The following is a 57,671-nucleotide window of genomic DNA, read 5'->3' as shown; positions in this document are numbered from 1 at the left end:
TCCATGTCGGGGTTCATTCCGGCGTAGTGCTTGAACTGATAGCCAGCCTCTTCCAGCGCCTTGAGTTCTTCGGGCGTCTTGCGCGGGTTGTAGAGTTCCGGGTCAGCTTCGACGGTGATCTCTTCGATGTTGCGGGAGTCGGCGTCGACCTTCAGATCAGGAATGACTTCACGGCCTTCGTAGTCGTCACGGTGAGCGAACTCGTAACCGGCGGACAGGGTTTTCATGCCCATCTCGGCAAAGAGATCCTGATAGTGGTGCGCACGGGAGCCACCCACGAAGAGCATGGCGGTCTTGCCGTCGGTCCGGGTGCGGACGTCGGTGGCGACCTTGTCCACTTCCATCATTTCCTCGGCGATCACTGCCTCGACCTTGTCGATGAGCTTCTTGTCGCCGAAGTATTCAGCGATCTTGCGCAGGGACTTGGCCGTGGACTTGGCACCGATGAAGTTCACCTTGATCCACGGGATGCCGTATTTGGTCTCCAGCATATCGGCCACGTAGTTGATGGACCGGTGACACATGACGGCGCTCAGGTCGGCATACTGGGCCGAAGCGAACTGGTCGTAGGTCGAGTTGCCCGAGAAGGTGGCGATATTGGTGATGCCGCACTTCTTGAGAATACGATCAATCTCGAACCCGTCACCGCCGATGTTGTATTCGCCGAGCAGGTTGATCTTGTATTCGCCCTCTTTGGGTTCCTCGTTTTCGCCCACGAGGTGTGTGAAGACCTGGTTGTTGGCGATGTGGTGACCGGCAGACTGGGACACGCCCTTGTATCCTTCACATGAGAAGGCGAAGACGTTGCAATCGCCGAACTTGGCTTTCATCTTTTTGGCAACGGCGTGGATGTCATCACCGATGAGTCCGACAGGACAGGTGGCGAAAATGCATATTCCCTTGGGGTGGAACAGGTCATAGGCTTCCTGAATCGATGCTTCGAGCTTCTTCTCACCACCGAAGATGATGTCCTGATCCTGCATGTCTGTTGAGAAACAGTAGGTCATGTAGTTCTCGCCATCTTCACCGGCATCGGTCTGGTTACGGCGGGTCAGCCACGAGTAGAAGGCGCAGCCGATGGGACCGTGGGTGATATTCACGATATCGCGGGTGGGCCCCATGATGACGCCCTTGCAGCCTGCGTAGGTGCAACCGCGCATGGTGATGATGCCGGGGATGGTGCGGACGTTCGCCAGGATCTCTGACGGAGCCTCGCTTTCCGTGGCTTCATTGATCATTATCTGTTTTGCGCGCTTCCGGGCCACCTTGGGAGGATACTTCGCAAGGAGTTCCTCTTTGATGTCGGTGGGCATGAGCTGCACAACCTTTTTCGTCTTGGCCATGTATTTACTCTCCTTCTGCGGCGGCTACAGGATGGCCTGTTCGCCGGCTTCAGAGGTTCTGACGCGAACAGCGTCGCCGATGGGAAGGACAAAAATCTTGCCGTCGCCGGGCTTTCCGGTCTGGTTGACCTTGGTGATGGCTTCGACAACTTCCTCGACCTGGTCGTCGGTAACGACCGCCGTCAACATGCGCTTGGGATAGAGCTTGCCTTTTTCGCCGAGCACTTCAGCGGCTTCTTCGTAGCCACTCTCCGCGCCTTCGACGACTGCGGCATTGACGAACCCCTTGCCTCGACCCTGTGCTTCATGAGCGAAGAAGGCATCGACGCCCGCTTCAGTCAGCGCGGTCTTGGTCTTGTTCATCATGTTCATGCGCACAACTGCGATGACTTCCTTCATTACGCGGCCTCCTCGCTGGCTGCGGCGGTCTCGTTGACGCCGGAGCTGATGGTGTAGACATCTTCCACTTCGGTGACGAAAATCTTACCGTCGCCGAAAGCGCCCTTGGCACCGGAGCGGGCCGCATCCATGATGGTGGTGATGACGAAATCCTTGTCCGCAGCATTGACGACACTCATGAGCATGGTCTTGGGAATTTCATCGTAGGTGACTTCACCGATCTTGATGCCGCGCTGCTTGCCTCGACCTGCGACCGAGTATTTAGTGACAGCGGGGAAACCGTTGTCCATGAGCGCTGCCAGGACATCGTCGGCTTTTTCGGGACGGACAATAGCTCTTACCATGATCATCATTTTCACTCTCTCCTATCAACTTGATATTACTATACTTTGATTACAATTACCCATACACCAACCCTGATAAGGGAGAGAGGCTAGGCAGCTTCCATGATGCCGTAGTCCAGCAGCAGCTGTTCCAGGTCTTCGATTTCCAACGGGGTAGGAATGACAAACATTTCGTTTTCGTCGATGGCTTTGGCCAGACCGCGGTACTCATTGGCCTGATTCACGGAACCATCCCATTCGATGACGGTTTTACGGTTGATCTCTGCGCGCTGGACGTCGTTGTCACGGGGCACGAAGTAGATCATCTGGGTGCCGAGTTTAGAGGCAAGCTCGGTGATCAGGTCCGCTTCACGGTCGGTATTACGGGAGTTACAGATCAGACCACCAAGGCGGACGCCACCGGATTCGGCATATTTCATGATACCTTTGCAGATGTTGTTGGCCGCATACATGGCCATCATCTCGCCGGAACAGACGATGTAGATCTCCTGGGCCTTGCCATCACGAATCGGCATGGCAAACCCACCGCAGACAACGTCACCGAGGACGTCGTAGAAGGCGTAATCAAGGCCTTCGGACTCTTCGTAGGCGCCGAGGGATTCGAGCATGTTGATGGAAGTGATGATTCCGCGACCGGCACAACCGACACCGGGTTCCGGGCCACCGGACTCAACACACCAGGTTCCACCGAATCCGGGCTTACGGATATCTTCGAGTTCCACATCCTCGCCCTCTTCACGAAGGGTATCGAGAACGGACTTCTGAGCCAGACCACCGAGCAACAGGCGGGTGGAGTCGGCCTTGGGGTCACAGCCGACGACCATGACCTTGCGGCCCATTTCCGCCAAACCGGCAACAGTGTTCTGAGTGGTGGTGGACTTTCCAATGCCGCCTTTTCCGTAAATTGCTACTTTTCTCATGATTTCTCCTCCATGGTTATTTGTGGCGTAGTTGTTTCTCCTATTGGCAAGTGACGTGCCAAACCTGTAAAAACAACACAAACAACAGTAATAACAGGAGAAAAACTAAAAGAGCGGCGAGAAAAACCACCTACCAAAAATGTAGGAAACCACACTTTCAAATGACATCATTGTAGGAAACTACAAAAGTGTAGGTAGATTTTAGACAAGAAGGTAAACAGACAAGTTCAATAATTTCAAACACTTAGCAAATCTGTCGTTTTTGGCACCGTTCCTGCTTTATATGCATATCAATGTAACGAACGACAGGAGCGATGATCATGCTGATCGACACAACACTCAGGGAAGGAGCCCAGCTTTTCGGCGCCTACTTCTCAGTAGATATGAGGGAGAAGATCGCCAACGGCCTTCTGGCTCTCGGCGTCGAGGAGTTGGAGATCGGCTGGATTGGTCAGGAAGGACTGGAAGAATTGATCCGTCGGCTACGCCCGGTTGCCGGACAAACGAAACTGTCTGTCTGGACGCCGTGCCGGGATGCGGACATCCGACTTGCCGCAGAACTCGACGTTGACCGAATCAATGTCGGGGTCCCCGTATCTGACAGCCATATTGCCGCTCGGCTCAAGACCAATCGCGAAGGGCTTAGGGAACGAGTCGCCCGTACCCTGCTCACAGCGGGGCTGCTTGGCATCAAGTACCTCTCCGTAGGACTGGAGGATGTATCCCGGGCCGATGCGGCCTTTGCCCTTTCACTGGCTCAGATTGCCGAAGAAACCGGTGCAGCGCGCATCCGCCTCTCCGATTCCCTTGGCGTGCTGACGCCCCCGGAGACACAGCGGCTTGTGACCGCATTTCGCAACAGCCTTTCCATCGATCTGGCCGTCCATTGTCATAATGACTTCGGCATGGCCACGGGCAATGCGATCAGCGCACTGTCTGCCGGGAGTGATTATGCAGATGTTTCGGTCCTCGGCATCGGAGAACGATCCGGTATCGCCGCCACGGAAGAGGTGGCAGCCTATCTCAGCATAAAGGAGACAACCCATGATTATGAAACTGCACACCTTCGCCCGCTCTGCCATACGGTCGCTCAAGCTGCCGGCATATCTGTCCCGCGCACAAAGCCCATTGCCGGTAAGGACATATTCTCCTGCGAATCCGGTATCCATGCGCATGCTCTCAGCAAATCCACTGACCTTTTCGAGCCGTACTCACCACAAGCAATCGGTGCAGAGCGCGTTGTCGCGGTTGGCGGCAAAAGCGGGCGGGCCGCCGTTGCCCAGGCTCTCGGCCATCACGAGATACCCTGGCAGACTCAGGAAATCCCCGCGCTCGTTTCGGCTGTAAGAAAACTGTCCTGGGAATTGAAGCGCCCTCTTTCGGATTCCGAATTCACTGAACTGGCTAAACGTCACTAGGAGGTCCCCCATGAAAAAATTCATCTATGCCATGCTCTGGATATGCATGCTGTCCACTCCGCTCCAAGCCGATGGATCAGCCCATAATACAAAAGACAATACGGAAACCGTTCTGACAGCTTCCGTATCCATGCCCCACTCCGCGCATGCCTTCAATCCAGCCAAAGGAGAAACACGATGACAACCATCACTACCAGATACGGCGAACTGACACCGCAGACCACAGCCACCGAATTGCGACGAAAAGACATCGAACCCATCACCTATCATGCGAACGGTCAGGTGAAGTCCATCCCGCTGGAAACGCAGACACCAATTGTAACGCCTGCCGGGGCTATCCCTGCCGAGCTGGTTTCCTTTCATGAGAATGGCACCATCAACCGCATTTTTCCGCTCAACGGCAAGCTGTCCGGCTACTGGACGCAGGAAGATGAGGAAAGCCTGGCTGCCCCCGTCCGCCTGCTAACCCCACTGGGAAAAAGAGAAGCGCGGGTCATCAGCGTATCATTTTATGACAATGAAGCCATCCGCAGCATTACCCTGTGGCCGGGCGAGACCATTCCCGTATCCACTGCATCGGGATTTATCCAAGCCCGCATCGGTATCAGCTTCACTCGTGATGGTGTCATTGAATCCCTGGAGCCTGCCGCCCCTTCCACCATCCAGACACTCGCAGGCGAAATAACCGCCTTTGACCCGGACGCTGTCGGGGTAAACGGTGATGCCAATTCACTGGTGTTTGACGAGGACGGCAATGTCATCCGGGTCACGACCACACTGAGTAAGCTCAAGGCCGTCCATCCCAACGGGACCATCTCGCATTTTGTACCTGGCACACGCGAAAGTCTGTGCAGTGAGTCGGAGGAGGAAATCGTTCCCATGGTCGTGAGTATCGGAAAACAAACCATAACCATTCAGACTACAGCCACAGCTCCCGCCCGCAAGCTGCCGCTGGATCAGCATTTGTTCTTTACCGAACCCTACCTGCCGCAACTGGCTAATTCGCTGGAGAGGATGCATTGTTCCATCTGACCCTGCTCACTGTGTCATGCCCACAAAAAAGCCCTCGCGACAGATTCGCGAGGGCTTTTGCATTGGTTAGGCAGTGAGGTCGCTACCCCGTTCCGGTAGCGAGGGGTCCCACTCGTAGTCCTTGAAGGACTGCTTGTAGAAGATCGAGTACAGGACCGGGCACAGGACCAGTGTCAGGATGGTGGCAAAGGCCAGTCCCGACATGATCAGGTTGGCCATGGGCCGCCACATCTCCCCGCCCTGCAAGGAGAGCGGAATCATGCCGATGATGGTCGTGGTGGCGGTCATGATGATCGGGCGTGCACGTTCCATGGTCGAAATGACGATGGAGTCCGCAAGGGACAGGCCGCGCCCGCGTTGTATTTCGATGCGATCAATAAGCATGATCGCATTATTGACGATGATACCAAGCAGGGAAATCATGCCGAGCATGGGCATGAAACCGAACGGCGCGTTGGTTGCCAACATTCCAGCCGTGATACCTACAAGCATGGGAGGCAGAGTCAGCAGGATGATCAACGGGCGACGCAGGGAGTTGAACTGGAAAACCAGCACAAGAATCAGCAGGCCCATAGCCAACGGCATGTTGGCGTTGATGGCTTCCTGGGATTCCACCGACTTCTCGAACTCACCACCGTACTCGACCGTATAGCCCAGCGGCCATTCATCGGTCTTTTGCAACGCCTCCACTTCAGGACGGACATTGTTCAGAATGGAGAGCGCATAGTAACCATCGGCCACGTCCGCCTTGACGGTCATGGTCCGTGTCTGGTCCCGGCGTCTGATATCCGAGGGCTGCCAGGCCATCTGAGTAGTCGCAACCTGACTGAGCGGAACCGCCTTGCCACTGTCGTATGAATAAACATTGAGGGATTCGAGCTTGTCCAGACGATCGCGAAATCCTTCGTCATTACGCAGGATGATCGGGATGATCGTATCACCCTCGCGGTACTCCGAGGCCTTGAGACCGCTCATGGATGTCTGCAAAGATACTGCGACATCGAAACTGGACAGCCCGGCTTCGCGAGCCTTGTCCTGATCCACTTCGACCTGCATCTTCTTGGTCCACTGACCCCAGTCGTCCCATACGCGGGTGATACCTGCATTGGATTCGATAATGTTGGCGACCTGATCTCGCAGGCTATAGAGCGTCTTGATATCGGGGCCGGAGATTCGGACCTGCAATGGCGCACCCACCGGAGGGCCGTTCATTAACTTCTTCAGGCTGAAATCCGCATCCGGGAAGGCATTGTTCAATTCATCGCGAGTTCGATCGATAACGCGGTCCACGGATTCAACGGACACGGTGTTGACGATGAGCGTGGCGAGGTTGTCATTTCGCTGCTCCAGATTGAGGGGGAGATACCAGCGAGGACCGCCATGGCCGACGAACGTACCGACACTGTTCACCTCTTCATCCGCAAGCAGGAACTCTTCCAGCTCCTGCACACGGTCATTGGTGGCCGTGATATCCCGGCCATAAGGCTGCCAGAAATCAATGGTGAACTGCGCCCGCTCGTTGGGCGGGAAGAACATCTTGGGTACGAACTGGAATCCCCAGCCAGCCACAACGCACAAAAGCACGACCGCTGCGACGAAAACAGTCCGGTTGCGCAGGCAGAACAGCAGGAACGCCCTGTAGCCACGGTACATCCGGCTGGTGAATGTCTGAATCTGCACCTTTGGCTTGAGGACGTAGTAGCACATCATCGGCACCATGGACATGGAGAGCCCCCATGAACAGAGCAGTGCCAAAGAGACAACCACGAACAACGAGAAACAAAACTCACCCGTGGCGTTCTCTGCCAACGGAATCGGTAAAAACGCGAATATCGTGGTCAGGGAAGCGGCGAGCAGCGGCATCCAGAGTTCTGAGACCGCTTCTTTCACGGCCTTCATGCGCTCTTCGCCCGAGGCAAGTCGCACAAGAATAGCCTCGGAAACCACGACGCCGTTATCCACCAGAATACCCAGTGAAATGATCAGCGAGGCAATGGAGATTCGCTGCAGGCCCACGTCAAAGAACGGCATCAATCCGATGCAGCCGAGCATTGCCATGGGAACCAGCGAACCGGCCACGAGTCCGGTCTTGAATCCGGCAAAGACCAGAATGACCACAACCACGAAAATGAATGCCTCGAACAGGTTGATCATGAAGTCGTTGATGGCGGTATCCACGTAATCGGGCTGAAAAACCACGATATCGGTTTCAAGGCCGTGGAACATCCGCTCTTTCAACTCATCCAGTCGCTTGGTGATGCGATCACCCAGTTCGGTAATGTTGCCGCCTTCGGCCATGGACACAGCCAACATGAGGCCGGGTTTCCCGTTGAAACGGGTCATGGTGGACGGCGGATCAGCAAAACCGCGGGTGATGGTAGTCACGTCAGCGAGCCGGATGGAGCTTTTCTGCCCGGGGGGCCGGATAGCCAAGGAATACAGGTCGTCCACACTGCTGAACTCACCGGTCGGTTCGATGACGATACGCTCGGCACCGACCTTGGATGAACCGGAGGGTTGAATGGTATTTTGATGATCGATGATCTGGCTCAGGGCAAATGGGCTGATGCCTGCCGCAGCCATGCGGGAGTTGGTGAAATCAACGAAAATCCGTTCATCCTGAACACCCCAGCGCTCGACCTTGCCCACACCGTCCACCTTGAGCAGTTGGTCACGCATGTCATCTGCGGCGTCCTTGAGCTCGCGGTAGGAAAACCCATCGCCCGTGATGGCGATAAGAATACCGAAGACATCACCGAACTCGTCGTTGACCATGGGCTTGTGAGCTTCGGGAGGCAGGGTTGGTTCGGCGTCCGTAATCTTGTTGCGGAGCTTTTGCCAGACCGGTTCCATGTCCTTCAGGGCATCCACGAACTCCACTTCAATGATCGAAACACCGGTCATGGACTGGGAACGAACGTTTTTGAGCCCGTCCATTTCACGGATTTTTTCCTCAAGCTTGTCAGTCACCAGTTCTTCGACCCGCTGGGGGGAAGCGCCGGGAAACTGCGTGGAGACCAGCGCCACCCTAATGGTGAAGTCGGGGTCTTCATCCTTGGGGATGCTGAAGAACGTCATCACACCACCCACGGCGATGATCAGGAAGAGGACCAGCGAGGTCCGATTGTTTTCAATGCACCATTTGGCGAGATTCACAGCTAACCCTCCAGACCGTTCTTGGAGAAGCGAACCTTGAGCCCTTCCTTGAGGCTGTGCACGCCACGGGTCACGACGATATCGCCGGAGGAAACACCGCCAAGCACTTCAAGGCCAAGGGCGGACAATTCACCCACAGTGACCGTGCGGGGCTTAACGGTGGAAGTCTCAGGATCGACGACCCACACGATGCGAGAACCGTCCGGCTTGCCGACCACGGCTACGGGCGGAACGAACAAGCGGTCTTTTCCCGATCCCTGATGCAGGAAGTTGACATGCCCTGACATGCCGCTGCGGATCAGCTTTTCTTTATTGTCGAGATACACTTTCACGGGATAAGCGGAACCGGATGCGGAATCCACGCTCACTTCCATCACCTTGCCGGTCATGGTTTTGCCGGGGATGGCGTCAAAGACCACTTCCACTTCATCCCCTTCCTGGACCTGCGTAATGAGCACGTCAGGCACGGCAACATACATCTTCATCTGGCGACCAGCATTGAACGAAACCACGGGTTGCCCGGCGTTCACGTTCTGGTGAATCTTGGTTTCCACCTTGCCGATCCAGCCGTTGAAAGGCGCATGGAGAACGGTATAGAGCAAATGTTTCTGCGCAATTTCCAGTTGCTTGGCAGAGGCCTTGAGCTGGGCGTCATAGGACTTGAATTCCGCTTCAATCTGATCCAGCTCGCCAAGGGAAATGACATTGCGTTCATACAGCTGACGATTACGCTTCAAATCAGCCTCGGCGCGAACAAATTTGGCCCTGACCTGCTCAAGGTTGGCCTTGGCCTGCCGGACCTCCAGCTCGTAATCAGCGGGATCGAGCCGCGCGATGATGTCTCCCTCAGCAAATTTGCGACCGATCTGATCACCCGGAAAATGAACGATCTTGCCATTGACGCGGAAGGAAAGGTCGGTTTCGAGCGCATCTTCCGCCGTACCCGAAAACGTCCAGCGACGCCCTTCGTCGTTGCTCTTCACCACCATGGTCTTGACCGGACGAACCGGTGTCTTGACCTCTTCCGGCGACTGGTTGCATGCCTGCAAGGAAACAAGGCACAGCAAGAGGGCAAAAGGAATAAAACGGTTCATTATATATTCTCCATGGGGAGGCCAAAAAAGCCTCGCATGCGTTTGCCGAGGACCTCGGCTATTTTTTCGGTTCCACGTCCCTTGTAGCTTTCCCACTCAAGACGGCGATTGATAAGTTCGGCACCTTCAAGAAATTTGACGACCATGCCGATCATGCAGTGCGCTGCAATGATCTGCTCTTCCCTATCCGTATCCTTGGGCAGCACGGCACAGACAAGAGTCATCAGGGACTCGAAGACAGGATCGAAAAACTCCTGCTCCAGAGCCTTGAACTGAGCTGTGGGCTGGGCGAACTCACGAGAAATGAGGAATGCGGGCCAAAAGTTCTCTTCACAATCAAGCAGCCCGTTCACCATCCGGTGTACATACCAGGAGACAACATCCCCCAGTCGCTTGGGGTCAGTGCCGGCCTTGGCAACCTGCTCTCTGGTCTCTTGAGCGGAAGGGAACAAGTTGTCGCGGACATCGAATATTTCACGCAGGATCGCCTCATACAATCCCGCCTTGCCGCCAAAGTGGTAGCCCACAGTCGCCAGATTGACCTCTGACTCCGAAGCCAGTTTCCGCATGGACACACCATGAAATCCGTGCAGGGCGAACAACTTGGCACCCACTGCAATCAGCGTGGCCCGAGTCTCTTCCCCTTGAGCCTTTTTATTCAATGATTTCGGCGCATCACTCATGTAAAAAACTTCCTTTCACTCAATATTTTGCAACATCACTCCACAATTCAGAGAACAGTTACTACGCTTACACATGTTCTATGTCAAACGTTTGTTCAACACAAAAAATGACAATGTAATACGGCGAATCCAGCGAGATGATCTATCTGGATTCAGCAGTCAGCCAGCAAAGTATATTCAGGGATATTGAAGCCCGACGGATCATGGCGCCGAACGAACAGGGTTTCACTTGAAACAGCTACGCAGACAGCGGAACGAGTTGGCTCGACAGTCAGGCAAAAGGAAATCTATTGGGGAATCGTAGACGCAGAGGATTCAACAACTCTCGTCCCTATTCAGCTAGAAAGCGCCACGCATCAGGTCATGAGGGAGGTCTTTGAGCCACGGTTTTTCACCCATGGCTTTGGAGCGGCCTATTTCAAACAGCTTCTTCATATATTCCGGGCTGAACATCTCGTCGGATTTCTGGTCCACCTCGGGTGGAATGACCGCCAGATGAAAGGAAACATCGTCCCGTTTGGCCGTGTAATATATCCGGTACAGATCGCCGATGCCCTGATTGCGAATCAATCCCATTAGTGATCGTGAAGCAATGTCAGCAATACGCGGCGCCACGATGGTTCGCTTGGAGCGCAAGGCGTCATTGCGGATGACATAGAGTTCAACGTCACGCTCTTCACCCATTTTTTTCAATTCATCACGAAGCCGTATGCTCGGAGGATACGAAAAAACCTGATTGGTCACACCGCCATCCACATGCATTTCATCGTATTCATAGCCATTGTTGCGGACCTTGATGTAGACCGGGGGGAAAGCCACCGGAATGGCTGCTGATGCCAGAATGACATCGCGTACCAATTGGTATGCCTCTGGAGTTCCATACTCGGCGATGGCACCGATATCCCAGTACACGGGGCGCATCTCGTCCAGATTGGTGGTGCCGATGATGAGCATGCGCCCTTTGCGATGCTCTTCGGCAATGGCATCGATAAGCTTGTCGCTGTAGAATGTCTCCATGACCTGTCGCATGAGGCGCGTGCTGTAGATGGAGTCACCGGACAATGCGTAGCCGATGGAACGTCGCTCGACGAGCATGTCGGTGGAATAGCTGGTGTAAAGCAGCTTGATGACTGCATCGTACCCCGGACCAAGGAATGCAAAAGGGGCAAAGAGTGCGCCGGTGGACACGCCGGTGACCATATCGAACTGCGGCCGCGTCATGGTGGAAGTCCATCCTACGAGGAATCCTGCGCCGAAGGCACCATTGGCCCCACCACCGGAAAGGCTGAGCATGGTAATTTTCTTGCCATGTGTTGCCTTGCTGTACCGTTCATACCAGCGCTCCAGGGAATCCTTGAGATTCTCCGGGGCCGTATCGCCATAGTAACGGATCGCTTCAAAATCCATTACCTTGACCTCACCCTCGGCATCGACAGGCAAGCCGTATCGTTTTACGCCACAGCCCGAGAGAGTCGCCAGCATCACCACAAGCACACAGATGACAACAGCGATCCGTCCCTTGGCATACAAGGGGGAACACGAATTTCGAAATTTCATGGTCGCGACCATAAGGGAAAGCCGCACCCGGCGTCCACTGGAAACCAACAGGCTATGCGCCCTGCTCTTCCAGACTCTCAATATAGTCGATGATGGTTTGGGCCGAACGCTTGGATTGGTTCACGGCCTCGGCCACGGTTTTGGCTCCGGTGACCACATCGCCCGATGCAAACACGCCATCCCGGGTGGTACGCCCGTCCTCGTCGGTTATGACAAGCCCTGTCTTTCCAACCTCCAAACCAGACAGATTGCTGCGGGGGGCCTGGCTCACCGCAATGAACACGGAATCGGCCTCGAACAACTTCTCACTCCCTTCAACAGCCTGCAAACGCGAACCGTCCTCGGTCTCCACCACCTCGGTATCAGCACAGATCACGCCGCCATCAGTGATCTCCACAGGCGACTTGTAGAAATTGAACTGCACGCCATCAAGCTTGGCGTAGTCGTACTCGTACTTGGTGGCCGAGATATCCCCTTCCCCGCGACGATACAGGACGGTCACTTCTTCCGCGCCCTTGCGAAGGGCCGTACGGGCCACGTCCATGGCCACGTTTCCGGCACCGATTACCGCCACTTTCTTGCCCAGGGCATACACGTCCGGGTTCTTGAGATAGTGGATGGCGTAATGCACATGGCCCAGTGTCTCCCCTTTGAGGCGCAGAGGCCGCGGGTTCCAGACACCCGTGCCGATGAAAATGGCCTTGTAATCGTCGCGGAACAGATCATCGATACTGACCACGGGACCAATGAGCATATTGGGACGAATCTTGACGCCCAGCCCCAAAAGCTTCTGTTTGAGCTGTTCGAGAATATCCTTGGGAAGACGGAAATCCGGAATACCGTATTGCAGCACGCCACCGATGCGCTCCTTGGATTCAAACAGGGTCACATCGAACCCCTTTGCAGCCAGGATGAAAGCAACGGTCAACCCGGCAGGGCCGGAGCCGACAATGGCGACGCGCTTGTCGTTATTCTCGTTCTCCGGGCGCAACGGCTGGAACTGTGCAAGGTAGTACCGTGAAATATAATTCTCGATGGCGCTGACATGCACGGGCGAGCCTTTCTTGCCCAGAATACAGTGCCCTTCGCAAAAATTCTCATGCGGGCAAATCAACGAACATATCGCTGTCAGCGGATTGTTCTGAAACAGCATGGCTCCCGCCTTATGCATATCACCGTCCTGCAGGGCCTCGACCATCTGGTTGATCGGTGTGCTCACAGGGCACCCTTTGCTACACAAAGGTTTCTTGCATTTCAGACAACGGGACGCTTCTTCCAGGATATGTTTGCCCATTCCTTTCCTCTCAAAAGTTATATTTTCGGGATACCGGTATTGGAATCGGTGGTCCTACCTCATGCAGCGGCAACACGCAAATGCAAAGACCTCTTTCACACGATATGAACCTAGACGCACCAACGATTTCCAGCCTTTTTTCTCATTACAAAAGGCGAGCAACAGACCCATATTTTTACGGATATTCTTCTATCCGAATGTATCGCAGCGGAATGTTCGGGAAATGATGGCGTAACCGAATGATCCGAACTTCGGTCCGTTTCCATCGACGATGGCCTTGCATCGAGGAGAATCACTCTTCGCGAACGGCCCAGACATGGAAATCAAGGTTGGATTTATAGCCGACGCCGACAGCCCCTTTATGAAAATACAAACAGAAGGCCCAATCCGCATCGTAGCCACTGGTGGTTGCGGACCAGTAGGCCTCATTGACATCCGTGAAGGGATGTCCTTGGGGAAGTGCCGGATCAGCGTGATCGCAATCGGTCAGGGATTCCAACTCCATAATGGTCGGCATCCGCCATGCCATCCCCGTCTGATCGGCCATACCGGTGATGATATCCTGCGCTGAACGCCAATCCGTCATGCCTTCTGCGAGATCCGCCGACTCGGTCCAGATGAGGCCTGTCATGGCGTCAAGGATACCGTCATCCTGCGGGATGAAACGAGGTTCAGGCCAAGGAAGTCCGGCTTGGATCGCTCCGTCCTGCTTCAGCCCATCACATTGGACCTCTTCGCCAGCAACGTTGTAACAAGCCGTCTGCCCCGTAGCATGCAGTGTCTCACTCGTTCCACAAACCGGCCAGACCATACAGTCATCACTTTTATTACCAAAGAACATGCGACCGCCGCTCAGTTGAACCCACCAGGCGTACGCCTTGGACCGTGCCGATGTTGTGGATGTCCAGTACTTACCGGCCCATACATTGATGAATGGATGATCCTTCGACAGGGCCGGTTCGCGCATGGAGTGATCGACCAGAGAGTACAATTCCCGTCGGTTGGGGAGCCGCCAATCTGAACGATCCGCAACCTTCTTCCTGTTCATCTCATCAATGAAATCGAAAGTCTCAGGCCACGATAGGCCAGTCTCTGCCGAAAGCGCATCCTTTAACCACACCAGCCCTGTCGCGTTATCGACAATCAATGATTCCTGCTCAGAAAATCGCACTGCCATCCCTCTCTTTTCTCGCTCCAAAAACGTGCTGACCATTGCGGATTCTCTCTGCACGATCAATAACGCCATCAAATATCAAGTTACAAATTATAATCCGTAAGTCCTCTTTCCCGTGATATGGGAGAAAAACGTTCCCAGTGAACACAAAGGCGGATTTCTCATGGCACCATTTCATAAATCGTTGGACCTGAAAAGTTTCCTCATTATCACGCTCCTGCTCTCAGCGCTGGCAGGTGGCGTGCTTTTCAGCATGTACAACAAGGAAGTGAAAGCCCTGAAGGAAACCCGCCACATAACAGACCGACTGCACACCAACCTGACTACCAGAGCGGTTACTCTCGATCTCAAGGACGTTTTTATCAACCTTCAGTTCATAGCCAACATGATAGATGTCCGCTCTTTCATGACGGAAACCGAAACACGTGTCAGGAAGGATATCGAGGAGGAGTTCATCCGACTGTGTGAGTTCAGCAAGGATTACGATCAGATAAGACTTCTGGACAAGTCGGGCATGGAGATACTTCGGGTCAACAACAACGACGGCTCTCCGGCGGCGGTTCCACCCAACAAGCTTCAGGATAAGGGCAGCCGGTACTATTTCCAGGAAGCCATCGTTGTCGAACCCGGCGAGATTTATGTTTCTCCATTTGATCTGAACATCGAGAACGGAAAAATTGAACTACCACTCAAGCCCATGATCCGCTTTGCAACCCCTGTATACAATGCGGACGGTCAACTGCTGGGACTGGTTATACTGAACTACCTGGGTCAGGAAGTGCTCGACTCCATCATGACGAGTCAGAAACAGCACGACGACTTCGGATCAACCATGCTCCTCAACAACAAGGGGTACTGGCTTCTTCATCCAGACAAGAAAAAAGAATGGGGATTCATGTACGATGACAGGCAATCGCTCACATTCCAAAATGAATACCCCATTATCTGGAAAACGGTGAAGAACGCCACCACCGGGCAGATCAAGGACGATTATGCAACGTATACGTTTTCGACCATCGTTTTGACACCGCAGGAAACAGACTGCGATCAAGCTAACCGGCGGGTCTGGAAACTGATTCGAGACCTCTGCACGGCAAATCCCACACTTTTACTCTTTAACTATTTGATTTATTATGCTATTATTTCTCCATCCAAAGGAGGAAGGCATGGCTATTCGGCAGAAAGGACCTCGGTTGGGTGATTACTTCCTGGGGCACCGCAGAACCAAGACCACATTTCTGGATGAGATCAACGAACTCATCGACTGGCAGCCCATCAACGCCTTTCTGTGCAAGAAGATCAGGCGCAAGGCCAACGCCGTGGGCAATCCCGCCTATCCGCCTCTGGCGATGTTCAAGATTCTGCTCTTGCAGCGTTGGTACAACCTGAGTGATCCGGGCGTGGAGCAGGCGCTGCTCGACCGGCTCTCCTTTGTCAGATTTACCGGTTTTTCCATCGAGGACGACGTGCCGGACGAGACCACCATATGCCGTTTCCGTAACGGTTTGATCCGCCTGAAGGTGCTGGACTCCTTGCTCGACATGCTTAACCGCCAGCTTGAAGGACAAGGGCTTCTTGTCCGTGAGGGAGCCGTGGTGGACGCCTCGGTAGTCGAGTCGCAGCGGCGGCCGCGCAAGGTTATCGACGTGATGCCTGAGGACCGTTCCGAGGACGCCGAAGAACAGGATGGGCCGGTGGACTGCCGGGTCAGCTATTCGGATGACGAGGAGGCGGCCTGGCTCCGCAAGAGAAATCGGGCCTATTACGGCTACAAGCTCCATGCCGCGACGGACAGTCGAGACGGGTTTCTGCTCTGTGGTCACATCACTCCCGCGAACCATTCGGACACGGGCGAATTCGAGCGGCTCGTGAATGGCGTCGGCCTTGATCCCGGCGCACGGGTTTATGCGGACAAGGGCTATTGCAGCGGGAAGAACCGGGACATTCTGTTTGATCGCGATTTGGAGGACGGAACCATGGACAAGACGCCTCGTGGCGGCAGGCTGACAGACTTCGAAAAGACCCGCAACCGTGACATCAGCAGCATTCGGCAAATAGTCGAGCGGGCCTTCGGCACACTCAAACGTGGCTACGCATTCTTTCGGTCCCGATACGTGGGTCGTGAGAAGGTGGAGGGAGAGTTCCACATCCTCGCCATGGCGTTCAATTTGAAAAAAGCTGTTCGACTGGCGCGAGCCTGAAGGGAGAGGTGCGTCCAAAATCCGGCATTTCGGCCAGAAATGGCAGGAAAAGGCCGGGAATGAGCCCAAGCTGGGGTGCGGTCAGAACATCAAATTGGGTGCGGAGCGCAAGGCACGGACGCGAAAAGGGGATGCGCAGAGGTCTCTAGGTATGAAGGGCTTTCACAGTTTTTTTCAAACTGAAGTCGGGGCATTTCGCCCCGGGAAAAGCGAAAAAAACGAAATATTAAGCCCTGTTATACAAGTGAACGTATAGCTCAAGCAAAGAATGGGAGGAGTTTCTGAAAAAAATCAACACGGACAACATTACGAAATGTATAGACAATGGGTATAAATTTATCGCACCATGGATGAGTGAACAATCTTTCCCTGCTAATTCTGGCACATACATTGTAAGCACGCAGCCCCCGTGCGTCAGCACTCAACACCGAACCGGAAACAGATAATGGCATGAGCAGCAAATCCGCTAAATACAGCACCTCCGTCATCCTCAGGGCTATTGCGACCAAGCTGTGGACATCCTTCAAGGATCTTCTGCCGATTATTCTGGTCATCGCTTTTTTCCAGGCTGTCGTTCTTCAGCAACCCCTTCCCAATCTGGGCGATGTCGTCTTCGGCGGCATTCTCGTTGTACTGGGCCTGACTTTATTCATTCAGGGCCTTGAAATGGGGCTGTTCCCCATTGGTGAAAACATGGCCCACGCCCTTGCCAGAAAGGGAAGTATTTTCTGGTTGCTCACCTTTGCGTTTTCCCTTGGCTTTGCAACCACCGTTGCCGAACCGGCGCTCATCGCGGTCTCGGCCGAAGCAGCCAGTATCGCGGCGCAGGGCAACCTCATCGCTCCTGGCGCGGAGTCCATGTCCAGCTATGCGCTCGGGTTGCGGATGTCGGTGGCGTTTTCCGTCGGCATCGCCATTCTGATCGGCGTACTGCGCATCCTGAAAGGATGGCCGGTTCATTATCTGATCATCGGCGGCTATATCATCGTCATGCTGATGACCCTTGTCGCGCCCAAGGAAATCGTGGGTATCGCCTACGATGCTGGTGGCGTGACAACTTCTACTGTCACAGTACCGCTGGTGGCAGCCCTTGGCGTCGGCCTTGCCTCGATCATCAAAGGACGCAGCCCGCTCCTTGATGGATTCGGGCTCATCGCCTTCGCTTCACTACTCCCCATGATTTTCGTCATGGGATACGGCCTGATTGTATTCGGGTAATAGAAAGGCAGGTACGACATGACAGTTTTTTTCTACGAATTCATGGGCACGTTATTAGCCACCTTTCGTGATATCCTGCCCATCCTCGGACTGATTGTCTGTTTTCAACTTTTCGTTCTGCGCCAACCCATTCCGCACCTGCGCCGCCTCATTGTCGGCGGCATTTACGTTGTTCTCGGGCTGGCCCTGTTCCTCATCGGCCTGGAAAAAGCCCTGTTCCCGGTGGGCAAGATCATGGCAGCCCAGCTGTCTGACCCGATGTTCCTGACCAACGGAGCTTCCAATGTCGCCCCCACCGACTGGACGGCGTACGGGTGGATCTACCTGTTTGCGGCCATGATCGGGTTCTCAACGACCATTGCTGAACCGTCCCTGCTCGCAGTTGCCCTGAAGGCGACCGAGGTATCCGGTGGCGTCATCAGCCAATGGGGACTGCGTATCACGGTGGCCCTCGGCGTAGCGCTTGGCATTTCGCTGGGAGCTTACCGCATCGTCACCGGCACCCCCCTGTACGTATACATCATGATCGGGTATGTGATCGTGGTATTGCAGACGTTCATGGCGCCCAAAAAGATCATCGCCCTGGCCTATGACTCCGGCGGTGTTACGACATCAACAGTCACGGTGCCCCTTGTGGCGGCCCTTGGGCTGGGCTTGTCCGAGGCGGTCCCCGGACGCAACCCTGCGCTGGACGGATTCGGACTGATCGCATTCGCCAGCCTGTTTCCAATAATTACCGTCATGGGTTACGCTCAGTTCACCCAGTGGGCGGCAAACAGAAAAGCTGCGGCAAAAATGAATTTCAAGGAGACAGTCAATGAAGTTTAAGCTTGTACTCGCACCGGTAAAAACGCACAAAACCGACCCCATCGTCGATGCCGCCAAGGCCGCCGGGGCCACTGGTGCGACCATTATCTCCGCACGTGGTACCGGCATGCACGAGGCAAAGACTTTTTTCGGCCTGACCCTTGAGGATCAGACTGATATCGTCATGTTCATTCTCGAAGAACATCTCGTCAAAAAAGTCCTGGAAGCCATTGAGGTAGCCGGTGAATTTGATAAGCCGGGCACGGGCATCGCCTTTGTCGTCCCGGTGGAGAATGTCATCGGCCTGGAAAGCCAGATGGAAAAATTCAAGGAACGAATCCGCGACCAGTATTTCTAGACCATCGCTCGGATCAAGGACGGCATATCTGCCGAATCAATATTTGAAGGAGTCACCATGACCAAACCGATCACACGTGTTAGAGATATCATGCAAACGGAAGTGCTGTGCATTGACGGTATGGCTACATCCAAGGAAGCAGCAGAAATGATGCGCACATACGGCGTATCCGAACTGCTGGTCGATAAGCGCAGCGAAGATGACGCCTGGGCGATTGTCTCGATCATGGACCTGGTTCAGGGAGTCATTGTCCCTGACAAGAAAGGCGAAGACGTCTGCGTATACGAAATCATGACCAAGCCGATCATTACTGTCCCGGCAGAAATGGATATCCGCTATGCCATTCGCCTCATTCACCGCATCGGCCTGCACAGAGCACCTGTGGAGCACATGGGGGAAATCGTGGGCATGGTAACCCTTGAATCCTTGATCCACGAACACGATCTGCTATAATAGGCATCCCTTTGGACAAAGCCCGAAGGGAAAGGACAGGTTACAATGTGGTATTTTTATGCATCGCTGAAGGCGGCGCTTGATCTCAAGCGCACGTGCCCGAAGTGCAAGCACAGTCAGACGACCAAGCTGCACTTGCGAGGCAAGACCGTTTCGTGCAAGCGGTGTGGAGCCGACATCCCGCCTCCCAAGCCCAACTACAAGACCTGATACAAAGCGGCCCGGAAGAGTTATCCTCCGGGCCGCTTTGCGTCGATAATAATGGCAAACAGCTATTGCCAGGCTTGTTCAATACAATCGATCATGGACCGCACCCTTCTCTCCTCTGCTCGGCGCATCAACATGAGCAGGTGAAGAACGAGCTTTTTCTCTAGGGTCATCACCGTGAACAGGCCGTGACTATCTGCCACGGTTTCCGCCTTGAGCGCAGGCATGATCCCAAGCCCCACTTCATCAGCGACCAAACGCAGGATGGCCGATTCCTGATCCACCACAACGGCCTTGATAGGCGTTTCCCCGATCTCGTCAAACAGGCTGGACAGCACCAAACTCATGGGGCAGTGGTCACTGGTCCAGACCCATGGCATTGTGGCGAGTTCTTTTAACCCAGCACCCTCGATCCGGTCTCTCCACGCTTCAGGAGCCACAACAGCCAGATCGATTTCCCCAAGGGAATGAGTCGCTATTCTGCTGTCGTCAGGGACAGTATAGGAAAAACCCAGATCAATGGTCTTGGCGTGCAGCGCATCCACAACATCCCAACTCATGGTTTCTTTCACCACGAGCGACATCTCAGGGTGCCTCTGTGCCAATTGTGAATAGATCGCTTTCAACCGCAGGAGGTGCGCATCGGTATTGACGCCGAGAACGATGGTGCCGTGCTCGGTTCCCCGAAGCTGCTCCGCTTCATTTCTGAAGGCATCCACGTCCTGTAAAATCGTATCTGCCCGCGCTTTCAGGCGCTCCCCTTCCGGGGTCAGCTCCATGCCTTTATGCGTCCGCCGGAAAAGCCTGATTTCCAGCTCGTCCTCCAACGCCCTGATCTGAGCGCTCACAGCCGGCTGACTCGTGTTCAAAAGCTCTGCCGCCCTTGTCATATTTCCTTCATCGGCAATGACCACAAAAGACACCAATTGATACAATTCCACGTTAACGACTCCGGTAATCCACGGCGTTTATCAATCAAATCCAATCATGCGATTGGACTGGAAACCATCTACCCACTACCTTTTCCATTCAATATGGAACTCTAACAATCAGGAACCCCGATGGTCTCACTTCTCACTGCTATGTGCGTATTCTCGCTCACAATGTCCATTTCCCCAGGTCCAGTCAACATGACGATCGTCGCTTCCAGCGCAGCCTACGGATTTCGTAGAACCTTCCCTTTTGTCTCGGGCGCAACCATCGGGTTCATTCTGCTCCTGTTATCGCTGGGACTCGGACTGATGCAAATCGTGACCGCCTATCCCGCACTCCTCAAATTCCTCTCGCTGGCAGGCGCAGCATTCATCATCTATGTCGGCTACAAGATAGCCTCTGCCGCCCCGGACCTCACCCTGGATGAAACTCCGTGTCACGGTTTCAGGCACGGCTTTCTCATGCAATGGCTCAACCCCAAGGCATGGCTGGCATGCATTGCCGGTATTTCCATGTTCGCAGAAGCAAACACCTACACGCCGCTAGTCATCTTTTCCGCCCTCTATTTCATTATCTGTTACGCCTCTCTTGCTGTCTGGGCGATGATGGGAGCGCAACTGCGCACTTTTCTGACTACTCCAAGCAAGGTAAAGATCTTCAATGTGATCATGGGCTCCATCCTGTGCGCTTGCGCCGCATATCTGCTGCTGACCTCATTGTAACTTCTCTACGGCCAACCGAAAAAGACCTCGGATGCGAATTGATCCGAGGTCTTTTGATTGTCTGCGAGGGGTCAGGGCGTGGCCTCACCGTTGGTACAGTACACTCAGATCATGAGGCACTGTCGCCCATAGACCGTTTGGCCTCTGCGTAGAAATCGGTGAACACGCCGTCCACCTTCATGTTCAGCATATCCTTCCATTCTGCAAGGGTGTTGACCGTATACACGAATACTGCCAGCCCCCGAGCATGTGCTTTGGCCACAAAATCAGCCGAAGTGGTTTTGTACCAGAGATTGACGGATGCCGCCTGCATCTCCACGGCGGTCTCCAGCAATTCATCCGTATAGTACTGCCCTTCAAGGCACGCCTGTATCTCCTGAATCAGAATTCGTGACAATTCCTGATCGGAACACGCTTTTTCGACCAATGCCCGGTTACCGGCAAGGTCCGGAAAGCGAGGGAGCATGTAATCTTCATTACCGTAAGCAAAGACTTCACCGAAGAGGGCTTCACCTTGGGGGCCGGTCTTCTCGACCAACCGGTCACGCCGAATGGCTCCGTCGAGCAGGGCAATACCCGCCGTGGGGCAGACCTCGCGAAAAGCTCTTAGCTCATCCCAATTGAATGAGCTGGCGAGCATATCGTTCACATCCAGTTTTCCGGCGTGGACATACGCATTGAAGAGTTCTCCGGCCTTGGTTCCGGTATTCTTCCCCTTGAGTTCCATATGGATGACGGGACGTGCTCCCGGCTCCTTGGAGGCAAAGAAGTCGAACACCTCTTCAAGGAATGGAATCCGATCTTTCCCCCGCTCGGGATTACCGGCATAGAGCGACTTCAGGGTTGCCGAGTCCGTGTTCGATACTTCCCCTGTACCGGTGGAGACCTCTTCAAGGTCCAGATTGTGCACCACAACCAGCCTGCCATCAGCACAGAGTTGAACATCGAACTCAATGGCCGGGACGCCTTCGGAAGTGACTTTCTCGAAGGAACGGATGGTGTTCTGGTTATACCCGGGATATGCGCAGCCGCGATGGCCTATCAACAACATGATGTACCCCTATCAACTAAAGAAGGTTGGGGAGGAACATGACCACGGAGGGCATGTAGGTAACAATCACCAGCACGACCAGGAGCGCAAAGATAAACGGCATGATTTCCTTGACGAAATCGCCGACCGTTGCCCCGGTAATGGCGCACGTGGTGAACATCATTGAGCCGAATGGCGGCGTTATCCCTCCTATCATGATGTTGACGATCATGATCAGACCGAAGTGGATCAAATCCACGTTGAGTGTCTTCATGATCGGCACCAGCAGCGGTGCGACAATGATAAGGAGCGCCCCGCCCTCAAGGAACATGCCGAGGACGAGAAGCAGAATATTGATAACCACCAGAATGGCCCAGGGATCAGACGAGAAGGCCAGGATGCTCTTGGTCAGCTCGTGCGGGATGCGCTCCCAGCTCATGTACTGACCAAAGACAGAAGCGGCGATGATGATCAGCATGACCGAGCTGGTGCCCAGCAGGGTATTCTTCAGAATAATGGGGAAATGCTCCCACTTGAGCTTCTTGTAGAAGAACACGCCGATGATGATGCAGAACAGGACGGCCATGGCCCCGGCTTCCGTGGGGGTAAACACGCCGAAACGAATACCGACGATAATACCGAGAGGAAGCAACAGGCCCCAGATGGACTCCTTGGCCTGCAGGAGGATTTCCTTGGGCGAAGCCATCTTCTCACGGGATGGTTTATAGTCCCGCTTCCTTGAAATAAAAAGGACGGTCAGCATCAGGCCCAGGCACATGAGAATACCCGGGGTGTAACCGCCGATGAACATTTTCGCCACCGAGACCTGCGCAATGAGCGCGTAAATGATCAGGTTGATGCCCGGCGGAATAACCGGAGCAATGGCGGAAGAAGCGGCCGTGGTTGCCGTGGCAAAGGCCCTGCTGTAGCCGCGTTTGGTCATCTGCGGCACAATGATCTTGGACTGCATGGCGGCGTCGGCATTGGCCGAGCCGGAGATGCCGCCCATGAGCGTGGAAAGCAGAACGTTGACCTGTGCCAGTCCGCCGCGCAGGTGACCGGTGAGCACATCCGCCATCTTCATGAGGCTGGAGCTGATACCGGAAAAGTTCATGATCTCCCCTGCCATGATGAAAAACGGAATGGCGAGGAGCGGGAAGGAGGCCGTGGAAGTAACGAATTTCTGCAGGATCAGATCCGGCGGCGTTCCCACGTCCCCAAAGGTGAAATAGGCAAGTCCCGCTGCCAGCAGTGCGTAGGCAATGGGAATACTGGTGAAGTACAGCACCATGACGATAGATACAGGAAATGTGAGCATTATACTTCTCCTATCCCTTCTTCTTCACTGCGGAACAGCTTGCGTACGTCCCGGTATAAGAAAAACAGTGCATACGCGGCCATCAGCGAGAAGCCGACCGTCAATGCAAAATTCACATAGATGGCAGGAATATCGAGCACCGGGGTTCGCTTCAGCTCATTGGCCCTGATGTAGAGCACGCTGAGATAAACGATGTACGCATTGATGACGAACATCATGATATCAACGAATACGGCAACCAGCTTGCGCCAGATCGGTGGCCCGATTCTCGATACCATATCGATGCCGATGTGCATTTTGTAACGGTATGCAGCGGCGGAACCGACAAAAACGCTCCAGATAAAGGAGGTCGTTGCCACTTCTTCGGCCCAGAAAAGGCCGCCCTGAAAAAGGTAGCGAAGCCCGACATTGACGATGACCACCAGCACGGTAATGCTCAGGAAAAAACCACTGATGATCAGGTCGAGATTCTTAAGGATCGTCTTGGGTGTTACAGACATGGATTCACCAATAGCGGTGCATGGGAGTGAGACTCCCATGCACCACCGGTTTGTTTATCTCATTGCGTCGAGCTCAGAGAAGATGGATTTGAAGATGCCGGGAGTCATGCCTTCCTGCTCTTCGTAGAGAGGGGCAAGGGCTGCGCGGAAAGCATCGCCATCCACTTCGTTGAACTTCACGCCGTAGGATTCGAGTTCCTTCACGACACCGCCGTGCTGGGACTTGAGCAGTTCGACCATGTGGTTAGCACCCTTGGTGAACTCTTCTTCGATGATGGCGCGGTACTCGGCCGGGATGTCATTCCACACTTTGGTGGAGATGTAGACACCGCAGGTACCGAGAATGTGACGGGTATTGGCAACGTTCTTGGTCGGGCCTTCGTAGACCTTGGTGCCGATGTTGGTGAACTCGGAACCTTCCAGACCGTCAACAACGCCCTGCTGGACTGCGGAGAGGGTTTCGCCCCAAGGCAGCGGAGTGGCAACAGCGCCCATTGCGTTCAGAGTGTCGATGTAGGACTTGGAACCGGGGGTACGGATCTTCATGCCTTCGAGGTCAGCAGGAGTCTTGATGACCTTCTGGGTGATCAGGTTACGGAAGCCGTAGATGTAGTCCAGAGCCAGGATCTTGATGCCCTGGGCCTCGGCCTTGGCTTTCATGTCGGCAACCAGCTCGGTCTGGGTCAGCTTCACGTATTCGTCGAAGCTGCGGTACAGCATCGGAGCATAGAGAGCCTTGAAATCGGGAACATAGTCACCGATGAAAGACGGATCTTCAACGGAGATGAACTTGGCGCCGCGAACGACCTGCTCAACGCCTTCCTTGTAGGCGGGGAGCTGTGCCTGCGGGAAAGTCTGGATGTTGATGGCCCCATCGGTCCTTTCGTGGATGGACTCGGCAACGGCATCCATGGACTTGGAAAGCTGTTCTGCCGGGCTGAAAACATGACTCAGTTTCAGAGTGAGTTTGTAGTCCCCAGCCATGGACTGGGTGCCGACTGCCAGTGTCAGGACCAGGCCTGCACACAGAACGGCGAGAGTTTTCTTGAAGTTCATACTGTTTCCTCCAGTGTGGTTTTCGTTAGACGTTTCAGTCGCAACGGTTTTCAATCCCCAAATACCAGTTATTTACTATCTTTATCCACATCATGCGATGCGGAGATTGTCGATTCCCGAATCACCAGTTTGGTGTCCATCATATCCTGAACAGGGTTGCCCGGCTCCTCGATGAGTTGCAAAAGCAACTCCCCAGCCCGACGCCCCATCTCGTAAGCGGGCTGACGAACAGTGGTCAGGGCCGGAACCATGTAGGACGCAGTCTGCATGTCGTCGAAGCCGACGATGGACAGATCATCCGGCAGGCGCAGCCCCATCTCGCGAGCACCCTTCATGGCGCCGAGGGCGATATAGTCGTTTGAACAGAAAACAGCGGTGGGCGGTTCAGACAATTCCAGCAGGGTTTTAATGGATTTGCTGCCACCGCTCAGGGAGTATTCGGTCTGGACCAACAGGTTCTCGTCATACTCGATACCATGATCGCGCAGACATCCTCTGTAACCGCACCAGCGATGATACCCCCTGTCAGTTACCGAGAAGTTACCGGAAATAATGCCGATACGCTTGTGGCCCAGTGAAACGAGATGTTCCGTAGCCACATAGCCGCCTCGATAGTTATCGACACCAACAGCGGAGATCGGTCCGCCCTTGATGGTGCTGAACAGGAGTACGAAGGGAAACCCTTCGTCAACAAGGGCCTGCACAAGTGGCCCTGTGGGATCGGTACTTGTTATGATGAGACCATCCACCTGGCTCTCCCGCAAAACCTTGACCAGTTTCTCCTCCTGGGAGGGCCGGTACGAGGTATTGCCGAGAATGACCTTGATGTTCTTTTCCTCGACATATTCCTGCACGCCCAGTGTGGACTCGGCAAAAACAGGGTTGTCGATGTTGGGGATGATCAAACCGATCGTATTGGATTTCTTGGTGACAAAGCCTCGTGCAAGGGCATTGTATTTGTAGTTGCACGTTTTCATGGCACGCTGGACTTTCTTGCGCGTTTCCTCACGCACGGCATCAGGAGAATTGATCACCCGTGACACCGTGGCAGTCGATACGCCTGCCAAACGCGCAACATCAAGAATTGTACTCACAGTCCCTCCATGTAAACGATTACATTCCTCTATCAGCGAGGATGAATTTGTGTCAACAAACACATGACGATTTTGTTAACATATTGAAAAAATATAATATAGCAAACCGTGCACACCCCCTGAGAATGCTTGAATTAGCCGTTTCAATACGGTAAAAAGCGCAAACGATGTAAACACATACATCACTGCCAAGGACACACAATGAGAACTAGCCGGTTAACCACTCTGTCGGAGCACGTACAGCGCATAGAGTACGGTGGCATGCATGTGGACATCGTCCGAACCGCACGCAATGTGGTTCGCATTGGCAGCATGCCCGACATAGTGAAGTTTCTGGGCGATCACGACATCCATGACGACATCGTAGTCGTGCCGGATTGGGAAGTCTCCATGGCCGGCGACAACAGAACCGGCGAAGAGTTTGTCCTGTGGAGCGCGGAAAAAAAGAACGCCCCGCCCAAAACCTATGTGGGGACACGGCAAAATGTCGCACAACTCCACGCTCACCTTGAGCACATCTTCCCTTATTTCTTTGATGAAAAACGTCTTTCAATAGTGAAGACCGATTGGCTCGACCGATGGTTCCATCTCCGGGTCGCCGAACCGGACTACACAACGGGCGCACTCTCCATCCGTTGTGAAGATGGCAATATCACTGTTTCCGACAACGGCGTCGTCATTTATTCCGGCCATGAGTTGAAACCCGGCACTGATATCGACGCAGAAACAAACTCCCTGCTGCGCACCATCCAACGGGACAACGCACCCAGAACCTGCTTGGAAGTGATGCCCATAGGCTGCGGCAATGGACTCTACGACACGCCGGCTAATACCATCGTTCGTTTTGATGATCACGTCGTATGGATCGACCCGTGCGGTTATCCGGCCCACACCCTTGCCCGTCACGACATCCATTGGGACGACATCACCCACTTCCTGTTCACGCACAACCACGAGGATCATGTCCAGGGGGTCACAGCCTGCCTGGCCCGCGCCCGAAAAACGGGTCGCCCCCTGAATCTGCTCATGGCGGAGAATGCCTACGATTTGCTTGTGGAGTTGTACACACCTCTGTTTCCTGACCTCATAGATCATGTGAACATCCAGTATTTGCAACCGGGTGTCCCCCTTGCTCTGGATTCCCTGACCATCGAAAGCCGCTGGAATCACCACATACTCCCCTACGGAACCATTGGCCTCAAATTCACCGCAGGCGGAAAGGGTTTCGGATACTCCGGGGACACCAAGTATGACGAAACGCTCAACTCCATATTGAAACAATCGGAACTGAGCGCACAGTGGTTCGCCCCCTGCGACTTGGTATTTCATGAAATAGACTTCGAGAATCCTGACAGTGTCCACACCCACTGGAAGCAGGTGGAAGCTTTGCAGCGAGCAATTCCTGGAAAAGTACTTGGCTACCACACTTCCCCGCAGCAAAGCTCCCCTTTCCCTCTGGCACAGGAAGGGAAACGCTACATACTGGACAAGACGTTCTGATCCAGAGGCACTACAGGAGGCATCATTGAATTAGGTGCATCCAAGCCTCTTTGCTTTCTCAGCAGGTCACGACCTTGTTTCGTCCGGTGCTTTTTGCCTGGTAGAGCGCGACATCTGCCTTGGAAAGCATTGATTCACAATCAGACAGTGTGGATTCATTCGATACGTTGAAGATACCAATGGAAACAGTCAGTGGAACCGTTTCTTCCGGTGTGATAAGCGGTGAAGCCTCAATATTGTGACGGATCCGCTCACCAATCATTTCCGCTGTCTCCGGCTCGACACAACGCACCAGCATGGCGAATTCCTCGCCTCCGATCCGTGCGACGAAATCGCCATCGCGCATGGTCTTTTGCAGAATCTGCGAGACATGTTTGAGTGCCATGTCACCAATGCCATGCCCCCATGTGTCATTGACCGCTTTGAAATGATCCACATCCATCAAAAGCAGACTGAACAGGATGCCGTCCTCTGCAAACATGCGGATCATCTGCTTCAGGTGGTTATCGAATGCCCCGCGATTGGCGACTCCGGTCAAGGTATCCAGGTTAGCTTCCCGGAATAGCTGCTCTTCTTTCTCCTTGCGCTCCGGGATATCAATGGCAATGCCAGCCATTTTCTGCAGCCGACCTATGGCATCAACACTGATTTTCGCGATCACTTCGCTCCACACAAACTCGTTGTCGCGGAGGATACGCATGTCCTGACGAAAGGTCAGTTCACCGCGTTTGAGCTGATTGCGCAGGTAATAAAAGAGGCCGCCCCGATCCTCGGGATGAATGCGCCGCAAAACCTGCAGAATGGACAGGTGCACATTATCACTCAGACCGCTGACTCCGGAAATGATCCTTGCATCGCACCAGCAGTAACCGCTGTTGATATCAAGCTCCCACGCATTGGATTCCGTCAGGTTTGATAATATCTCGAACTGTCTGTTGGCGGAGTTCAGTCGATCAAGAATAACCGCACTGGAGATGAGATGCGCCGCCATACGCACCAAAGAAATTTCCTCATCTTTCCATTGATATGGACGCGTGCTGTCGTCCAGACCGAGCAGCCCCCACCACTCTCCCTGCACATACACGGGAACGCTCAACGTCGACTGGACACCCTGATCCATCTGATAGTCCTTGAAATCACTCTCGTCCAACTCATGGATGATGGCCGTCTGCCATTCTTTCCGTCTGCGGCTTGCCACCAGCGTCCGATAAGTGACCGAACACGTTTCAAAATTCCAGTGTTTGGTGTCGTACCGGCCCATTTTCTTTAGCGCGTGCGTACTCTCATCCACCCATTCAAACGGAAAGTTCATCAGCATGTGCTTATCGGTCAACTCCAGCACCTGAAACAACCACACACGGCTGACACCCGTGGTCTGCCCCAGATCAGCGATCAGCTCAGACACGCCATCAGGCCAGCCCTTGCTGCTGCTGAGCGCTTCGGCACCACGAGCGAGTGCGACAAGAAGATGGCTGTGTTTGCCCGAGTCCAGCGGACTTAGCTCAGAAATCTTTCCGGTACGTACGCCGGGTACGCTTCCTCGTATATCCATTTGATCGCCTGCTCATTTGCCTGGGAGTTGAAAGTATGCGGAATGTTCGGCACACCTCCAATAAACGAGTATCTGCGTAACTTCAATTTGTTTTGCCGGGGTGGGGAGCCTTGGTGAACTGCCCTGGCGTTCGAATCTCAATGGATGGACGAAGCCGTTGGAAGGATAACATTATGATTGAGGGACTACTGTCAGAAGTTACGAGCCAAAAAAGATACAATCATATCTGCAATCAATGCGTGAATGCGAACACGTTCCTCGGGAGAAGTACCACACAGAGCAGCATCGCCCTCCTCCTCAAGCAAGATTTGAGGTCCAGACTCGGTGCACACAGCAAACGCATCTAAGCGATTTGCCTCGTCGATTGCTTTTTTCTCAACATGAGGAAGTCTGAGCGTCTTCATCTCCTGGCTACCAAGTGAAATCAACAGCGTTGGAGCCAATGCCATTCCACTCTCAATCGAAAATGCCTCCAGATACTCGGGGGCTATCAACACTGCAGAGGTAAAACGACGATCATGTCTGGATTGCTCAAACTCGTCCTGATCGACCTGATTCAAAGCAACGTTATGGGACGAAAACCACGTACAATCGGCTCCTATTGAGCCCGCATCAGCACATGATTCATAATACCTTTCAGCGTCAAGCTCTGCACCCGCAAGAGACAAAGCCGCTGTGCCGCCAAGGGCAAAACCGATAACGGCAACTTTTTTCTCATCAATATGATCCGCCCAAGCTGCGTTGTCTAAAATCACACTGAGAGCCCGGCTGATATCGCGTGGGCGTTGCCATATCTCGTCTACTGCCATTGCCGGATTTTCTGGACGTGGCGCATTGACTTCAATGACTATGAAGCCTGCCTTCGCCAAAGCAGCACTAAGCCACGCGCCGGAATCCTTTGTAGACCGCAAGCCGCCATGAGAGAGTACGATAAGCGGGTGTTTGCCTACTACCTTTGCATCGAGAGCAGCGTACTCTCCTCGAAATACAGCATTACCTCCAATAATATCAGACTGATCCCCATCAGATGGATACCATATGGATAGCATAAGAGGGCGAGCTGCTTCGGAAGCATCCACTATCGATGTAAAACCGATCGAACCATATGCAAGATTTGGCATAAGCACCAAGGCCACAACCAATAAACACCACTTATTCATAATCACCATCCGAAAACTAGATGCTTAAGAATCGACACGAAACTAAATTAATCCTACCGATATCAGATGTCCACCTATCAAAAAACACAATGGCAAAGTGGATGCTGTATCTTTCAAATGATCATGAAGAGTCAATGATACTGACTGAAAAGAGGTTATCCAAGAAACTGGACAACAGAAGTGGGTTCACTTCCTTGGACCAGTCAGCGGCGAATTTAAGGTGGACAGTTTCATAGGCTACGCCGCCTTGTGGGGCCAAGCCAGAGGGGGTACCCCCTCTGGCTTGGGGCCTTCCTGATATATCTCCATCGGCTTTCTGCCGTCAAACGCCTTGTGTGGGCGGCGGTTGTTGTAGAAATCGATCCACCAGGCCAGGGCCTGCCGCAACTCGCTTCCCGTTTCCAATTCCCGCAGATACACGCATTCGTATTTCAGTGATCGCCACAGGCGTTCGATCATGACGTTGTCCATCCAGCGGCCGCGGCCGTCCATGGAGATGCGGGCTCCGGCTTCCCGGAGCGTCCGTGTGAACTCGTAGCTCGTAAACTGCGAGCCTTGGTCCGTGTTGAAGATTTCGGGCACGCCGTAGCGGTTCAGGGCCTCCTCCAGGGCGGACACGCAGAAGTCCGCTTCCATGGTGTTCGACAGCCGCCAGGAGAGCACCGCGCGGCTGTGCCAGTCCATGATCGCCACGAGGTACAGGAAGCCCCGCTTCATCGGGATGTACGTGATGTCGGCGCACCACACCTGGTTCGGCCTCGTGATCGCCTTGCCGCGCAGCAGATACGGATACGTCTTGTGCTGCGGATGAGGCTGGCTGGTTCGCGGCTTCTGATAGACCGCCATCAACCCCATCTTGCGCATGAGCCGCCGGACGCGATTGCGCCCGAGTTGATGGCCCTCATCGCGCAGGATGTTGCGCATCTGCCGGGAGCCGAAGAACGGCAACTCCAGGAACAACTCGTCGATGCGCTTCATGAGCGCCAAGTTGGACGCGGACTCGCCGATCGGCTGGTAATAGTACGTTGAGCGGTGCAGCTTGAGGATTTCGCACTGCCGTCGAACACTGAGCATCGGATGCCCCTTGTCGACGATGTCTCGCCTTCGCTCGCAGCTCATATCTTTGCGAAGGCTTGTTGCAAAAAATCCTTCTCCACCGTGAGCTGGCCGATCTTGGCGTGAAGCTCTTTTATCCGGGCCTCATCGCTTTGTTGGGTCTTTTGGGCCTTGCCCGCAAAGCCAGCTACGATCTGCTCCTTGGCCTGCTTCTTCCACTGGGAAACCTGGTTGGGATGCACGCCGTACCTGCTGGCGAGCTCGGACAGGGTGTGTTCGCCGGACAAGGCATCCAACGCGACACGGGTCTTGAATTCGGCGGTAAAGTTCCTTCTTTTCCTGGACATCAAAAGCCTCCTTTGGGCTTCTTACGTCCACCTTAGCTCGTGGTCCAGTTTCCTGAACCCACTTCTAACCTCTTTATAATTCTGTGGTGGAGTTGGTGGGGGATTTACCCCACGACCTTTTTGAATGCCATTCAAGGCGTGGGCTTTTATAATCTGAAATTATTAGTTATTTATCAAAAATAACAACAGATTTTGGCAAAAAGCGATGATTTTGTGCTGAAGATGGTTATCCACCATCCGCCTCTGAAAGATAAGACTTCACTTTTTCCGGACAAAAATTCAATCCCTCATTCAAAGCTTCTTCAGGGGTAGAACGAATAATGCTAAACCAAGATCCATTGGTTGATATATCTGTGAGGTGAATTCTCGTCTTGAATTTATGCCCCACAATTGAAATGGTTTGATCAGGACAATCCTCAAGGGCTTTTTGCAAAACAGTCTGTGAAGCATTCAAATAAACACATGCCACGTAGACAATTTCCTCCCTCCCTGCTGACAAATGAATGATGCCTCGTGAAACGGCAATTTCCCTTACGCTTTCGCATGGCAAATCAATTTCACATGCAACCGACTGATCAAAGCAAACAAACAAAACAGCTGTAGCCCAAACGACTACCAAACTCTGTCTAATCATCCCAATCCTCATATATAATCGTATAATTAACTGCAGTGTTATTGCCGACAGCAATCAACGAAATCCTCCAAGGGACAGGGGATGTTTGATCTACTGTGAGCGTTGTCGCATTGCTTGAATGCGGCATGCAAGCAACCTGTTCAGAATGTCCATGGTTGCTCTGTACATGAACACCAGATAAGAGCCCACCCGACACACCGTCAAACGAAATATCAACCTGCTTCCCACCAGTAAATAAATGCCAAGCATGGCCCAATAAATATCCATTAATATATCGTTTTGGTCTCCGCAACGGATGCTTCTTAATCTCACACTTGCAATTGGGATGAGGACGTTCAGGTTTTTCTATAAACTCCCTCCCTTCCAAAGCCTTGCACTTCTCACATGCTTTCGGCTTAGGATGGACGGTCCAGTAGTAATTGTCTTTCGGATCTTTGGGCGGTTTTTCATTCTTACTCTCATAGCCTGCTTCTGCCCTCTTGAACTTTACCAAACTCTCTTGTGTAGAGACTCCAACCATATGTTTGGGCATCCCGTAAGCCAACTGGTCGTCACCAATGTGCTGTACATTTCTTTTAGCCATATCACCTTCTCCTTTCTGTCCCAGCTTGAGACTACTTTGGATTTGGCAGAAAGCCTAACACGGGTTTTCTGTTCTGAATGATAGCGGGTGAGGATGGCATAAGAATGGGCGAAAAAAGGTTAAAACAGGGTGTTGACATGTTTTTTGAAAGACCGTTTTCCAAAGTTCAAAAGGCCATTGCTAGCCATCCCCGAACAACCATTGAAGGAAGTGAAGAACCGAACTTATTATCAGGATAATACCACAACAAAAAAGAGGTTATCCAAATACTGGACAACCTCTTTAAAATTCATTGGTGGAGCTGGAGGGAATTGAACCCACGACCTCTTGAATGCCATTCTTGTGGACAGTAAACACGTAAAACCAAACAACAACTTGATAACACTGGACTTTATTGCCGCCAAGCTCTTTCGTAGTTTGATGTGCAGGGCGTGCAGAAAGCGCGAAATGTTGTCGATATTGCATGGCACCGAGAGAAAAGCGGACATATAGCGGACACGAAGACACACAAGAAGGCTTAATTCTCACCACGAAAACTGTAAGTCATAAAAGTTCGCATGTCTTTCGTTGAAGAGGGGGTGGGAAACCAAAAACTACCCACCGCGTTTCAGAAAAGCTGCCATCTAGAAGAATCTCTCCATACGGAGAATTAGGAGCGGATGCGCATGAAGCAGTCTGATTTCATTACAGTTGTGCAACATATACTCTCCTGCGCTCTCAATATGAGACACCTAGTGTACAATATACCATATTTCACCAGGAGAATGGTCATGAAAACAATCACTGCCTGCACCATGGATTGCGGCGACGCCTGTTCGCTTCTCGTCGATGAGAACAAGAAATCCATCAGAGGAAACCCCGAACATCCAACCACCAAGGGATTTTGCTGCAAAAAGGGTAGACGTTACTTCGACCGAATCGATGCTGAAGATCGAATCATCACGCCTCTGATCAAAGAATCCAGCAAGTTCCGGAAGGCATCATGGGACGAAGCCCTGACCCTGGTTGCAAGCAGACTTGATGCCGCACGCAAGACTCCTGAATCCGTCCTCCACATCCACGGGCACGGCTACCGCGGTCTTTTAAGTAAGGCGAGCAGGATTTTCTTCAAGCGACTGGGCGCCTCAAGCGACTATGGCACCATGTGTGAAAAAGCTGGTGGCGAAGCATCCTTCCGTGATTTCGGAGGTCGGGATCACAATGATCCTGAAGATATTGTCAATGCCAGCCGTGTTATCAACTGGGGTCGCGATTTGACGCGTACTTCCATCCATCAGCTCGCCCTCATCCAGAAAGCGCGCAAGAACGGGACCAAAGTGCTGACCATTTCACCCGGTGGCGACGACACTCCCAAGTTCTCTGACGTCAATGTGACCATCAAGCCCGGCACGGATCGCTTTCTGGCCGCTGCCGTGCTCAAACTCTCCCTGGACACTGACGACCTCGACTCGCAGAGACTCAACCGATGTGCCAACTGGCCCGTTCTGCAGGAACTTATCAACGGCTTGAGTTTGAACGACCTGACCCAAGTGTGCCAAGTGCCGACAGAAGACGTTGCAATGATCCACGACTGGTATTTGGACTCAGGCAACGTGGCCACGGTTATCGGGTGGGGATTACAGCGATATCTTCACGGCGGTGAGAACGTCCGCTTCATCAACGGTCTCGCCATGATCTCAGGCAACATCGGCATTTCGGGAGGCGGTGTGTACTACAGTTGCCCCACGGGACGCCATTTGGGTAGCTGGGAACACTTGGTCGAGGGTGCATCCGGTGACCGACGAGAACTCTTCATGGGTGACATGGCCGCAGAAATCTCAAGGGCGGACCCGCCGATAGAGTTCATCTGGGTGGACGGCCACAACGTGGTCAACCAGGTGCCTGACTCCCGGGCCATGGTCGATGCATTTCGCGCTCCCTTCGTGGTCGTGGTGGACGGATTCATGAACGACACGGCCCTGTGCGCCGACGTCATCCTGCCGCCAGCATTCATGTTTGAGCGCGAAGACGTGCTTGGCTCCTACTTTCACAATTGCGTCAACCATTGCGCCAAGGTGATGGAACCGCGCGGAGAGTGCCGCTCGGATTTCGACATCCTGTCCGATCTGGGTTCCCGGCTTGAGCCACCGCTTCTCCTGCCGGATGCGGAAACCTGCCTCAAGGAAGGACTCAAGAAAAAGAATATCTCCATTGATGAATTGCGAGGGAAGGGATTCGTCAAAGTGAATCACCCTTCCATTGCCTTTGAGAATATGCAATTCGGGCACGCTGATGGGTTGTATCGGTTCCCGGAAACCCTGTCGCCCGAACCGAAGTCGAATCAGGAATATCCGCTGCAGCTTCTGACGCTCATCCGGGGCTCGTCCATGCACTCGCAAATACCGGAAAAAGACCAATGCGGCATTCCCACTGTCTGGGTATCAAAACAGAATCCAGCCTGTGAACAGCTCTCCTCTGCCCGGAATTCATTCTTGATCACTCTCCAAGGGGCCATGCAAGTGAATGTGGAAAAGGCCAACAATCTCCATCCAGACGTGGTGATCATCCGCCGCGGTGGCTGGATGAAATGTGGACATAACGCCAACACCCTCATCAGACCCATGAAAACCGATATGGGCGACTGTACGGCTCTCTACAGCCAGACGTGCCGCCTTGAGAGTCGCTGAAGAAACCATTGCCTCCAAAAGAAATGACCCCGCGAAGCGAACTTCGCGAGGCCAAATCGGAGAGGTATGATTGTTTTCTTATACAAAACGTCTTCTGAGAATACCGCACATGTAGTCGATGATCGTCACCGACACGATGACCAGGATCATCATGGTGCAGACCTCGCGGTAGAGATACCCCGTGATCTTATCGTACATCAGGAACCCGATGCCACCGGCCCCGACAAAGCCGAGAATGGTGGCGGAGCGCACATTGGATTCGAAACGGAGCAGCGTGTAGCTGACGATGAGCGGCATGACCTGCGGAATGACAGAGAACGCCATGACCTGTGCCGGGCCGGCACCGGAGGCGGTGACTGCTTCCACCTGGCCTGGTTCGATTTGCTCGATGGCCTCGGAAAAGACCTTGCCCAGGATGCCGAAGGTGTGAATGGCCAGAGCCAGGACGCCAGCGTAGGGACCCAATCCGATGACCGCCACGAAAATGAGTGCCATGACGAATTCGTTGAATCCTCGACAGAAATCGAGCAGGCGGCGTGCAACGAACTGGCCGAACCAGCGTACACAGCGTTGGGTGATGCCATCCCCCTGAACCATGAGTTCCAAGGTGTTCTTGGCCGCAAACATGGCCATGGGGATCGAGGCAATGAACGCCAGAAGCGTTCCCCAGATGGCAATGGCGATGGTTTCTATGAGTGAAGTGAGATATTCCTTGAGGTGGGGCCAAGCGGTTTCAGGCGGAAAATACCCTCCCCGCTTCTCCTCTGAGATGCGATCGAACTCATCCTGAACAATGACGTCCCTTTCCTCCGGGGACATGGCTGCAACACGTGCGTTGGCAAGCTGTTTTGCCTCACGTTGGATGGCGACGTTGTTCAATTCCTTTCCGGTCGCAACATACTCAGCCTTGACGTCCTGAAACGCCTCCTCAAAGGCAATGATCTCCGGCAGCCTCTCGGCCTGTTTCATGGCCGACTGCTTGTCCATGTCATTGAGTTGGCGCCCGAAGAGGTACTCAAAGGCATTCTGGCGTTTATCATATAGCTTGAATGGATCAATATCCGTATAAATGTATGATGATACGAGGACCGTCAAGACCAGTGTCAGAAGGCCCCCCAGGGCGAGCTTCTCGGTGAAGCTCTTCCTGGGGGTGACCTGTGCGAGTGTCAATTCATGGTTCATGACTACTTCTGGGCCAGCTGCTTCTTGAGGCGCTTGAGGTAGCGGATGATGTCGTAGTCGGCATCACTGGTGTGCTTGTAACCGCCGGTCTGAAGGATCTTCAGGGCTTCGGGGTCGTCGTTGATCTGGAGCAGAGCACCGGCAAAGGCGGCCTTGAGGCTGGCGGGCAGATCGGCGCGAGCGCACATCGGGGAACCAGGAATCAGGTCCGACTCCTTGATGATGATGAAGTCGTCTTCAGCAACAGCGCCTTTCTGGATCATGCGATTCATGTCGATGTTGTTGGTGGCGGCAACCTGGATGGAACCATTCTTGACGGCCAGAATGGACGCGCCGTGGGACCCGGAGAATTGGATTTCCTTGAAGTACTTCTTGGGGTCGATCTTCATGTCGCGGGCGAAGATGACGTTGGGAACCAGAAAGCCGGAAGTGGAGTTGGGATCGGTGAAGGCAAAGGTCTTGCCCTTGGCCTGCTCCATGGAAGTGATGCCGGAGTCCTTGCGGGAGATGATGATGCCGGTGTAGCCGGGCTGGCCATCCTTGTTGACTTCCATGACAATGGCTTCGGCGTTAGCCTTCTCAGCGGCCTCAGTATAACTCTTGGGCCCGAAGTAGGCGAAGTCGATGTGCTTGTTGGCCATGGCGGTGATGATACCGGCGTAGCTGGAAGCAGTGAAGATTTCGACCTTCACGCCGAGAATGTCTTCCATCTTTTTGGCGATGGGACGGGCGCGTTTGGCTGAGTCGGCAGCCCCTTCAGTAGGGATGAAGCCGAGTTTCACGGTTTTGGGCCAGGAGTCGGCACCGGCATTAGCCAGGCCCGGCAGGGCAAAGGCCAGCACGAGGGCGGCCACGACAAAAACTCTGGATAATTTACTGAACATTGGGATTCTCCTGTAACATTTGTTGTTTGATGGTTTAGCCTGTAACTCTCTTAGAATTCTCAATTATGCTTAAGCGGCTGACAGCTCTTCCAGAGCCTCTTCCGCTTCGTCGCCATAAATGCAGGATACGGCCTCGGCTGTGAGATCGTTTGCCGTACCGTCAAAAATGAGTTCGCCCTTGGACATGCCGAGGATGCGTTTGCCGTATCGTTGGGCAAAATCGATGTGGTGCAGATTCACCAGAACAGGGATGCAGTTTTCCTCATGGATCTTTGAGAGAATCTGCATGACTGTTTCCGAACTGCGTGGATCGAGGCTGGCGATGGGTTCGTCTGCCAGGAAAACCTCAGGCTCCTGGGCCAGAGCGCGGGCAATGGCAACACGCTGCTGCTGCCCGCCGGACAATGCATCAGCCCGGCGGTATGCCAGGTCCGCGATACCCACCTGCTGCAAACAGTGAAAGGCGAATTCCTTCTCCTGCTTGGAAAACTGCCTGAATATGGAACTACACCGCTTCAGGGGACTGGAGTTGAATCGCAGACGACCAACCAGGACATTATCCAGAACAGTCAGTCGGCGAACCAAATTGAATTGCTGGAAAATCATGCCCACCCGACGGCGGACTTGCTTGAGATGGGAACCGTTGACATTGGTGACGTCTTCACCAAACAGGGCCACCTGCCCACTGGTGGGCTGGATGAGCCGATTCATGCAGCGGAGCATGGTTGATTTACCTGCACCAGACAAACCGATGACGACACAAAAATCGTTGGAATCCACGGCGACGGATACATCTTTCAGGGCGACGGTGCCATTGGGATATACCTTGCAAAGGTCGGTCACCTTGATCGCTTCTGTTTGGCATTTCTGGGCCATTCCTATGGTTTTCATTGTCAGCCTCCTGGACTGTTTTTTGTGTCGTTTGCTTGAGGGAGGCACGGATGAAAGTGAAAGGTTCTCCCAGTGTGTAAGGACTACATCAGCCCTGCAACGGCATTATTATGGACATGTAACGATTTTCAGTTATTTAAACGGCGCCCTGTAACATTCAGGCAGCGCTTTTTGCAGGTATTTCAACATTCTTTGCAGTTCCGACGGCCCAGGTCTGTAACACAGCGGGCAGAGACTCGATTTCCCTGACACGAACCATGTCTCCACGCAGGCCGGGGCGGATTTGACCGCGATCATTCAAGCCGATGGCGTTGGCCGGATTGACGCTGATTTTGGCTATGGCTTCGCTCAGCGGCATGTCGAGTTTTCGATGCATGATGAAGGCCCCGGAGACGAGACTGCCGGGAACGTAATCGGACGACAGGATGTCCAGCAATCCGGCTTCGGCCAGATCCAACGCCGAGACATTGCCTGAATGCGAGCCGCCGCGAACCACGTTGGGGCCGCCCATGACGATATGAATTCCAGCCTCCCGTGCCAGGGAAGCTGCCGCCAGGGTTGTGGGAAATTCCGAGATGGCTATCTGCTCGGTCACGGCCTGCCGGATATGATCGGCAGTGGTGTCGTCATGGCTCGCCAGGGGAATGTTACGGCCATGACAAAGCGCGATGATGTGTGCTCGCTGGTCCACAGCACAATTTGCCTGCGTGGCGATCATACGCTGAGAAATTTCTGCAAACTCCTCGTCACTCCACCCTTTCTTGTAATATTGTCGGTATTTATCCGTGTCCGTAAACTGCCGCTGACCAGGAGTGTGGTCCATGAGCGAAACCAGCATCAGGACATCGTCGTCGATGTGAGGCATGAATACATCCATGACCTTGGGGTCGGAGTACTCACAGCGCAGGTGGAGTTTATGATCCGCCTTGAGGATGCCGGTGGAGCGTGCCTTGCGCAAAGCGCCCAAACTCATGTCCAGAATCTGCATCCGCTTGGGGCCGTCATGGTATTCGCCAAGGGAGACCGCATCCAGGACCGTGGTAATGCCAGCGCTGACCATGGTGGCGTCATGGGCCAGTGCCGAGGCGAGCGGGTCTGGCCAAAACACGCCGGGGCGTGGTTCGATTTCCTGTTCCAGGTTGTCGGTGTGCAGTTCAACAAATCCCGGCAGCAGGTAGTCGCCTTCAAGATCAATGGCACCGGTCGTATTGCACGGCCCCTGATCCACAGAATTGATGATGCCGTCCACCACCCGGACAGAGCCCTGGATGATCTCGTCCCTGAGGACGATACGAGCGTTTTTTATGACACAATTCATGATTATGCAGCCTCCTTGAAACTGCGCATTTCAAACAATTTGTCAGAAACTTCGTCGCGAACTTCCTCATCATGGAAAATCCCGACAACGGCAGTGCCGCGCGCCTTGGCTTCCTTGATCAGCTTGACCACCACCTGGCGATTGCCCGCATCCAGAGATGCGGTGGGTTCGTCCAGAAGCAAAATGGGATATTCAACGCTGAAGCCACGGGCGATGTTCACCCGCTGTTGTTCGCCGCCGGAAAAAGTGGCAGGCGGCAGGGACCACAAAGTCGGGGGGATATTGAGACGCTTGAGAAGAAAGGCGGCCCGGTCACAGGCCATGGCCTGATCACCGGTCAGGGAAAACAGCGGTTCGGCAACCACGTCCAAGGCACTGACTCGCGGCACGACCCGCAGGAACTGGCTGACGTAGCCCATGGTACGATTGCGGATGTCGAGGATTTCACGCGGGGTGGCCGTGAGGATATCCACGGTCTCGCCATCGTGCAGGATATCGATGGAACCGGATTGGGGCTTGTAGTTGCCGTACAGGGAACAGATCAGGGACGATTTGCCTGAGCCGGACTCCCCGGCAAGAGCCACGCACTCTCCGGCCTTCACTTCCAGATTGAGATCGGAAAAGACACCGATGGAAGTGCCGCCCTGGGTGTGCAGGGTAAAAGTCTTGTTGAGGTCTTTAACTGATATTCTGACGGACATTTGCTTCTCCTAGGCTTGCAAAATGGATGAAACCAAGAGCTGGGTGTACGGGTGTTGCGGATCGTCAAGAACCTGATCGGTCAACCCGCTTTCCACTACTTGGCCGCCTTTCATGACCATCAGCCGGTGGGCCAAAAGGCGGGCCACGGCCAAATCGTGAGTGACGATGATGACTGAGAGACCGAGCCGGGCAACCAAGTTTCGGAGCAGGTCGAGGAGTCGTGCCTGTACCGAGACATCGAGGCCGCCGGTGGGTTCGTCCATGAAAATGACACGGGGTTCGGTCACCAGGTTGCAGGCGATCTGGAGACGCTGCTGCATACCGCCGGAAAAGGTTTTGGGGAAATGATCGATGCGGTCGGCATTGATCTCCACTTCGCCCAGCCAATCGATGGCCTTGGAACGGATGTTGCCGTAATGGCGTGCGCCGGTGCCCATAAGCCGTTCACCCAGATTGGCTCCGGCAGTGACGCCCAGGCGCAACCCGTCGCGCGGATTCTGGTGAACAATGCCCCATTCCGTGCGCATGAGCTTGCGGCGTACCGGTTCCAGGGCGCTGTGAATATCCACCGGACCGAACTCGCGGGACACATAGCTGACATCCCCTTCGGACGGTTGTAGCCTGCCGGAAAGGCAACTCAGAAGCGTGGATTTGCCCGATCCAGACTCTCCCACGATGCCCATGACCTCGCCCGGCCACAGGTCGAAGCAGACATCCTTGCAGCCGATCATGTCGCCGTAATATTTGGTCAGCCCTTGTGCGCTGACTAATGGTTTGGAATTATCTTGCATTGTATCCTCTATGCGGCCTTCGGGCCGGTTCCCTTGAGTTCGCTGATGTCTTCCCGGGCTGCCATGGGACCACGGTGTCCCTCCTGTTGCCGGGTGGTGCAGTAGTCGGTGTCGGAGCAGACAAACATCCGTTCCCCCTGGTCATTAAGAATAACCTCGTCCAGATAGCTGTCTTTGGCTCCGCACAGACCGCAGCAGTCGTCCCATGTTTCCACGGAAAACGGGTGGTCCTCGAAATCGAGACTCTTGACCTCGGTATACGGCGGCACTGCATAAATGCGTTTTTCACGGCCAGCGCCGAAGATGTGCAGAGCCGGGCTCATGTCGAGCTTGGGGTTGTCAAATTTCGGGATGGGCGACGGGCTCATGATGTAGCGATCGTCCACCTTCACCGGGTACATGAAGTTGGTGGCAATGCGGCCATGGCGCGCAATATCCTCATAAAGTTGGACATGCATGACGCCATACTCTTCCAGGGCGTGCATCTTTCGCGTTTCGGTCTCGCGGGCCTCGATCCACCTGAGCGGCTCGGGGATGGGAACCTGATAGACCATGATCTGCCCATCCGTGAGCGGCGTCTCCGGTATCCGGTGCCGGGTCTGTATGACGCTGGCCTCGGTGGTCTTTTCCGTGGTTTCGACACCGGTAACGCGTGCAAAGAACTTGCGGATGGAAACCGCATTGGTGGTGTCATCCGCGCCCTGGTCAATAACCTTGAACACATCATCCGAACCAAGGATGCTGGCGGAGAGTTGGATGCCGCCGGTTCCCCAGCCATACGGCATGGGCATCTCGCGACCGGCAAAAGGCACCTGATAGCCCGGAATGGCAACTGCCTTGAGGATGGCCCTTCGGATCATCCGCTTGGTCTGCTCATCCAGATATCCGTAGTTGTATCCCGTGTCCTCGGTCTCCCGGGGCGTATTCTCGGTACCCGCGGCGGATTCCTTTATGAAACTCATGCGGCTTCCTCGCTGTTATCAGCCTGTTGTTTTTTCAGGATTTCCTCACGCATGCCCCGGACCATGACCAGATCGGCCTGGAAGTCGACATAGTGGGGTAACTTGAGGTGCTGCACAAAGCCCTGCGCCTCAACATTGTCGCTGTGGTAAAGGACGAATTCCTCATCCTGGGCCGGTGCCTCGATTTCCTCGCCCAATTCCCGGGCCTGGAGCGCCCTGTCCACCAGGGACATGGCCATGACCTTGCGCTCGTTGTATCCGAACGACAGGCCGTAACCGCGGGTGAATCTGGGCAGTTCTGACTTGGACCCCTTGAAACTCGTGACCATCTCGCATTCGGACAGGGTGATGTCGCCGATCTCGATTTCGAATCCGAGTTCTTCGGGTGCGATGGATACGGCAACCTCGCCCATGCGTATCTCTCCGGCAAAGGGATGGTTGTCGCCGAATCCACGCTGACTTGAATAGCCAAGGGCCAGAAGGAAGCCTTCGTCGCCCCGAGCCAGGTTCTGCAAACGGAGATCCCGGTCAGCCGGAAAGGTCATGGGATCACGGGTGATGTCGCCCACAGGATCGTCATCATCGACGACAACGTCTTCCACCAATCCTTCACTCTCAAGGAGGTCCATGACCCGGGCAATGCCGTTATCCCCTACCTGTTCATCATGCGCTGCAGGTTCCACCGATGACTCGGCAGCCAGTTTGAAGTCGAGAAGGCGGTGGGTGTAATCAAAGGTGGGTCCGAGCATCTGACCGCCCGGAATATCCTTGAAGGTGGCGGAAATGCGCCGACGCACATGCATGGCCGTGGTATCGACCGGCTCGGTCGTATATAGCCTGGGCAAGGTGGTGCGGTAGGCACGAAGCAGGAAGATCGCCTCCACCAGATCGCCTCTTGATTGCTTGATGGCCAAGGCAGCCAGTTCGGGGTCGTACAATGAGCCTTCACTCATGACCCGGTCCACAGCCAGCCGCATCTGCTGAAGGATCTGTTCAACAGATAACTCCGGGACAGCGAGGTCGCCTCGCCGCTCCTCTGCCATGAGCCGATGGGCGTTTTCGATGGCCTTTTCGCCACCTTTGACAGCTACGTACACGTTATATCCCCACCTGAACCGTTCTCGGAAGCGAGACGATTTCCGTTTGAGTTGCCAGGATGACATCCACTCCGAGCGGGAACTGGCGGTTGTTGTGTTGGAGGAACTGCCAGAAACTCGTGTCCAGCCCTTCAATGCCAATCTGAACTTGTCCGTTGATGCCGGGACCGGTCAGTAGAACGCCGCTGCCCACCTGTATGTCTTTGACCTGGATGATCAGAGTGGCCGAGCGATCGGGATATTCAATGTCGCCCATGTTGAACTCGGAAAGATCGGGCAAGTCGTTGCCGTCGAGAATGAGACCGAAGGCTCCCCTGTCCTGTTTTCTGACGACGGGGCACCCGCAATGGAATCGAAGGTATGTCTGAATGTCGTTGGGGGTATTCTTGCCGATCCACAACGGCGTATCCATATCCACCAGCGTCAAGCAGACTGCGGCTGCCGCCGGATGGAGGTTCTCAGGCGGGTTGGGCCAGTTGCCCAGGGCGGTCACGGAGCCGGGTTGGGACATGGTCAGCAGGATGGCTCTGAAAATACGCTGATTGTCGTGGGCCGGGTATCTTTCATTTCCAGCAGTCATGTTTATTGCGTGTCCTTGCATGATACTCCCTAGTCTTCGCCGCGAACCATGGTAAAGAAATTGACCTTGGTCGCGGCTGTTTTTGCTGAGTCGGTTTGACGTTTTTCGACCTGAATCGCGTGCAACGGTTCAATGACGCTTTCAGTGAGAACCGGACCGTTGCCCGGTGCTTGGAGCATGGCGTCGAAGAGGGCAGCGAGTTCCGCGTGTCGCTTATTTCTCCCGGTCACGTATCCATGGCCCACGAGTCCATCCTCCAGTCGGATGGAGCACCGCGAAATCGTCATCTCGCCAAGATTGAACCGATCACCTTTGGCATCCGCCCGACCACGGACCATGGCCATGCCGATTTCCGGCGGACGCAGGTGCATATATTTCGGTGCGGCTTCGAGTTCGCTGAGAGCCTGTTCCAATTGAGAGGCTTCAGCGCGCGCAAGAACACTCATCCAGTGTTTTCTGGCCTGAATATTCTCGTTGTTGGAATCAAACGCGTTGCTGTCGAGTGTCATTTCTGTGAAATCCTTTCAGGCTGTCTAGACAACTGCAGTTGCCTGTGGTTTCAAGTGGTTTCCGTCTGGAAAATGGAGGTGCAGATGCTTTCGCGAAAAAACGGGATGCCCTTGTGGCGCCAGATCTATTTGAAAATTGAGGCGGACGTGACTTCCGGTGTTTTCGAGCCGGGGCAGAAGCTGCCGTCCGAAAGCGAGTTCACCAACCTGTTCTCCGTCAACCGCCACACCATTCGCAGGGCAATGGGTGCTTTGACCGATGACGGCCTCGTCCGTGTGGAGCGTGGCAGAGGAGCTTTTGTCCGCGAACCGGTCATCAACTATCCGGTGAGCAGCCGAACCCGATTCAGCGAGAACCTGACCCGCCAACACCGCGCTCCGGGTAATGTCCTGCTCATGGCCGTGGACACCGAGGCCGATGTCGCGGTGGCCGAGGCCCTGGACATCAAGGAGGGGGAAATCGTCACCCGAATTACCAGCGCCGGTGAAGCGGATGGTCGCAGAGTCAGCTATTCCAACTCTTTTTTCCCGCGAACATTGTTCCCCGGCATAGTCCGCATTTTTCGGGAATTCGGATCGGTGACCCGAACACTCAGCCACTTCGGCGTTGACGACTACTCCCGAAAGCGCACGCGAATCATTTCCAGAATGCCGACCAAGGAGGAAGCTGGGGAACTTCACCAACCCAAAAGCAGACCAGTCCTGATCACTGAAAGCATCAACGTCGACGAAACCGGCACACCGGTCGAATTTGGTATCTGCCTCTTTGCCAGCGATTGGGTGCAGATTCTTGTTGAGCCTTCCTGATAAAACCATTGTCTGTTCCACGACTGTTTTTTGCCTGGACCGAGTCGGCCCCTTGCGTTGATGCCGTGATTAGGGCAGATGGCCTGATGGCACACTAGACAAGCTCTCAACTTGTCCGCTTTTGGCTGTCATTTCACCTTGTTGTAACGTCATCGCCATGTTTGTTTCAGAAAAGACGCCCTTTCGTGCTTTTCCCTTCATGGCCCCTCTGTATGTCCAGAGTCATGAAAACAGATATGATCAACGACACTGGCAAAGGGCTTGGAGTGACACCCGCGGTACACCCCTCCGCAGAGGTAACGGATTCCACACTGGGCATTTACACTGAGGTGCTTGAGAACTGCACCGTTCTTGAAAGTGTGGTGGGAGATTACTCCTATCTCAGTCCCGGCTGCGACGTTGCCTACACGGACATCAGTAAATTCGTCTCCATAGCGGCCCAGGTCCGTATCGGCCCCACCAACCACCCCATGTGGCGAGCCACCCAGCACCATTTCACCTACCGAAGCGAGAAGTTCGGGTTCGGCCCTGATGACGACTGGCTTTTCGATTGGCGCAGGGAACAGCGGACAGTCATCGGTAACGATGTCTGGCTCGGCCACGGAGCCATTGTCCTGCCGGGCGTAAGGGTTGGTCATGGCGCAGTGGTCGCTGCCGGAGCCGTGGTCTGCAAGGATGTCGAACCATACTCCATAGTCGGCGGGGTCCCGGCCAAAAAGATCAAGGACAGGTTTCCGGTAAACATCCAGGCACGCCTCGTCCAGCTGGCCTGGTGGGACTGGGATCACGATCGCATCGGCAATGCCCTTGAGGACTTTCGCATACTTTCCATCGAATCCTTTCTGGACAAGTACGAGAAAGTGGAACTGTAAGCCATGCCAAAGAGATACGCCATTTACTATGCGCCGGAACGAAACAGCATGCTCGACGTCTTCGGCAAACGCTGGGTAGGCCGCTGCGCAGAAACCGGCAAAAGCCTGGACCAGCCGCAGTTCCCAGGCATTTCTCCCGAAGTCGTTTACGAAAACACACGCTCACCTCGCCACTATGGATTTCATGGCACCCTTGTTCCCCCCTTTGAGTTGAAGGAGGGATTCTGTGGACATCAACTCATCGAACACGCGGAGAAGCTTGCAAGGAGCCAATCTACATTCGTCATGGAACCTCTTTCCGTCATGGAGATCGGTTCTTTCATAGCCCTTGTTCCTGCCGGACAGGACACCCTTGCCCGACTGGCGGAAGCGAGCCTGCGTTGGTTGGAACCCTTTCGTCAGCAACCCAGCCTTGCCGAACTGGAACGCCGAAGGGCGAAGGGACTCACACCGACTCAGGAACGATTTCTCGTCAACTGGGGATATCCATATGTCCTTGAAGAATTTCGGTTTCATCTGACTCTGACGGATTCCATCAGGGACAAGCCCACTCGAAAGAAATTGTTCAAACTGACCGTCAACCACGCAGCAGCGGTGACACAATTGATCCACCCTGTTCGTGAACTGTGTGTGTTTCGGCAGGAAAATAGGGAATCCTCGTTCATTCTCATACACAGGGCTCAACTCGGAACATAAGGAGATCGTCAATGACACATGGAAAACTGATATACGTGATCGGCCCCTCGGGCTGCGGCAAGGATAGCGTCATGGGGTACGCACGAGAAAGCTGTCCTGGCAGCGAGGCAATCTTTACTCACCGCTATATTACCCGATCAGCCGATGCGGGAGGCGAAAACCATATTTTTCTTCACCCTGATGAATTCCAGGCGCGACTTGAACGAGGATTGTTTTCACTGAACTGGGATAGTCACGGCTTCCGTTATGCCATTGGTCGCGAAATCGACATGTGGATGGAAGCAGGTTTCAACGTTGTCATGAACGGCTCCCGCGCCTACCTGCCAGAAGCCTCATTGCGCTATCAGAACATCATTCCGGTTCTCATTAATGTTGAGACACCCATCCTCAAGGAACGCCTCATTGCGCGTGGCCGAGAATCAGAAACCGAGATAGCCAGGCGCCTTGAACGGGCTGGTGCTTATGAAGTGAATCATACCAACCTTGAGCTTATCGATAACAGCGGCGAGCTCCCCCATGCCGGTCAACAGATTCTGCAAATCATACGCGGTAAACGAATGGCAATGAAGGAAGCGGTTTAAAAATGGCATGCAACTATCAGAAAAGTATAACTGCTGACGTAAGAGCTGCCTTGCAAAATTTGCTTAAGCCATTTCGGCGTCATATGATTGGGTATATCCATCAGATATGTCAGTAACCAGAAGGAGGTAAAACGCACTTGATGGGCGTCATAAGTTCTGCACGTAGTCAGAACTGATGACGCATACGGAAGCCTTTGGCTTCAAGACCTACCGCGCCGTTTTCCAAACAAACGGCCATTTCCAAATCCAAACACACCGGCTGTAACGCAGCACCCGCCACTGGTGGAATGGCAGGACATCTAGCGCCTGTCATTGCAACACTTCCCCTATGGCTGCCATCTAATCCGCAAGACATAATCGCTTGTGGGGCAGCACCCTTTATTGACTGGGCTTTCCGGAATCTTCTTCCAATGGGAAACAGGCATTCATTCTTCCCGTGACTGGTGATGCGTGGCGGGCTTTCCGCCACAGGCAGGTCATCTTCTGGCTAACAGAAGAAGTCCGACCTGCTTTGCTCTGGGGCACTGCCCCGAACTTATAACGGAAGGAGCATTCCATGCGAAAATCCAACAGCCTCAACTATGGTGTGAACCGGGCAACCCTGTCCGGGAACAAATCAAAACAATACCGAATCCGTCAGAACGCGCGATACTTCGTCAAAGTCTTGCGCCAGGCGGGAATGCGTGCCCAGAAATGGACCAAGGTAACGAACAAACATTTTCAACGCGTGGCAAATCACATGCTGGCCGACGGGATTGGACACGGCAGGATTGCTGAAGTCTTCAGTGCTGCCCGCCACATTTGCCGCGCATATGAAAACAGTCGCATCAGCGACAGCAATGCAACATTTGGCATCAAACGTGGGGCCATCACCAACCAGACCCCCCGTGCTGCTAAGCCGGAAAAGATAGAAGAATCCCTGACCAACATGCGGAACGACACGTCGTATCCGCATGCAGGTCGGGCGGCTACACAAATCGAAATCATGTATCAGCTAGGACTTCGACGGGAAGAAGCTGCCAAGCTCGACCTGCCCAATGACTGGAATAGTGAAGAGCAGACTCTGCTTGTTCAATACGGTACCAAAGGCGGCAGGCCCAGAACACTGTATGGGCTGTCTGCAAAACAGGAAGCCGCCCTTGAACGGGCCCAAGAATACGTGTCCCCATCGGACAGAAAAGGCATTAACAATCTCATGCCCGAGCATATGGGCGATGAATGGCTGCACCGAGTGGACTACGCGGCCAGAAAGCATGGCCTGACAGCCAAAGAAGCAGGTGGAACTCTGCATGGCCTTCGCCATGAACGATTCCATCAAATGTATGTGGAGCACACAGGCTTCGAACCGCCCAATCAGCACGAAAGCGTTCAGGTGTTCCAAGAAGCTGCTTGCGAAATCGCTGGTGATGAATGGTCCCGGCTCGACAACGAAGCACGCGACCAGATCGAAGAGACTGCGGGCCATTCCAAAGGCCGCCGCGATATATCGAACGCCTATCTGGGCAGTTCATTTTAAGAAAAATCCCGCCATTTAGTGCGGGATTTTCACTTTTCTTGCCCATTTCACGCTCAAACTTCAAATACCCGTTGTCTCTTCCTTGCAGTCAAACATCTCGCTGTGCTTAAACTAAAGAGTTGGCTGAGTTCACGCAGATCAAACCTAAAACACAGGGGAGCTGAAAACGGGTACGCAAAAGCGTTAGGAGGCTTTACGTTCCAGCCCTACGGGGTAAAAACCACATGGCAAATACATTTAAACTTTTCACCATCAAGGAAGTCGCAGACGTACTGCGCATTCACAGGGCAACCGTGTCCCGCTTAATCAACGCTGGCGCGTTGGGATGTATCGCGGTAGGCTCACGCAAGCTGATCCCTGAAGCGGATTTGCTGACGTTCATTGAAAATCGAAGAAGCTTGGCGGCGATCAGTCCGAAGGGGGCATAGCTTATGGCTACAGTCACAATCGCGACCCGTTCGCTGAAAAAAGGAAAAGCGTACGTCATTCACGTCAAAGACCCGGAAACGGGCAAGAAGGAATACCACAAGACGTACAGACGGAAAGATCTAGCTCAGGCAGAAGTCAATCGGATACGTACCCTGATTGACAGCGGCATAATGCCGACCAAGGAAGCGAAGAATCGTAAGCAGCAGTCCCTGCCCACTTTCGGGCAGGGCGCGAATCTTTGTCAGGATGAATGGGATAGAAAACTTGGGGAAGGGAAGATCGGTGCAGAAAGTCATTCTGGATATGGCTATCTACTTGCCCCCATCTTGAAGGAATGGAAACACACCCTGCTCCACGACCTCGACGAGGACACCATCCGGGATTACCGCATCGGTATAGCCGAAAAGACCAAGGCAAAGCTGGTCGCAAAAGGCGAAAAAGGCAAGAACTGCAATGTGCTGGCAAATCGCCGATTGTTTGTTATCAAACAGGTCTTCGCCCAAGCAAAGCGCAACGGTCTAATCGATAAGGATGTGGCAAAGCCCATCCCGTACTTGTCCGAAAAGGACAGTGAAAGGAAAACCGCTCAGAAGCCCATCGAGGTCGATGCCCTGCTTGAAGCAGCTGCCCAGCGCAGGGCAAAACACTACATGGTGCTGGCCATCCTGCTTGCTGTCGAACATGGGTGCAGCACACAGGAAGTGCTGATGTTGAAACGATCAGATATTGACCTTGATGAAAACCGCATCACGTTCCATCGCACTAAAAACGGTGTCACCCGATCGCACCAAATCATGCCCCGGACCCGGGATGCGCTCATTGCTCGGTTGGAGCATCTATCGCAATATCGAAAGAAGCGTGGCGTGAAAGCCAAGGGTGAATATGTGATCGGTCATATGGACGGCACCCCGTTCAAGTCGATCGACACCGCATGGTCAAATATGTGCACGAAGCATGGCTTCAACGATCTGCACTTCCATGACCATCGCCACACCTACTGCACGAACATGCTACTGTCCGGCAGTACGTTGAAAGAAACGAATGTCATGATCGGCCACAAGACGTTGCGCATGACCGACAGGTACAGCCACCTTGAAGGTGTCATCGACAGTAGTCCGCAAGATCGTCTGGCACAGCGCTATGCCATGACAGGCACAGACAACGGCCCGTCGGAAGCAGCGGACACATAGCGGACATATTCCTGAAATCTGCCATAAGGCACGAAAAAAGGGTTTCAAGTATTTACTTGAAACCCTTAACTTTCTTGTGGTGGAGCTGGAGGGAATCGAACCCACGACCTCTTGAATGCCATTCAAGCGCTCTCCCAACTGAGCTACAGCCCCACGTCGTTGGGAACGCCAATTTGCAGAATCAACAGGGTGTTGTCAACACAAAAGAGCGGGATGGAGAACTTTTTTGATATCCCATTCGTCTTGCTGGCTACAAACAATATATTGGACGTATCGTTTGCATCCAACTATTCTGCAATCAAGACAGCACGAGAAGAAGCTATGACAATGACATTCAAGAATATAAAGACCATTTCACCGGATCAACTGAAAGACCTCTACCTCTCTGTGGACTGGGATTCAGGCAACCATCCCGAGCGCCTTTCGCAAGCCATTGAAGGTTCGGACAGCGTATTCACTGCCTGGGATGGAGACAAGCTCGTTGGACTCATCAACGTCCTGTCCGACGGCAGCATCGCAGCCTACGTTCACTACCTCCTGGTGCGCCCCGAATACCAGGGGGAAGGTATCGGCAAGACGCTCGTTGATAAAGTCGCCGAAGCATATGCCGACTGCCTGCATGTAGTGCTGGTTGCCTACAACGAACAGATAGGATTTTACGAGCAGTGCGGCTTTGAATGCCCCACGAATGCCAGCCCGATGTTCAAGACGTCACTCCGCATCTAAACAAAACCATAGCCTCTACCGGGACACTGTCCCAAACCTCCTAAGCAAGAAGCCCCCGAAATTCGGGGGCTTCTTGTTTTCTACCTCAAAACGAGCTTGTTGACAGTGCCGCCGACCCGCTGGACGGTTCGATGATACTTCACGGCCGGAAGCCCGAAAGCGAGCATATATCCGACGGTGTGATCTTCGGGTATCCCGAGCACCTCGCCTGCTTCCGGGGCTATGTCGAGCATTGCCCACTTGGCCAGCCCATCCCAGACCACGCCCAATCCATAGCTGTTGGCAAGCAGTTCGAAATAGGTCAGCCCGATAAGCGCATCTGCCTCGGGCGAAGGACCATTCTTCGGAGTGGAAGCGACCAGAAAATGGGGCGCTCCACGGAAGAGGACATCAACCCCTTTCTCGTAGGCCTTGCTTATGCCTTCAAAAAACTCCAGTCCCTGCGGCAGAGCATTGTTGTCGACCACCTTTTTCAATCCTGCGTAGGTCTTCTCTTTGAGGATCGACATGGTCTCCTGATCCTCGACCAGCGTGTACAGGGTTGAACGATTGTTGACGCCAGTGGGGGCCGACCGCACGGTCTCCATGAGGGTATCGAGCAACGCCGAATCCACCGGTTTCTCTTTATACCGCCGTACCGAACGACGCCCCATGATCAAGGTACCCATGGCCTCGGAGGAAGGCATGTTTCCTTTCAAGGGGATGGAGTCCTGCGGGTTGAGACCGAAAATCGACAATGCTCCGGGCTGACATACTGCAAAGCAATGCTGACACTCGATGCACTGCCCGACCCGTTCCTCGGCGATCACAGGATACTCATCATCCATTACTATAATATTACTGGGGCAATCAGCGGCACATTCACCACATTTGATACACAAGTCCTTATCAATATTGAATTGCAACACGGTGTTCTCCTCTTCTTTCTCAATCTAATGACACTTTTTCTTTCTATACCACGCCATCAGGAAATTGAAATACGTTACCTGAAAGTAACCACCCTTGATGCTGAAATGGACAAAAAATTAAGATCATCACTACGAACTGAAGACTTCCCATATTTTTTTCTCAATCCAAAATCCTACTTTTTCATTGTTTAAATACGGGAACTTAGCAGCATCATGCCCAAAAAGACATAGTGGACAACAAGAACAACCATGGCACACTTTTACACAAGCATATGTTGAAAACGTTTTTAAAAGTAAAAAAATCGCCACCAATCGACACCTTCGAGCATCACTGTTTTCACTACACTTTCTATTTGCCTTTCCCTTTTTTCCACAACCTAAACTGCCAGAATGTAACAGTTAATCCCTATTGACTGAACACTAAAGAATACGTATCTATATGACACTTGATAATAAATACTGCTCTTAGCACCAACATAGACGGAAATAACCGAGGGAATAACAATGGCAGACATTCAGCTCACAACCGGCGGCGTCATTCAGGTACCGGATAATGGTAACGAATCCGTATCATATGCTCTTCCGAACAATGGAGAAGTTGTATTCGGCTTCGACATAGGGGAAGCCGTATTCAGCAGTTCCAACGAGAACCTTGTCATCTCCATGGAGGGACAGGGGGATATCATCATTGAGAACTACGAGAACGTGGCCCGCTCCGGCAACGCTCCGACATTCACTTTACTGAATGGAGAACAGGTCCCCGGCGATGTCTACCTTTTCGTCTTCAATCAGCCTGGACAGGAAACCGAAACGCTTGAGACTGCTGCAGACGGCGGCGCTTCCGGAAGTGGTGTTGGAGCTTACACCGACGACAGCGGAACGCTGTACAGAAGCTTCGACCGCCTCCAGGGATTAGAGTCTGACGGAAACTCCCGACTGATCGGTGATCAAGAGGATTCCGACATTGGTGCTGCCACTTTTGCCTCGTCCACCGAAACCAACCTGAGTGCTCCTTCCGTATCCGGTCCGCTTAATCTTACCATGGAAGAAGACGGGACCATTATCATTCGTGACACTGACATTCTCTCGCGTGTGTCCGATCCCGATCCAGGGACTTTCCTGGGCGTTACCGGTTTGACCATCACCGGCGGCACCTTAACTGAGGTCCGCGACGGTGCAGGCAACCTTCTCTACTGGACTTTCGAACCCGATGCCGACTTCAACGGCGACCTCGACATCAACTACACGGTGAGCGACGGCACCTTCACCACCGCAGGCGGCGGCACACTGGTTGTCACTCCGGTCAATGATGCAGCTATTTTCTCCGGCGATGACGACATAGCAGTTGCTGAAGACGTTCTCATTAAGACATCCGGCGATCTTGATGTTTCCGACATCGATGACCCCTCCGAAGAGTACATCGACACCACCCGCGCCCCGGAAGGTGCCAACTACGGTATTCTTTCCATTGATGCTAATGGCCAGTGGACTTACACCCTTAATAACACCAGTGACGCCATCCAGCAGTTACCTGAAGGCGAGACACTGACTGAGACCATCACTGTTTATTCCATTGATGGGACATCCCATGACATCACGGTCACCATCACTGGAACCAATGATGTGCCCAGCATTTCCGGTAACACCACCGGCGGCGTGACCGAAGAAGCTGCCGCCACTCTTACCGCCACAGGTTCCCTGCTGGCCGAAGATGTGGACCTCGACGAAGACGGCTTCTCCACCACCGTGGACAACACCGGCAAGGTCGGTCAGTTAACCATCACTGAAAACGGTGTTTGGGAATACACTGTCGACAATACGACCACTGCCATCCAGCAGTTGGGTGAAGACGATACGCTCACCGAAACGTTCACCGTCACCTCAAAGGACGGCTCGGCTACCGAGACCATTACTATCACCATCACTGGCACCAATGATGTTCCCAGGATTTCCGGTGACACCACCGGCGGCGTGACCGAAGAAGCTGCCGCAACGCTCACCACTAGCGGCACCCTACTTTCCGAAGACGTGGACCTCGACGAAGACGGCTTCTCCACCACCGTGGACAACACCGGCAAGCTCGGTCAGTTGACCATCACTGAAAACGGTGCATGGGAATACACTGTCGACAATGACACCACCGCCATCCAGCAGTTGGGTGAAGACGATACGCTCACCGAAACGTTCACCGTCACCTCAAAGGATGGATCGGCTACCGAGACCATCACTATCACCATCACTGGCACCAATGATGTTCCCAGGATTTCCGGTGACACCACCGGCGGCGTGACCGAAGAAGCTGCCGCAACGCTCACCACTAGCGGCACTCTGCTTTCCGAAGACGTGGACCTCGACGAAAACGGCTTCTCCATCACCGTGGACAACACCGGCAAGCTCGGTCAGTTGACCATCACTGAAAACGGTGCATGGGAATACACTGTCGACAATGACACCACCGCCATCCAGCAGTTGGGTGAAGACGATACGCTCACCGAAACGTTCACCGTCACCTCAAAGGATGGATCGGCTACCGAGACCATCACTATCACCATCACTGGCACCAATGATGTTCCCAGGATTTCCGGTGACACCACCGGCGGCGTGACCGAAGAAGCTGCCGCAACGCTCACCACTAGCGGCACTCTGCTTTCCGAAGACGTGGACCTCGACGAAAACGGCTTCTCCATCACCGTGGACAACACCGGCAAGCTCGGTCAGTTGACCATCACTGAAAACGGTGCATGGGAATACACTGTCGACAATGACACCACCGCCATCCAGCAGTTGGGTGAAGACGATACGCTCACCGAAACGTTCACCGTCACCTCAAAGGATGGATCGGCTACCGAGACCATCACTATCACCATCACTGGCACCAATGATGTTCCCAGGATTTCCGGTGACACCACCGGCGGCGTGACCGAAGAAGCTGCCGCAACGCTCACCACTAGCGGCACTCTGCTTTCCGAAGACGTGGACCTCGACGAAGACGGATTCTCCACCACCGTGGACAACACCGGCAAGCTCGGACAGTTGACCATCACTGAAAACGGCGCATGGGAATACACTGTCGACAATAACACCGCCGCCATCCAGCAACTGGGTGAAGGCGACACGCTCACCGAAACGTTCACCGTCACCTCAAAGGACGGCTCGGCTACCGAGACCATTACTATCACCATCAACGGCACCAATGACTTGCCCACCATTTCCGGTGACGACTCCTCTTCTGTAAAGGAACTGAGAGCGGATGTGGATCAGGATGTCTCGCTGACTACAGGCGGCACCCTCACCATCGACGATGATGATGCCGGCGAATCTCTTTTCGATACCAATGTCGATCAGGGTGATAATATCGGCGAACTGACCATCACCGAATCTGGCGAATGGACATATTCCATCGACAACAACATTCCTGAGGTTCAGGAACTGAGCACCGGTGATTCGTTCACCGAGACCTTTACCGTCACCTCCAAGGACGGATCGACCACCGAGACCATCACTGTTGTAGTCAACGGCACGAATGACGCTCCGGTCATCACGGGTGTTGGCATGCACGCCAGCAACTTTGAGCAGGGAGCCTCTGGCTGGACTGATAACACGACCACCGAAACCAGTACGGATTTCGGCAGCTTCCTCGGCCGATTCGGCATGGGCGACAGCACCACCAAGACATTTGATATTGTGGAAGGAACCGAGACGGTCACCATCGACTTCGATGTGTATGAGATCGACTCATGGACCCAGACAAAGGCCTGGGGATTTGATGATCTCGTCATTACGGTAGATGGTAACGACATCGTCCTGCCGCTGGAGCGCAGCCGACGCAACGACAGCGATGAAGACACCGATTTCCGAAGTGGTACCATCACAACCGACGACGGTTCTGTCATCACCTGGGAATTCACTGCCCAGGACGATGGCCGCTCGAACATCGGCTTTGGTGGATACGAAGACCAGATCCACCACATGTCCATCACCATCACCAACCCCGGTGACAGCGTGACCCTGGAACTTGGTTCCACACTTAACGAAGCTCTGAACAACGAATCGTTCGGCATCGACAACGTACTGGTCAATGCGGTTGACGAGTCCGGCAACCCGGTCTTCGCCATTCTGGAAAACACGGCCACCGACACCGACATTGCACAGGTGACAGCAGAAGACATCGAAGGCGATGAGATCTTCTTCGACCTCGTTGCCACTGCTGCTGACGGTTCTGATGCGAGCCACATGTTCACCATCAATGCCAACGGTGTTGTGACCGCCATTGGTGGCGCAGGATTCGACTTCGAGACCAACGCCAGCTACGAAATCACGGTAACTCCCAAGAATATTGATAGCGAAGGCGAATTGCTTGGCGATCCATACTCCTTCACCGTTCATGTGGGCGACGTGAATGAAGCCCCGGTCGTGAGCGGCGAAACCGCTGAAGTCGATGAAGAGTCGACTATCTCCGGCTCTGTGGCCGATCCCGATCAGATCTCTGACGTCGACACCGACATTGAAGACCTGGAGTTCAGCCTTGTTGATCCGGATAATGCGCCCGAAGGCCTGACCTTCAATCCCGATGGCACCTACACCTTCGATGCTTCCAACTATGAGTTGGCCGAAGACGAACGGCTCAGCTTTGATGTTGAATACAACGTAAAGGACGGCGACAACACGTCCACAGCCACGCTGACCATCAACGTGACCGGCATCAATGACGCACCGGAACTCAGCTTCCTGACCAATTCCTCCAACCTGCTCGTCAACGGCAGCTTTGAAGATGTCGTCATCGAACAGGGCGGATGGGCTCAAGGCCACACTCCCGAAGGCTGGCAGATCGAAGGCGGCGACCGCTGGGAAGTCATGCGCGGTGATCGCTTCGGCATCGACGGCGCCACCGACGGTGACAACGTCATCGACTTCGGCGTTGGTCATGGAGAAGCGCTGATCATCTCCCAGACCATCGATTCTCTTCCCAAGGGAGAATACACCCTGACCCTCGACGCCTTTGATCGCGGCGAGAATCTGGGCGAAGACCCCAGCGGCATCCTGAATGTCTACTGGAACAACGAACATATCGGTACCATTGATCCCAATTCCGACAACTGGACCAGCAACTCTTTTACCGTCAATATCGACACCGAGGGCGGCAGCGGCACGTTGAAGCTGGAATCATTCAACAACGACGGATACGGCATCGTTGTCGACAACGTCCGTCTTTCCACTTCTG

At 53.8% G+C, this 57,671-nt stretch carries 54 protein-coding genes and 1 tRNA gene (2 of these 55 running past the window's edge); 22 read left to right on the top strand and 33 right to left on the bottom strand.

Going from position 1 to position 57,671, the window contains the following annotated elements; all coding sequences use genetic code 11:
* The 4 genes from nifD to nifH all read right to left on the bottom strand — a co-directional run.
* A protein-coding gene (gene nifD / locus DPRO_RS16545) for a nitrogenase molybdenum-iron protein alpha chain (protein ID WP_097013060.1) crosses the window boundary here: on the bottom strand, positions 1–1,343 show its 5' portion. Its footprint begins 295 nt before the window's first position; only the first 1,343 of its 1,638 coding nucleotides appear in the window; it begins with the start codon at positions 1,341–1,343; the stop codon falls past the left edge of the window.
* Positions 1,344–1,367: 24 nt separating this feature from the next.
* Positions 1,368–1,742, bottom strand: coding sequence for a P-II family nitrogen regulator (locus DPRO_RS16540; RefSeq protein ID WP_097013059.1), 375 nt, complete (start codon positions 1,740–1,742; stop codon positions 1,368–1,370).
* Positions 1,742–2,095 (bottom strand): P-II family nitrogen regulator, encoded by a 354-nt coding sequence (locus tag DPRO_RS16535; protein ID WP_097013058.1) that lies wholly within the window; start codon positions 2,093–2,095, stop codon positions 1,742–1,744. The genes DPRO_RS16540 and DPRO_RS16535 overlap by 1 nt, the downstream gene beginning before the upstream one ends.
* A gap of 80 nt (positions 2,096–2,175) precedes the next feature.
* Complete coding sequence (gene nifH / locus DPRO_RS16530) at positions 2,176–3,006, bottom strand: nitrogenase iron protein (RefSeq protein ID WP_097013057.1); 831 nt, start codon at positions 3,004–3,006, stop codon at positions 2,176–2,178.
* Positions 3,007–3,326: 320 nt separating this feature from the next.
* On the opposite strand from nifH, the gene DPRO_RS16525 reads away from it, so the two are divergent.
* Genes DPRO_RS16525 through DPRO_RS16520 form a run of 3 tightly spaced genes read left to right on the top strand, consistent with a single transcriptional unit; the run spans position 3,327 to position 5,456 of the window.
* Positions 3,327–4,424 (top strand): LeuA family protein, encoded by a 1,098-nt coding sequence (locus DPRO_RS16525; RefSeq protein ID WP_097013789.1) that lies wholly within the window; start codon positions 3,327–3,329, stop codon positions 4,422–4,424.
* A gap of 10 nt (positions 4,425–4,434) precedes the next feature.
* Positions 4,435–4,605, top strand: coding sequence for a hypothetical protein (locus DPRO_RS20160; protein WP_157917534.1), 171 nt, complete (start codon positions 4,435–4,437; stop codon positions 4,603–4,605).
* Positions 4,602–5,456, top strand: a complete 855-nt coding sequence (locus tag DPRO_RS16520) for a hypothetical protein (RefSeq protein WP_097013056.1) — start codon at positions 4,602–4,604, stop codon at positions 5,454–5,456. The genes DPRO_RS20160 and DPRO_RS16520 overlap by 4 nt, the downstream gene beginning before the upstream one ends.
* 66 nt (positions 5,457–5,522) lie before the next feature.
* Here the strand turns inward: DPRO_RS16520 and DPRO_RS16515 are convergent, their stop codons facing one another.
* The 6 genes from DPRO_RS16515 to DPRO_RS16490 form a co-directional block, all read right to left on the bottom strand.
* Positions 5,523–8,612, bottom strand: coding sequence for an efflux RND transporter permease subunit (locus DPRO_RS16515; protein ID WP_097013055.1), 3,090 nt, complete (start codon positions 8,610–8,612; stop codon positions 5,523–5,525).
* A 2-nt stretch (positions 8,613–8,614) separates the two neighbouring features.
* Complete coding sequence (locus tag DPRO_RS16510; RefSeq protein ID WP_097013054.1) at positions 8,615–9,706, bottom strand: efflux RND transporter periplasmic adaptor subunit; 1,092 nt, start codon at positions 9,704–9,706, stop codon at positions 8,615–8,617.
* Positions 9,706–10,389, bottom strand: coding sequence for a CerR family C-terminal domain-containing protein (locus tag DPRO_RS16505; protein WP_097013053.1), 684 nt, complete (start codon positions 10,387–10,389; stop codon positions 9,706–9,708). Before DPRO_RS16505 ends, DPRO_RS16510 begins: the two co-directional genes overlap by 1 nt.
* Before the next feature lie 339 nt (positions 10,390–10,728).
* The gene (locus DPRO_RS16500) at positions 10,729–11,946 is read right to left on the bottom strand and encodes a patatin-like phospholipase family protein (protein ID WP_157917533.1); all 1,218 of its coding nucleotides are present in this window, start codon (positions 11,944–11,946) and stop codon (positions 10,729–10,731) included.
* Positions 11,947–11,998: 52 nt separating this feature from the next.
* Positions 11,999–13,240, bottom strand: coding sequence for an NAD(P)-dependent oxidoreductase (locus tag DPRO_RS16495; RefSeq protein ID WP_097013051.1), 1,242 nt, complete (start codon positions 13,238–13,240; stop codon positions 11,999–12,001).
* Between the two features lie 292 nt (positions 13,241–13,532).
* Positions 13,533–14,486: an Lcl C-terminal domain-containing protein gene (locus tag DPRO_RS16490; RefSeq protein WP_232005631.1), complete on the bottom strand. Its 954-nt coding sequence runs from the start codon at positions 14,484–14,486 to the stop codon at positions 13,533–13,535.
* 91 nt (positions 14,487–14,577) lie between these two features.
* Between DPRO_RS16490 and DPRO_RS16480 the strand changes: the two genes are divergently transcribed.
* The 7 genes from DPRO_RS16480 to DPRO_RS20155 all read left to right on the top strand — a co-directional run bounded on the left by DPRO_RS16480 (position 14,578) and on the right by DPRO_RS20155 (position 19,661).
* On the top strand, positions 14,578–15,615 hold the full coding sequence (locus tag DPRO_RS16480; RefSeq protein ID WP_097013048.1) for a cache domain-containing protein: 1,038 nt from the start codon (positions 14,578–14,580) through the stop codon (positions 15,613–15,615).
* Positions 15,548–16,615 carry an IS5 family transposase gene (locus DPRO_RS16475; RefSeq protein ID WP_097010253.1) on the top strand — a complete coding sequence of 356 codons (1,068 nt, stop codon included), beginning with the start codon at positions 15,548–15,550 and terminating at the stop codon, positions 16,613–16,615. Before DPRO_RS16480 ends, DPRO_RS16475 begins: the two co-directional genes overlap by 68 nt.
* A 450-nt stretch (positions 16,616–17,065) precedes the next feature.
* A complete protein-coding gene (locus DPRO_RS16470; protein WP_097013047.1) occupies positions 17,066–17,833 on the top strand; it encodes a DUF1538 domain-containing protein in 768 nt (255 codons plus the stop codon).
* An 18-nt stretch (positions 17,834–17,851) separates the two neighbouring features.
* Positions 17,852–18,661 carry a DUF1538 domain-containing protein gene (locus DPRO_RS16465; protein WP_097013046.1) on the top strand — a complete coding sequence of 270 codons (810 nt, stop codon included), beginning with the start codon at positions 17,852–17,854 and terminating at the stop codon, positions 18,659–18,661.
* A complete protein-coding gene (locus DPRO_RS16460) occupies positions 18,651–18,998 on the top strand; it encodes a P-II family nitrogen regulator (protein WP_097013045.1) in 348 nt (115 codons plus the stop codon). The genes DPRO_RS16465 and DPRO_RS16460 overlap by 11 nt, the downstream gene beginning before the upstream one ends.
* A 57-nt stretch (positions 18,999–19,055) precedes the next feature.
* A complete protein-coding gene (locus DPRO_RS16455; protein WP_097013044.1) occupies positions 19,056–19,451 on the top strand; it encodes a CBS domain-containing protein in 396 nt (131 codons plus the stop codon).
* 45 nt (positions 19,452–19,496) lie between these two features.
* Entirely contained in the window at positions 19,497–19,661 is a 165-nt protein-coding gene (locus tag DPRO_RS20155) for a hypothetical protein (protein ID WP_157917532.1), read from the top strand.
* Between the two features lie 62 nt (positions 19,662–19,723).
* On the opposite strand, the gene DPRO_RS16450 is transcribed toward DPRO_RS20155, so the two are convergent.
* On the bottom strand, positions 19,724–20,599 hold the full coding sequence (locus DPRO_RS16450; RefSeq protein ID WP_097013043.1) for a LysR family transcriptional regulator: 876 nt from the start codon (positions 20,597–20,599) through the stop codon (positions 19,724–19,726).
* Positions 20,600–20,719: 120 nt separating this feature from the next.
* Here DPRO_RS16450 and DPRO_RS16445 point away from each other — a divergent pair, with 120 nt between their 5' ends.
* Entirely contained in the window at positions 20,720–21,313 is a 594-nt protein-coding gene (locus DPRO_RS16445; RefSeq protein ID WP_097013042.1) for a LysE family translocator, read from the top strand.
* Positions 21,314–21,422: 109 nt separating this feature from the next.
* Here DPRO_RS16445 and DPRO_RS16440 read toward each other — a convergent pair whose 3' ends face one another.
* From DPRO_RS16440 to DPRO_RS16420, 5 genes are all read right to left on the bottom strand, one after another.
* On the bottom strand, positions 21,423–22,364 hold the full coding sequence (locus tag DPRO_RS16440; protein ID WP_097013041.1) for a glycerophosphodiester phosphodiesterase: 942 nt from the start codon (positions 22,362–22,364) through the stop codon (positions 21,423–21,425).
* A gap of 16 nt (positions 22,365–22,380) precedes the next feature.
* Positions 22,381–23,661: a TRAP transporter large permease gene (locus DPRO_RS16435; RefSeq protein WP_097013040.1), complete on the bottom strand. Its 1,281-nt coding sequence runs from the start codon at positions 23,659–23,661 to the stop codon at positions 22,381–22,383.
* Positions 23,661–24,161, bottom strand: a complete 501-nt coding sequence (locus DPRO_RS16430) for a TRAP transporter small permease (protein WP_097013039.1) — start codon at positions 24,159–24,161, stop codon at positions 23,661–23,663. The genes DPRO_RS16435 and DPRO_RS16430 overlap by 1 nt, the downstream gene beginning before the upstream one ends.
* A 54-nt stretch (positions 24,162–24,215) precedes the next feature.
* Positions 24,216–25,217 (bottom strand): C4-dicarboxylate TRAP transporter substrate-binding protein, encoded by a 1,002-nt coding sequence (locus tag DPRO_RS16425; RefSeq protein ID WP_097013038.1) that lies wholly within the window; start codon positions 25,215–25,217, stop codon positions 24,216–24,218.
* A gap of 68 nt (positions 25,218–25,285) precedes the next feature.
* Positions 25,286–26,311, bottom strand: coding sequence for a LacI family DNA-binding transcriptional regulator (locus tag DPRO_RS16420; RefSeq protein ID WP_162291189.1), 1,026 nt, complete (start codon positions 26,309–26,311; stop codon positions 25,286–25,288).
* Between the two features lie 201 nt (positions 26,312–26,512).
* On the opposite strand from DPRO_RS16420, the gene DPRO_RS16415 reads away from it, so the two are divergent.
* Complete coding sequence (locus DPRO_RS16415; RefSeq protein ID WP_097013036.1) at positions 26,513–27,811, top strand: MBL fold metallo-hydrolase; 1,299 nt, start codon at positions 26,513–26,515, stop codon at positions 27,809–27,811.
* 58 nt (positions 27,812–27,869) lie between these two features.
* Here DPRO_RS16415 and DPRO_RS16410 read toward each other — a convergent pair whose 3' ends face one another.
* From DPRO_RS16410 to DPRO_RS16390, 5 genes are all read right to left on the bottom strand, one after another.
* Complete coding sequence (locus DPRO_RS16410; RefSeq protein WP_097013035.1) at positions 27,870–29,363, bottom strand: sensor domain-containing diguanylate cyclase; 1,494 nt, start codon at positions 29,361–29,363, stop codon at positions 27,870–27,872.
* A gap of 191 nt (positions 29,364–29,554) precedes the next feature.
* A complete protein-coding gene (locus DPRO_RS16405) occupies positions 29,555–30,523 on the bottom strand; it encodes an alpha/beta hydrolase family protein (RefSeq protein WP_097013034.1) in 969 nt (322 codons plus the stop codon).
* A gap of 237 nt (positions 30,524–30,760) precedes the next feature.
* A protein-coding gene (locus DPRO_RS16400; RefSeq protein ID WP_097010545.1) for an IS3 family transposase occupies positions 30,761–31,926 on the bottom strand; the annotation gives its coding sequence in 2 pieces (ribosomal slippage) (positions 30,761–31,648 and positions 31,651–31,926; 1,164 coding nt in all).
* 226 nt (positions 31,927–32,152) lie between these two features.
* Positions 32,153–32,560: a hypothetical protein gene (locus tag DPRO_RS16395; RefSeq protein WP_097013033.1), complete on the bottom strand. Its 408-nt coding sequence runs from the start codon at positions 32,558–32,560 to the stop codon at positions 32,153–32,155.
* Positions 32,553–33,143 carry a hypothetical protein gene (locus tag DPRO_RS16390; protein WP_097013032.1) on the bottom strand — a complete coding sequence of 197 codons (591 nt, stop codon included), beginning with the start codon at positions 33,141–33,143 and terminating at the stop codon, positions 32,553–32,555. Before DPRO_RS16390 ends, DPRO_RS16395 begins: the two co-directional genes overlap by 8 nt.
* Before the next feature lie 770 nt (positions 33,144–33,913).
* Between DPRO_RS16390 and DPRO_RS16385 the strand changes: the two genes are divergently transcribed.
* Entirely contained in the window at positions 33,914–35,809 is a 1,896-nt protein-coding gene (locus DPRO_RS16385) for a molybdopterin-dependent oxidoreductase (protein ID WP_097013031.1), read from the top strand.
* 78 nt (positions 35,810–35,887) lie between these two features.
* On the opposite strand, the gene phnE is transcribed toward DPRO_RS16385, so the two are convergent.
* The 10 genes from phnE to phnG all read right to left on the bottom strand — a co-directional run bounded on the left by phnE (position 35,888) and on the right by phnG (position 44,725).
* Positions 35,888–36,991, bottom strand: coding sequence for a phosphonate ABC transporter, permease protein PhnE (gene phnE, locus DPRO_RS16380; RefSeq protein ID WP_097013030.1), 1,104 nt, complete (start codon positions 36,989–36,991; stop codon positions 35,888–35,890).
* 2 nt (positions 36,992–36,993) lie between these two features.
* A complete protein-coding gene (gene phnD, locus DPRO_RS16375; RefSeq protein WP_097013029.1) occupies positions 36,994–37,875 on the bottom strand; it encodes a phosphonate ABC transporter substrate-binding protein in 882 nt (293 codons plus the stop codon).
* Between the two features lie 69 nt (positions 37,876–37,944).
* A complete protein-coding gene (gene phnC / locus DPRO_RS16370) occupies positions 37,945–38,766 on the bottom strand; it encodes a phosphonate ABC transporter ATP-binding protein (RefSeq protein ID WP_097013028.1) in 822 nt (273 codons plus the stop codon).
* A gap of 157 nt (positions 38,767–38,923) precedes the next feature.
* A complete protein-coding gene (locus tag DPRO_RS16365) occupies positions 38,924–40,084 on the bottom strand; it encodes an alpha-D-ribose 1-methylphosphonate 5-triphosphate diphosphatase (protein ID WP_097013027.1) in 1,161 nt (386 codons plus the stop codon).
* A 2-nt stretch (positions 40,085–40,086) separates the two neighbouring features.
* Positions 40,087–40,785: a phosphonate C-P lyase system protein PhnL gene (phnL, locus tag DPRO_RS16360; protein WP_097013026.1), complete on the bottom strand. Its 699-nt coding sequence runs from the start codon at positions 40,783–40,785 to the stop codon at positions 40,087–40,089.
* A 9-nt stretch (positions 40,786–40,794) separates the two neighbouring features.
* Positions 40,795–41,577 carry a phosphonate C-P lyase system protein PhnK gene (gene phnK / locus DPRO_RS16355; protein WP_097013025.1) on the bottom strand — a complete coding sequence of 261 codons (783 nt, stop codon included), beginning with the start codon at positions 41,575–41,577 and terminating at the stop codon, positions 40,795–40,797.
* Between the two features lie 8 nt (positions 41,578–41,585).
* Complete coding sequence (locus DPRO_RS16350) at positions 41,586–42,539, bottom strand: alpha-D-ribose 1-methylphosphonate 5-phosphate C-P-lyase PhnJ (RefSeq protein WP_097013024.1); 954 nt, start codon at positions 42,537–42,539, stop codon at positions 41,586–41,588.
* Positions 42,536–43,636, bottom strand: a complete 1,101-nt coding sequence (locus DPRO_RS16345) for a carbon-phosphorus lyase complex subunit PhnI (RefSeq protein WP_097013023.1) — start codon at positions 43,634–43,636, stop codon at positions 42,536–42,538. Before DPRO_RS16345 ends, DPRO_RS16350 begins: the two co-directional genes overlap by 4 nt.
* 1 nt (position 43,637) lies before the next feature.
* Positions 43,638–44,216 carry a phosphonate C-P lyase system protein PhnH gene (phnH, locus tag DPRO_RS16340; protein WP_097013788.1) on the bottom strand — a complete coding sequence of 193 codons (579 nt, stop codon included), beginning with the start codon at positions 44,214–44,216 and terminating at the stop codon, positions 43,638–43,640.
* A gap of 29 nt (positions 44,217–44,245) precedes the next feature.
* The gene (gene phnG, locus DPRO_RS16335) at positions 44,246–44,725 is read right to left on the bottom strand and encodes a phosphonate C-P lyase system protein PhnG (RefSeq protein WP_097013022.1); all 480 of its coding nucleotides are present in this window, start codon (positions 44,723–44,725) and stop codon (positions 44,246–44,248) included.
* 84 nt (positions 44,726–44,809) lie between these two features.
* Here phnG and phnF point away from each other — a divergent pair, with 84 nt between their 5' ends.
* The 7 genes from phnF (at position 44,810) to DPRO_RS16300 (ending at position 50,816) form a co-directional block, all read left to right on the top strand.
* Positions 44,810–45,532: a phosphonate metabolism transcriptional regulator PhnF gene (phnF, locus tag DPRO_RS16330; protein WP_097013021.1), complete on the top strand. Its 723-nt coding sequence runs from the start codon at positions 44,810–44,812 to the stop codon at positions 45,530–45,532.
* Between the two features lie 224 nt (positions 45,533–45,756).
* Complete coding sequence (locus DPRO_RS16325) at positions 45,757–46,404, top strand: DapH/DapD/GlmU-related protein (RefSeq protein ID WP_232005630.1); 648 nt, start codon at positions 45,757–45,759, stop codon at positions 46,402–46,404.
* Between the two features lie 3 nt (positions 46,405–46,407).
* Positions 46,408–47,100, top strand: a complete 693-nt coding sequence (locus DPRO_RS16320; protein ID WP_097013019.1) for a DUF1045 domain-containing protein — start codon at positions 46,408–46,410, stop codon at positions 47,098–47,100.
* Between the two features lie 11 nt (positions 47,101–47,111).
* The gene (gene phnN, locus DPRO_RS16315) at positions 47,112–47,681 is read left to right on the top strand and encodes a phosphonate metabolism protein/1,5-bisphosphokinase (PRPP-forming) PhnN (protein ID WP_097013018.1); all 570 of its coding nucleotides are present in this window, start codon (positions 47,112–47,114) and stop codon (positions 47,679–47,681) included.
* A gap of 556 nt (positions 47,682–48,237) precedes the next feature.
* Positions 48,238–49,197 carry an integrase domain-containing protein gene (locus DPRO_RS16310; protein WP_097013017.1) on the top strand — a complete coding sequence of 320 codons (960 nt, stop codon included), beginning with the start codon at positions 48,238–48,240 and terminating at the stop codon, positions 49,195–49,197.
* Positions 49,198–49,421: 224 nt separating this feature from the next.
* The gene (locus DPRO_RS16305) at positions 49,422–49,625 is read left to right on the top strand and encodes a helix-turn-helix domain-containing protein (RefSeq protein ID WP_097013016.1); all 204 of its coding nucleotides are present in this window, start codon (positions 49,422–49,424) and stop codon (positions 49,623–49,625) included.
* Positions 49,626–49,628: 3 nt separating this feature from the next.
* On the top strand, positions 49,629–50,816 hold the full coding sequence (locus tag DPRO_RS16300; protein WP_097013015.1) for an integrase: 1,188 nt from the start codon (positions 49,629–49,631) through the stop codon (positions 50,814–50,816).
* 77 nt (positions 50,817–50,893) lie between these two features.
* Here the strand turns inward: DPRO_RS16300 and DPRO_RS16295 are convergent.
* A tRNA-Ala gene (locus tag DPRO_RS16295) sits at positions 50,894–50,969 on the bottom strand.
* Positions 50,970–51,137: 168 nt separating this feature from the next.
* On the opposite strand from DPRO_RS16295, the gene DPRO_RS16290 reads away from it, so the two are divergent.
* Positions 51,138–51,542, top strand: a complete 405-nt coding sequence (locus DPRO_RS16290) for a GNAT family N-acetyltransferase (protein ID WP_157917531.1) — start codon at positions 51,138–51,140, stop codon at positions 51,540–51,542.
* Positions 51,543–51,622: 80 nt separating this feature from the next.
* Here the strand turns inward: DPRO_RS16290 and DPRO_RS16285 are convergent, their stop codons facing one another.
* A complete protein-coding gene (locus DPRO_RS16285) occupies positions 51,623–52,450 on the bottom strand; it encodes a nitroreductase family protein (RefSeq protein ID WP_097013013.1) in 828 nt (275 codons plus the stop codon).
* A gap of 504 nt (positions 52,451–52,954) precedes the next feature.
* Here DPRO_RS16285 and DPRO_RS16280 point away from each other — a divergent pair.
* Positions 52,955–57,671, top strand: the 5' portion of a protein-coding gene (locus DPRO_RS16280; protein WP_097013012.1) for a VCBS domain-containing protein. Its footprint extends 4,298 nt past the window's final position; only the first 4,717 of its 9,015 coding nucleotides appear in the window; its start codon is at positions 52,955–52,957; the stop codon falls past the right edge of the window.

Origin of the sequence: Pseudodesulfovibrio profundus (assembly GCF_900217235.1) — a bacterium.
Taxonomy (GTDB): domain Bacteria; phylum Desulfobacterota; class Desulfovibrionia; order Desulfovibrionales; family Desulfovibrionaceae; genus Pseudodesulfovibrio; species Pseudodesulfovibrio profundus.
The sequence above is the reverse complement of the archived record's forward strand: the minus strand, read 5'-3'. Positions and strand labels throughout refer to the sequence as shown.

Coding starts and splice junctions, on each gene's coding strand:
- DPRO_RS16540 (WP_097013059.1), bottom strand. CDS start 1,742: ATGAAGGAAGTCATCGCAGTTGTGCGCATGAACATGATGAACAAGACC.
- DPRO_RS16535 (WP_097013058.1), bottom strand. CDS start 2,095: ATGATGATCATGGTAAGAGCTATTGTCCGTCCCGAAAAAGCCGACGAT.
- nifH (WP_097013057.1), bottom strand. CDS start 3,006: ATGAGAAAAGTAGCAATTTACGGAAAAGGCGGCATTGGAAAGTCCACC.
- DPRO_RS16525 (WP_097013789.1), top strand. CDS start 3,327: ATGCTGATCGACACAACACTCAGGGAAGGAGCCCAGCTTTTCGGCGCC.
- DPRO_RS20160 (WP_157917534.1), top strand. CDS start 4,435: ATGAAAAAATTCATCTATGCCATGCTCTGGATATGCATGCTGTCCACT.
- DPRO_RS16520 (WP_097013056.1), top strand. CDS start 4,602: ATGACAACCATCACTACCAGATACGGCGAACTGACACCGCAGACCACA.
- DPRO_RS16510 (WP_097013054.1), bottom strand. CDS start 9,706: ATGAACCGTTTTATTCCTTTTGCCCTCTTGCTGTGCCTTGTTTCCTTG.
- DPRO_RS16505 (WP_097013053.1), bottom strand. CDS start 10,389: ATGAGTGATGCGCCGAAATCATTGAATAAAAAGGCTCAAGGGGAAGAG.
- DPRO_RS16500 (WP_157917533.1), bottom strand. CDS start 11,946: ATGAAATTTCGAAATTCGTGTTCCCCCTTGTATGCCAAGGGACGGATC.
- DPRO_RS16495 (WP_097013051.1), bottom strand. CDS start 13,240: ATGGGCAAACATATCCTGGAAGAAGCGTCCCGTTGTCTGAAATGCAAG.
- DPRO_RS16490 (WP_232005631.1), bottom strand. CDS start 14,486: ATGGCGTTATTGATCGTGCAGAGAGAATCCGCAATGGTCAGCACGTTT.
- DPRO_RS16480 (WP_097013048.1), top strand. CDS start 14,578: ATGGCACCATTTCATAAATCGTTGGACCTGAAAAGTTTCCTCATTATC.
- DPRO_RS16475 (WP_097010253.1), top strand. CDS start 15,548: ATGCTATTATTTCTCCATCCAAAGGAGGAAGGCATGGCTATTCGGCAG.
- DPRO_RS16470 (WP_097013047.1), top strand. CDS start 17,066: ATGAGCAGCAAATCCGCTAAATACAGCACCTCCGTCATCCTCAGGGCT.
- DPRO_RS16465 (WP_097013046.1), top strand. CDS start 17,852: ATGACAGTTTTTTTCTACGAATTCATGGGCACGTTATTAGCCACCTTT.
- DPRO_RS16460 (WP_097013045.1), top strand. CDS start 18,651: ATGAAGTTTAAGCTTGTACTCGCACCGGTAAAAACGCACAAAACCGAC.
- DPRO_RS16455 (WP_097013044.1), top strand. CDS start 19,056: ATGACCAAACCGATCACACGTGTTAGAGATATCATGCAAACGGAAGTG.
- DPRO_RS20155 (WP_157917532.1), top strand. CDS start 19,497: ATGTGGTATTTTTATGCATCGCTGAAGGCGGCGCTTGATCTCAAGCGC.
- DPRO_RS16445 (WP_097013042.1), top strand. CDS start 20,720: ATGGTCTCACTTCTCACTGCTATGTGCGTATTCTCGCTCACAATGTCC.
- DPRO_RS16440 (WP_097013041.1), bottom strand. CDS start 22,364: ATGTTGTTGATAGGCCATCGCGGCTGCGCATATCCCGGGTATAACCAG.
- DPRO_RS16435 (WP_097013040.1), bottom strand. CDS start 23,661: ATGCTCACATTTCCTGTATCTATCGTCATGGTGCTGTACTTCACCAGT.
- DPRO_RS16430 (WP_097013039.1), bottom strand. CDS start 24,161: ATGTCTGTAACACCCAAGACGATCCTTAAGAATCTCGACCTGATCATC.
- DPRO_RS16425 (WP_097013038.1), bottom strand. CDS start 25,217: ATGAACTTCAAGAAAACTCTCGCCGTTCTGTGTGCAGGCCTGGTCCTG.
- DPRO_RS16415 (WP_097013036.1), top strand. CDS start 26,513: ATGAGAACTAGCCGGTTAACCACTCTGTCGGAGCACGTACAGCGCATA.
- DPRO_RS16410 (WP_097013035.1), bottom strand. CDS start 29,363: ATGGATATACGAGGAAGCGTACCCGGCGTACGTACCGGAAAGATTTCT.
- DPRO_RS16405 (WP_097013034.1), bottom strand. CDS start 30,523: ATGAATAAGTGGTGTTTATTGGTTGTGGCCTTGGTGCTTATGCCAAAT.
- DPRO_RS16395 (WP_097013033.1), bottom strand. CDS start 32,560: ATGATTAGACAGAGTTTGGTAGTCGTTTGGGCTACAGCTGTTTTGTTT.
- DPRO_RS16390 (WP_097013032.1), bottom strand. CDS start 33,143: ATGGCTAAAAGAAATGTACAGCACATTGGTGACGACCAGTTGGCTTAC.
- DPRO_RS16385 (WP_097013031.1), top strand. CDS start 33,914: ATGAAAACAATCACTGCCTGCACCATGGATTGCGGCGACGCCTGTTCG.
- phnE (WP_097013030.1), bottom strand. CDS start 36,991: ATGAACCATGAATTGACACTCGCACAGGTCACCCCCAGGAAGAGCTTC.
- phnD (WP_097013029.1), bottom strand. CDS start 37,875: ATGTTCAGTAAATTATCCAGAGTTTTTGTCGTGGCCGCCCTCGTGCTG.
- phnC (WP_097013028.1), bottom strand. CDS start 38,766: ATGAAAACCATAGGAATGGCCCAGAAATGCCAAACAGAAGCGATCAAG.
- DPRO_RS16365 (WP_097013027.1), bottom strand. CDS start 40,084: ATGAATTGTGTCATAAAAAACGCTCGTATCGTCCTCAGGGACGAGATC.
- phnL (WP_097013026.1), bottom strand. CDS start 40,785: ATGTCCGTCAGAATATCAGTTAAAGACCTCAACAAGACTTTTACCCTG.
- phnK (WP_097013025.1), bottom strand. CDS start 41,577: ATGCAAGATAATTCCAAACCATTAGTCAGCGCACAAGGGCTGACCAAA.
- DPRO_RS16350 (WP_097013024.1), bottom strand. CDS start 42,539: ATGAGTTTCATAAAGGAATCCGCCGCGGGTACCGAGAATACGCCCCGG.
- phnH (WP_097013788.1), bottom strand. CDS start 44,216: ATGACTGCTGGAAATGAAAGATACCCGGCCCACGACAATCAGCGTATT.
- phnG (WP_097013022.1), bottom strand. CDS start 44,725: ATGACACTCGACAGCAACGCGTTTGATTCCAACAACGAGAATATTCAG.
- phnF (WP_097013021.1), top strand. CDS start 44,810: ATGCTTTCGCGAAAAAACGGGATGCCCTTGTGGCGCCAGATCTATTTG.
- DPRO_RS16325 (WP_232005630.1), top strand. CDS start 45,757: ATGAAAACAGATATGATCAACGACACTGGCAAAGGGCTTGGAGTGACA.
- DPRO_RS16320 (WP_097013019.1), top strand. CDS start 46,408: ATGCCAAAGAGATACGCCATTTACTATGCGCCGGAACGAAACAGCATG.
- phnN (WP_097013018.1), top strand. CDS start 47,112: ATGACACATGGAAAACTGATATACGTGATCGGCCCCTCGGGCTGCGGC.
- DPRO_RS16310 (WP_097013017.1), top strand. CDS start 48,238: ATGCGAAAATCCAACAGCCTCAACTATGGTGTGAACCGGGCAACCCTG.
- DPRO_RS16305 (WP_097013016.1), top strand. CDS start 49,422: ATGGCAAATACATTTAAACTTTTCACCATCAAGGAAGTCGCAGACGTA.
- DPRO_RS16300 (WP_097013015.1), top strand. CDS start 49,629: ATGGCTACAGTCACAATCGCGACCCGTTCGCTGAAAAAAGGAAAAGCG.
- DPRO_RS16290 (WP_157917531.1), top strand. CDS start 51,138: ATGACAATGACATTCAAGAATATAAAGACCATTTCACCGGATCAACTG.